The organism is Agromyces sp. GXS1127 (genome assembly GCF_050565425.1).
Classification (GTDB): Bacteria; Actinomycetota; Actinomycetes; order Actinomycetales; family Microbacteriaceae; genus Agromyces.
The window spans coordinates 152,665-195,349 of the sequence record NZ_JBOCIG010000008.1 but is presented as its reverse complement, the minus strand read 5'-3'; the positions used below and the strand labels follow the sequence as shown (position 1 = coordinate 195,349).

Annotated in this window: 45 protein-coding genes and 2 tRNA genes (1 of these 47 cut by a window edge); 23 read left to right on the top strand and 24 right to left on the bottom strand. The window is 72.6% G+C overall.

Features of this window, described 5'->3' with window-relative positions; genetic code table 11:
• Nucleotides 1-467: 467 nt before the first annotated feature.
• Nucleotides 468-1,307, bottom strand: a complete 840-nt coding sequence (locus ACQ393_RS15465) for an aldo/keto reductase (protein ID WP_430647764.1) — start codon at nt 1,305-1,307, stop codon at nt 468-470.
• Between the two features lie 132 nt (nt 1,308-1,439).
• Between ACQ393_RS15465 and hrpA the strand changes: the two genes are divergently transcribed.
• A complete protein-coding gene (gene hrpA, locus ACQ393_RS15460; RefSeq protein WP_430647763.1) occupies nt 1,440-5,504 on the top strand; it encodes an ATP-dependent RNA helicase HrpA in 4,065 nt (1,354 codons plus the stop codon).
• On the opposite strand, the gene ACQ393_RS15455 is transcribed toward hrpA, so the two are convergent.
• Complete coding sequence (locus tag ACQ393_RS15455) at nt 5,485-6,000, bottom strand: SRPBCC domain-containing protein (RefSeq protein WP_430647762.1); 516 nt, start codon at nt 5,998-6,000, stop codon at nt 5,485-5,487. The genes hrpA and ACQ393_RS15455 overlap by 20 nt on opposite strands.
• Nucleotides 5,997-6,332 carry an ArsR/SmtB family transcription factor gene (locus tag ACQ393_RS15450; protein ID WP_430647761.1) on the bottom strand — a complete coding sequence of 112 codons (336 nt, stop codon included), beginning with the start codon at nt 6,330-6,332 and terminating at the stop codon, nt 5,997-5,999. Before ACQ393_RS15450 ends, ACQ393_RS15455 begins: the two co-directional genes overlap by 4 nt.
• 95 nt (nt 6,333-6,427) lie before the next feature.
• On the opposite strand from ACQ393_RS15450, the gene ACQ393_RS15445 reads away from it, so the two are divergent.
• From ACQ393_RS15445 to ACQ393_RS15410, 8 genes are all read left to right on the top strand, one after another.
• Nucleotides 6,428-7,636: an MFS transporter gene (locus tag ACQ393_RS15445; protein WP_430647760.1), complete on the top strand. Its 1,209-nt coding sequence runs from the start codon at nt 6,428-6,430 to the stop codon at nt 7,634-7,636.
• Nucleotides 7,637-7,679: 43 nt separating this feature from the next.
• Nucleotides 7,680-8,510, top strand: coding sequence for an aldo/keto reductase (locus tag ACQ393_RS15440; RefSeq protein ID WP_430647759.1), 831 nt, complete (start codon nt 7,680-7,682; stop codon nt 8,508-8,510).
• Between the two features lie 125 nt (nt 8,511-8,635).
• Nucleotides 8,636-9,634, top strand: a complete 999-nt coding sequence (locus ACQ393_RS15435) for a DUF4349 domain-containing protein (RefSeq protein WP_430647758.1) — start codon at nt 8,636-8,638, stop codon at nt 9,632-9,634.
• A 9-nt stretch (nt 9,635-9,643) separates the two neighbouring features.
• Nucleotides 9,644-10,810, top strand: coding sequence for an acyl-CoA dehydrogenase family protein (locus ACQ393_RS15430; RefSeq protein ID WP_430647757.1), 1,167 nt, complete (start codon nt 9,644-9,646; stop codon nt 10,808-10,810).
• Nucleotides 10,811-10,883: 73 nt separating this feature from the next.
• Nucleotides 10,884-11,063, top strand: coding sequence for a hypothetical protein (locus tag ACQ393_RS15425; protein ID WP_430647756.1), 180 nt, complete (start codon nt 10,884-10,886; stop codon nt 11,061-11,063).
• A complete protein-coding gene (locus ACQ393_RS15420; protein ID WP_430647755.1) occupies nt 11,063-11,935 on the top strand; it encodes a metal-dependent hydrolase in 873 nt (290 codons plus the stop codon). The genes ACQ393_RS15425 and ACQ393_RS15420 overlap by 1 nt, the downstream gene beginning before the upstream one ends.
• A gap of 107 nt (nt 11,936-12,042) precedes the next feature.
• Nucleotides 12,043-12,537 carry a cation:proton antiporter regulatory subunit gene (locus ACQ393_RS15415; RefSeq protein WP_430647754.1) on the top strand — a complete coding sequence of 165 codons (495 nt, stop codon included), beginning with the start codon at nt 12,043-12,045 and terminating at the stop codon, nt 12,535-12,537.
• 12 nt (nt 12,538-12,549) lie between these two features.
• Nucleotides 12,550-13,752, top strand: a complete 1,203-nt coding sequence (locus tag ACQ393_RS15410) for a cation:proton antiporter (RefSeq protein WP_430647753.1) — start codon at nt 12,550-12,552, stop codon at nt 13,750-13,752.
• 9 nt (nt 13,753-13,761) lie between these two features.
• On the opposite strand, the gene ACQ393_RS15405 is transcribed toward ACQ393_RS15410, so the two are convergent.
• Complete coding sequence (locus ACQ393_RS15405; RefSeq protein ID WP_430647752.1) at nt 13,762-14,838, bottom strand: LLM class flavin-dependent oxidoreductase; 1,077 nt, start codon at nt 14,836-14,838, stop codon at nt 13,762-13,764.
• A 189-nt stretch (nt 14,839-15,027) separates the two neighbouring features.
• Between ACQ393_RS15405 and ACQ393_RS15400 the strand changes: the two genes are divergently transcribed.
• Complete coding sequence (locus tag ACQ393_RS15400; protein ID WP_430647751.1) at nt 15,028-15,681, top strand: NADPH-dependent F420 reductase; 654 nt, start codon at nt 15,028-15,030, stop codon at nt 15,679-15,681.
• Nucleotides 15,682-15,697: 16 nt separating this feature from the next.
• Here the strand turns inward: ACQ393_RS15400 and ACQ393_RS15395 are convergent, their stop codons facing one another.
• The 6 genes from ACQ393_RS15395 to galU all read right to left on the bottom strand — a co-directional run bounded on the left by ACQ393_RS15395 (nt 15,698) and on the right by galU (nt 20,980).
• Nucleotides 15,698-17,263, bottom strand: a complete 1,566-nt coding sequence (locus ACQ393_RS15395) for an MFS transporter (protein ID WP_430647750.1) — start codon at nt 17,261-17,263, stop codon at nt 15,698-15,700.
• An 84-nt stretch (nt 17,264-17,347) separates the two neighbouring features.
• The gene (gene pdxH / locus ACQ393_RS15390; RefSeq protein ID WP_430647749.1) at nt 17,348-18,040 is read right to left on the bottom strand and encodes a pyridoxamine 5'-phosphate oxidase; all 693 of its coding nucleotides are present in this window, start codon (nt 18,038-18,040) and stop codon (nt 17,348-17,350) included.
• 67 nt (nt 18,041-18,107) lie between these two features.
• Nucleotides 18,108-18,183 (bottom strand) — tRNA-Ala (locus tag ACQ393_RS15385).
• A gap of 50 nt (nt 18,184-18,233) precedes the next feature.
• Nucleotides 18,234-19,364: a hypothetical protein gene (locus ACQ393_RS15380; RefSeq protein WP_430647748.1), complete on the bottom strand. Its 1,131-nt coding sequence runs from the start codon at nt 19,362-19,364 to the stop codon at nt 18,234-18,236.
• A gap of 52 nt (nt 19,365-19,416) precedes the next feature.
• A complete protein-coding gene (locus ACQ393_RS15375) occupies nt 19,417-20,073 on the bottom strand; it encodes a GNAT family N-acetyltransferase (protein WP_430647769.1) in 657 nt (218 codons plus the stop codon).
• A gap of 7 nt (nt 20,074-20,080) precedes the next feature.
• Complete coding sequence (gene galU / locus ACQ393_RS15370; RefSeq protein ID WP_430647747.1) at nt 20,081-20,980, bottom strand: UTP--glucose-1-phosphate uridylyltransferase GalU; 900 nt, start codon at nt 20,978-20,980, stop codon at nt 20,081-20,083.
• Nucleotides 20,981-21,042: 62 nt separating this feature from the next.
• Between galU and ACQ393_RS15365 the strand changes: the two genes are divergently transcribed.
• From ACQ393_RS15365 to mscL, 3 genes are read left to right on the top strand one after another with little or no spacing between them, the layout of a single operon-like run.
• Nucleotides 21,043-21,621, top strand: a complete 579-nt coding sequence (locus tag ACQ393_RS15365) for a 5-formyltetrahydrofolate cyclo-ligase (RefSeq protein ID WP_430647746.1) — start codon at nt 21,043-21,045, stop codon at nt 21,619-21,621.
• A 50-nt stretch (nt 21,622-21,671) separates the two neighbouring features.
• Nucleotides 21,672-21,986 (top strand): FmdB family zinc ribbon protein, encoded by a 315-nt coding sequence (locus ACQ393_RS15360; protein WP_430647745.1) that lies wholly within the window; start codon nt 21,672-21,674, stop codon nt 21,984-21,986.
• A gap of 51 nt (nt 21,987-22,037) precedes the next feature.
• Entirely contained in the window at nt 22,038-22,478 is a 441-nt protein-coding gene (gene mscL / locus ACQ393_RS15355) for a large conductance mechanosensitive channel protein MscL (RefSeq protein WP_430647744.1), read from the top strand.
• Nucleotides 22,479-22,533: 55 nt separating this feature from the next.
• On the opposite strand, the gene ACQ393_RS15350 is transcribed toward mscL, so the two are convergent.
• Together ACQ393_RS15350 and ACQ393_RS15345 are read right to left on the bottom strand one after the other, a co-directional pair.
• Entirely contained in the window at nt 22,534-22,791 is a 258-nt protein-coding gene (locus ACQ393_RS15350) for a hypothetical protein (protein ID WP_430647743.1), read from the bottom strand.
• Nucleotides 22,788-26,552, bottom strand: a complete 3,765-nt coding sequence (locus ACQ393_RS15345) for an AAA family ATPase (protein ID WP_430647742.1) — start codon at nt 26,550-26,552, stop codon at nt 22,788-22,790. The genes ACQ393_RS15350 and ACQ393_RS15345 overlap by 4 nt, the downstream gene beginning before the upstream one ends.
• A 139-nt stretch (nt 26,553-26,691) precedes the next feature.
• On the opposite strand from ACQ393_RS15345, the gene ACQ393_RS15340 reads away from it, so the two are divergent.
• Together ACQ393_RS15340 and ACQ393_RS15335 are read left to right on the top strand one after the other, a co-directional pair.
• Complete coding sequence (locus ACQ393_RS15340) at nt 26,692-27,000, top strand: rhodanese-like domain-containing protein (RefSeq protein ID WP_430647741.1); 309 nt, start codon at nt 26,692-26,694, stop codon at nt 26,998-27,000.
• The gene (locus tag ACQ393_RS15335) at nt 26,997-27,290 is read left to right on the top strand and encodes a metal-sensitive transcriptional regulator (RefSeq protein WP_430647740.1); all 294 of its coding nucleotides are present in this window, start codon (nt 26,997-26,999) and stop codon (nt 27,288-27,290) included. The genes ACQ393_RS15340 and ACQ393_RS15335 overlap by 4 nt, the downstream gene beginning before the upstream one ends.
• Nucleotides 27,291-27,389: 99 nt before the next feature.
• Here the strand turns inward: ACQ393_RS15335 and ald are convergent, their stop codons facing one another.
• Nucleotides 27,390-28,490, bottom strand: coding sequence for an alanine dehydrogenase (ald, locus tag ACQ393_RS15330; protein WP_430647739.1), 1,101 nt, complete (start codon nt 28,488-28,490; stop codon nt 27,390-27,392).
• 131 nt (nt 28,491-28,621) lie between these two features.
• On the opposite strand from ald, the gene ACQ393_RS15325 reads away from it, so the two are divergent.
• Complete coding sequence (locus ACQ393_RS15325) at nt 28,622-29,125, top strand: Lrp/AsnC family transcriptional regulator (protein WP_430647738.1); 504 nt, start codon at nt 28,622-28,624, stop codon at nt 29,123-29,125.
• A 69-nt stretch (nt 29,126-29,194) separates the two neighbouring features.
• Here the strand turns inward: ACQ393_RS15325 and ACQ393_RS15320 are convergent, their stop codons facing one another.
• Complete coding sequence (locus tag ACQ393_RS15320) at nt 29,195-30,262, bottom strand: ATP-dependent DNA ligase (RefSeq protein ID WP_430647737.1); 1,068 nt, start codon at nt 30,260-30,262, stop codon at nt 29,195-29,197.
• Between the two features lie 186 nt (nt 30,263-30,448).
• Here ACQ393_RS15320 and ACQ393_RS15315 point away from each other — a divergent pair, with 186 nt between their 5' ends.
• The 3 genes from ACQ393_RS15315 (at nt 30,449) to ACQ393_RS15305 (ending at nt 31,314) form a co-directional block, all read left to right on the top strand.
• Entirely contained in the window at nt 30,449-30,625 is a 177-nt protein-coding gene (locus tag ACQ393_RS15315) for a hypothetical protein (RefSeq protein WP_430647736.1), read from the top strand.
• Nucleotides 30,622-30,879, top strand: a complete 258-nt coding sequence (locus ACQ393_RS15310) for a hypothetical protein (RefSeq protein ID WP_430647735.1) — start codon at nt 30,622-30,624, stop codon at nt 30,877-30,879. The genes ACQ393_RS15315 and ACQ393_RS15310 overlap by 4 nt, the downstream gene beginning before the upstream one ends.
• An 81-nt stretch (nt 30,880-30,960) precedes the next feature.
• Entirely contained in the window at nt 30,961-31,314 is a 354-nt protein-coding gene (locus ACQ393_RS15305; protein ID WP_430647734.1) for a hypothetical protein, read from the top strand.
• Between the two features lie 22 nt (nt 31,315-31,336).
• Here the strand turns inward: ACQ393_RS15305 and ACQ393_RS15300 are convergent, their stop codons facing one another.
• The 8 genes from ACQ393_RS15300 to ACQ393_RS15265 form a co-directional block, all read right to left on the bottom strand.
• Nucleotides 31,337-31,606 carry a hypothetical protein gene (locus ACQ393_RS15300; RefSeq protein WP_430647733.1) on the bottom strand — a complete coding sequence of 90 codons (270 nt, stop codon included), beginning with the start codon at nt 31,604-31,606 and terminating at the stop codon, nt 31,337-31,339.
• Nucleotides 31,603-31,938: an ATP-dependent DNA ligase gene (locus ACQ393_RS15295; RefSeq protein WP_430647732.1), complete on the bottom strand. Its 336-nt coding sequence runs from the start codon at nt 31,936-31,938 to the stop codon at nt 31,603-31,605. The genes ACQ393_RS15300 and ACQ393_RS15295 overlap by 4 nt, the downstream gene beginning before the upstream one ends.
• Nucleotides 31,939-32,077: 139 nt before the next feature.
• A complete protein-coding gene (pgi, locus tag ACQ393_RS15290; protein WP_430647731.1) occupies nt 32,078-33,760 on the bottom strand; it encodes a glucose-6-phosphate isomerase in 1,683 nt (560 codons plus the stop codon).
• A gap of 81 nt (nt 33,761-33,841) precedes the next feature.
• Nucleotides 33,842-33,916 (bottom strand) — tRNA-Arg (locus tag ACQ393_RS15285).
• 333 nt (nt 33,917-34,249) lie between these two features.
• Nucleotides 34,250-35,224: a CHAP domain-containing protein gene (locus ACQ393_RS15280; RefSeq protein ID WP_430647730.1), complete on the bottom strand. Its 975-nt coding sequence runs from the start codon at nt 35,222-35,224 to the stop codon at nt 34,250-34,252.
• 755 nt (nt 35,225-35,979) lie between these two features.
• Nucleotides 35,980-36,477, bottom strand: a complete 498-nt coding sequence (locus ACQ393_RS15275) for an HNH endonuclease (RefSeq protein WP_430647729.1) — start codon at nt 36,475-36,477, stop codon at nt 35,980-35,982.
• Nucleotides 36,478-36,816: 339 nt separating this feature from the next.
• A complete protein-coding gene (locus ACQ393_RS15270; RefSeq protein WP_430647728.1) occupies nt 36,817-37,560 on the bottom strand; it encodes a C40 family peptidase in 744 nt (247 codons plus the stop codon).
• Between the two features lie 413 nt (nt 37,561-37,973).
• Nucleotides 37,974-38,666 carry a metal-dependent transcriptional regulator gene (locus tag ACQ393_RS15265; protein ID WP_430647727.1) on the bottom strand — a complete coding sequence of 231 codons (693 nt, stop codon included), beginning with the start codon at nt 38,664-38,666 and terminating at the stop codon, nt 37,974-37,976.
• Nucleotides 38,667-38,815: 149 nt separating this feature from the next.
• Here ACQ393_RS15265 and serC point away from each other — a divergent pair, with 149 nt between their 5' ends.
• Together serC and ACQ393_RS15255 are read left to right on the top strand one after the other, a co-directional pair.
• Nucleotides 38,816-39,931, top strand: coding sequence for a phosphoserine transaminase (gene serC / locus ACQ393_RS15260; RefSeq protein ID WP_430647726.1), 1,116 nt, complete (start codon nt 38,816-38,818; stop codon nt 39,929-39,931).
• A 10-nt stretch (nt 39,932-39,941) separates the two neighbouring features.
• Nucleotides 39,942-40,205, top strand: coding sequence for a DUF2530 domain-containing protein (locus tag ACQ393_RS15255; protein ID WP_430647725.1), 264 nt, complete (start codon nt 39,942-39,944; stop codon nt 40,203-40,205).
• Nucleotides 40,206-40,224: 19 nt separating this feature from the next.
• Here ACQ393_RS15255 and ACQ393_RS15250 read toward each other — a convergent pair whose 3' ends face one another.
• Nucleotides 40,225-40,914: a DUF3027 domain-containing protein gene (locus tag ACQ393_RS15250; RefSeq protein ID WP_430647724.1), complete on the bottom strand. Its 690-nt coding sequence runs from the start codon at nt 40,912-40,914 to the stop codon at nt 40,225-40,227.
• Nucleotides 40,907-41,287: a cold-shock protein gene (locus ACQ393_RS15245; protein WP_129234506.1), complete on the bottom strand. Its 381-nt coding sequence runs from the start codon at nt 41,285-41,287 to the stop codon at nt 40,907-40,909. The genes ACQ393_RS15250 and ACQ393_RS15245 overlap by 8 nt, the downstream gene beginning before the upstream one ends.
• A gap of 109 nt (nt 41,288-41,396) precedes the next feature.
• Here ACQ393_RS15245 and ACQ393_RS15240 point away from each other — a divergent pair, with 109 nt between their 5' ends.
• Both ACQ393_RS15240 and ACQ393_RS15235 read left to right on the top strand, forming a co-directional pair.
• Entirely contained in the window at nt 41,397-41,672 is a 276-nt protein-coding gene (locus ACQ393_RS15240) for a hypothetical protein (RefSeq protein ID WP_430647723.1), read from the top strand.
• A 5-nt stretch (nt 41,673-41,677) separates the two neighbouring features.
• A protein-coding gene (locus tag ACQ393_RS15235; RefSeq protein WP_430647722.1) for a helicase-associated domain-containing protein crosses the window boundary here: on the top strand, nt 41,678-42,685 show its 5' portion. Its footprint extends 870 nt past the window's final position; only the first 1,008 of its 1,878 coding nucleotides appear in the window; its start codon is at nt 41,678-41,680; its stop codon lies off the right edge, out of view.

Genomic DNA, 42,685 nt, shown 5'->3' with positions numbered 1-42,685 from the left:
CAGGAGAACACGGGGTTCAAAAAATTGGCATTGAACATAGTGCACGCTGTTGAGTTCTCAAGGAACGGACGCACCCGACAGACCAACCCGAAACCGAGCCAGCCCCACCAGGGCAACTTCCCTACTGTACCACGCCGCCCTGCGGATCCGATCCACCCGACGGAGTCGGACTGGAGTCGCGATCTCGAAGCATGGGCCCGGAGGCATCAGCTTCGAGGAGGTGTGGAATCGTCATCTTAGGCTTGAAGCAACCGAGTCGCAATGCAGCGCCTACGAGGCTGTTTGGCTAAGATCTGTCCGCTTCGCCCGGGGCGTTCGCTCCCGGCCGCCGCGGCGACATGGACAACCATACGCAGCGCCCGCGTCCGATCACAAATCGGTCTCGGATCCCGCGCGTGTCGCGCCATCCGCGCCTCGCCATCGGGGGCACGACCATCCGGCCGAACCCCCGATCAGCGGCCGATCGATCAACCGAAGTGCTGCGGGTCGGGCCCGAGTCGGCCCGCTCGCTCGATCGCGGTGATCCGGTCCATCTCGCCCTCCGAGAGCGCGAAGTCGAGCACGTCGAAGTTCTCGGCCATGCGCTCGCGCCGGTTCGACTTCGGGAAGACGATGAAGCCGCGCTGCAGGTGCCAGCGGATGACGACCTGCGCGGCCGTCCTGCCGTGCGCCTCGGCCGCCTCGGTCACCTCGGGCTGTTCGAGGAGCGGGTACTTGCCCTGCCCGAGCGGCCCCCACGACTCGACGGCGATCCCGTGCTCGAGCGCGAACTCGGTCGTCTCGGGCTGCTGGTGGGCCGGGTGCAGCTCGATCTGATCGACGGCCGGCACCACGTCGGTCTCGTCGAGCAGTCGCTGGAGGTGCGGGACCATGAAGTTGGAGACGCCGATCGAGCGCGCACGACCGGACTCGCGGATCTGCTCGAGCGCCCGCCACGACTCGACGTAGCGATCCTGCGCCGGAACCGGCCAGTGGATCAGGTAGAGGTCGACGTACTCGAGCCCGAGCCGGTCGAGGCTGCCCTCGAACGCGTCGAGCGCCGACTGCGTCCCCTGGTCGTCGTTCCAGAGCTTCGTCGTGACGTAGAGCTCCTCGCGGGGCAGGCCGGAGGCGGCGACCGCACGTCCGACGCCCTCCTCGTTGCCGTAGATCCGGGCGGTGTCGAGATGCCGGTAGCCGACCTCGAGCGCGTCCGTGACGATGCGCTCGGTCTCGGCCGGATCGACCTGGAACACCCCGAAGCCGAGCTGCGGGATCGAGTGGCCGTCATTGAGTTGCACGCGAGGAACGGGGTTCGTCTGGGTCATACAGACATGGAACACGGATCCCGCACGAGTTCCACCCCCTGTTCGCCCGGCGCGAAAGCGGATGCCGCGGCATCCGCCCTGCCCTCGCCCGCCCGCCGACCCGCGTCGCACCCGGAGTTAGGATTGAGGGCTATGCCTGCGCCCGTCCCCGCCACGATCACGTACCCGGCCGACCTGCCGGTCAGCGGTCGCCGCGACGACATCGCGCGCGCCATCCGCGACCACCAGGTCGTCATCGTCGCGGGCGCGACCGGCTCCGGCAAGACCACCCAGCTGCCGAAGATCTGCCTCGAGCTGGGTCGCGAGTCGATCGCGCACACGCAGCCGCGCCGGATCGCGGCGCGGACGATCGCCGAGCGCGTCTCCGAGGAGCTCGGGGTGGAGCTCGGGGACCTCGTCGGCTACCAGGTGCGATTCACCGATCGTGCGAGCGAGGCCACGCGCATCAGGGTGATGACCGACGGCATCCTGCTGAACGAGATCCACCGCGACCGCGACCTGCGGCGGTACGACACGATCATCATCGACGAGGCGCACGAGCGCAGCCTCAACATCGACTTCCTGCTCGGGTACCTGAAGCGCCTCCTCCCCCGTCGACCCGATCTGCGCGTGATCATCACGAGCGCGACGATCGACCCCGAGAGCTTCGCGGCGCACTTCGCGGATGCCTCGGGCACGCCGGCCCCGATCATCGAGGTATCCGGCCGCACCTACCCGGTCGAGGTCCGCTACCGCCCGCTCGTCGCCGAATCGGCCGGTTCGGGGGGCGGCGACGACGCCGACGACGAAGGAGCGGCGGCGGAGGATCGCGACATCCAGCGCGGCATCCTCGACGCCCTCGACGAGCTGGGGCGCGAGGCACCCGGCGACGTCCTGGTGTTCCTCTCCGGCGAGAGCGAGATCCGGGACGCCGAGGCCGCGGTCCGAGCGCACGCCGCGCGGCGCGGCGCGGCCGACGCGACCGAGGTGCTGCCCCTCTACGGACGCCTGTCGTCCGCCGACCAGCATCGCGTGTTCGAGCCGTCGAAGGTCGCCGGGCTCCGGCGGCGGGTCGTGCTCGCGACGAACGTCGCCGAGACGAGCCTCACCGTGCCGGGCATCCGCTACGTCGTCGACGCCGGCACCGCGCGCGTCAGCCGGTACTCCGCGCGGTCGAAGGTGCAGCGCCTCCCGATCGAGCCGATCTCGCAGGCGTCGGCGAACCAGCGCTCGGGTCGCTCCGGCCGGACGAGCGACGGCATCGCCATCCGGCTCTACTCCGAGGACGACTTCGACAAGCGCCCCGAGTTCACGGATCCCGAGATCCTGCGCACGAACCTCGCGGCGGTCATCCTGCAGATGGCCTCGCTCGGGATCGGCGCGGTCGAGGACTTCCCGTTCCTGACGCCGCCCGACGCCCGAGGCATCCGCGACGGCGTCGACCTGCTCCGCGAGCTCGGGGCGATCGACGACGCGAATGCCGCGGACGGCCCGCAGCTGACCCGGATCGGGCGCCAGCTGGCGCGCCTGCCGATCGAGCCGCGGTTCGCGCGCATGGTGCTGGAGTCGAAGGCGCAGGGCGTGAGCCGCGAGGTGCTCGCGATCGTCGCGGGGCTCACGATCCAGGACCCCCGCGAGCGTCCGCTCGAGCATCGCGAGCAGGCCGACGAGCTGCACCGGCGGTTCGTCGATCCGACGAGCGACTTCCTGACCCTGCTGAACCTCTGGAACCACCTCGAGGAGCAGCAGCGCGAGCTCTCGGGCAGCGCGTTCCGCCGCATGTGCCGCACCGAGTTCCTCAACTACCTGCGCGTGCGCGAGTGGCAGGACCTCTATCGGCAGCTCGTGCGGCTCGCCAAGCCGCTGGGGCTGCACGTCGCGAGCGCGGCGGGGGCGCCGAATCCCGACGGCATCCACCGCTCCCTGCTGGCCGGCCTGCTGTCGCAGATCGGCATCCGCGACGACAGCCGCACGTCGAGCGGACGAGGAGGTGCCGGTGCGCAGCGCGAGTCCGAGCGACGCGGACGCCGCCAGCAGGCCGAGTTCGCGGGGGCGCGGGGCGCGCGCTTCGTGGTGTTCCCCGGCTCGGCGCTCGCGAAGAAGCCGCCGGCCGCGATCATGGCGGGCGAGCTCGTCGAGACGAGCCGGCTGTTCGCCCGGACTGCGGCGGCGATCGACCCGGCGTGGGCCGAGCAGCTCGCGGGCCCGCTCGCGAAGCGCTCCTATTCGTCGCCGCGATGGGAGCGACGCCAGGGCTCGGCAGTCGCCGACGAGAAGGTGCTCCTCTTCGGCGTCCCGATCATCCCGAAGCGCCGAATCCAGCTCGCCCGCGTCGACGCCGCGCTCGCGCGCGAGCTGTTCATCCGCCACGCGCTGGTCGAGGAGGACTGGGACTGGAACCGGCTCGACCGGCGCGTCTACGGCTTCATCCGTCGCAACCGCGACCTGCGCCGCGAGCTCGGCGAGCTCGAGGAGCGCACGCGTCGCCGCGACGTGCTCGCGGGCGACGAGGCGGTCGTCGCGTTCTACGAGGAACGGCTGCCGGCGGATGCCACGGACGCCCGCACGTTCGAGCGCTGGTGGCGCGGCGAGCATCGGAGTCATCCGGACCTGCTCACGATGACCCGGGCCGACCTGCTCGGCGACGACGACGTGTCGGCCTACGGCGGACTCCCCGACCGGTGGCGGCAGGGCGACCAGACCCTGACGCTCCGCTACCGGTTCGAGCCCGGCGCCGACGACGACGGCGTGACCGTGCAGGTGCCGCTCGTGCTGCTGCCGCGACTCGAGCCGACGGGGTTCGACTGGCAGGTCCCGGGCTTGCGCGACGAGCTCATCACCGCCATGCTGCGGACGCTTCCGAAGGTGCTGCGCCGCCAGGTGGTGCCGGCGGCGGAGTGGGCGGCGAAGATCGCCGCCGAGCTGCCCGAGGGGCCCGAATCGGGCGAGGCACGCGCGCCGTTCACCGAGACCGTCGCGGGCGTCATCAAGCGCCTGACCTACGCACCGGTGACGGCGGAGGACTTCGACCTCGACCGGCTTCCGCCGCACCTGCGCGTGACCTTCCGCGCGGTCGACGAACGCGGCCGCACGGTCGGCGACGACAAGGACCTCGCCGCGTTGCAGTCGCGCCTCGCCGATCGGGCCGGGCGCGCGGTCGCCTCGACGTTCGCCGGCGCGCCCGCCGCTCGCCGCGGTCAGGGCGCGACGGATGCCTCGGGCTCGGCTCCGGGCGGCCGCCCGACCGGCTCGGGCGCCTCGTCCCACGACGGCCGCGCCGCCTCGCCGCGGGGCGGCCGCGGCGGCAGGCCGGACCCGACCGGCGGATCGCACGCCCCCGGGCCCTCCTTCGCCGAACGCACCGGCCTCACGACTTGGGACTGGGACGACCTGCCCGCCCATGTCGACACCCGGCAGGCGGGCAACGTCGTGCGCGCCTACCCGGCGCTCGTCGACGAGGGGGCCTCCGCGGCGCTGCGCCTGGTGGCCACCGAGGAGGAGCGCGACCGGGCGTCGCGCCGCGGCATCCGTCGCCTGCTGATCCTCGCGACGCCGACGCCCGTCGCGTACGTGCAGGAGCACCTGTCGAACCAGGAGAAGCTCGCGCTGGCCTCGAGCGCGTACGCCGGACCGCGCGCGCTGCTCGACGACTGCCTCGCGGCCGTGGTCGACGCGGAGCTCGCGGCGCGGCATCCCGACGGACTCGTGCGTACGCGCGCCGAGTTCCGGGCCGTGCGCGACGCCGTCTCGGAGAACGTCATGGATCGGATGTTCGAGACGGTGGGACTGGTGTCGCGGATCCTCGTCGCCGCCCGCGACGCCGACCGGGCGATCTCGAAGGCGTCGAGCCTCCAGCTCATGTCGGCGCTCGCCGACGCCCGGTCCCAGCTCGAGGCGCTCGTGCCATCCGGCTTCGTGTCGGCCACCGGGCTCGAGCGGCTGCGCCACCTGCCGCGCTACCTCGAGGCGATCACCGTCCGGGTGCGCCGGATGCAGGAGAACCCGGGCCGCGACCGGCAGGTCGTGACCGAGTTCGACCAGGCGCGCAGCGCCTACGAGAAGGCCGGCGGCGCGTTCCCGATCGACTCCGCGGCCGACCCGCGGCTCGTGCGGGTCAGGTGGATGCTCGAGGAGCTCCGCGTCGGGCTGTTCGCGCAGGAGCTGCGCACGGCCGAGACGGTGTCGGTGAAGCGCGTCGTCAAGGCGCTCGCCGAGTGAGCGCGGCGAGCCGCGCCGCGTAACCCGGCTCGAGCTCCGCGAAGCGGGCGTCCCAGCGGGCTCGGTCCTTCGGCGCGGTCGGATCGGCGAGGTGCCGGGCGAGGCTCTCGAGGTAGGTGTGCCAGCCGGGTCCGTAGTCGGGACGCGTGACGTGCTCGTGTCGCAGGCGCAGGCGCGTTCGACCGTCGGCGACCGGCTCGAGTCGGACCGTCAGGAGGGTCGGCGGCTCGCCGACCACGGTCCACGTCGTCGTGAAGCCATGCGGCCGGTCGCACGAGACGACCTCGCCGTCGCAGTAGACCTCGCCGTCGCGCGTGAGCGCCTGCCAGCGCCCGCCGAGGCGGACGTCGCCGCGGTACGCCGCCATCCACCGGGCGAGGCGCTCGGGCGTGGTGATCGCCTCCCACAGGTCCTCGGGGTCGGTGTCGTAGACGTCGTCGAAGCGCAGCTCGAAGCCGGGCTCGTCGGGCAGGATGTCGCCGGTCACGGCCATCATGCGTCCTTCCGTCGGGCGCGCGCGCCGCGCGCGATCTCGGTGTGCAGCGCGTCGAGCCGCTGCGGCCAGAGCCTGCGGTAGCGCTCGAGGGCGGCGGATGCCTCGTCGAGGCCGGCCGGTTCGAGCGCATAGATGCGGCGAGCGCCCTCCGCCCGAACGGTCGCGAAGCCGTGCTCGCGGAGGATGCGCAGGTGGCGCGACACGGCCGGCTGCGTGATGCCGAACTCCGCCGCGACGACGTCGACGACCGCGCCCGCCGGCCGCTCGCCGTCGGCGAGGAGGTCGAGGATGCGGCGCCGCACCGGGTCGCCCAGGACGTCGAACGCGTGCACGGCGACATCCTATCACCGTGACGTTATATAGAGAAGGACTGATAGGCGCTCGCCTCCCGAGTCGCCGGCACCCGCGTCGATAGGATCGAGCCACCGTGGCCGGCTACACAGATCTCCTCAGGACCAAGGGCGTCGCGCGCATCATCGCCGCCCAGCTGACCGCACGGTTCCCGTCGGGCATGCTCTCGCTCGCATTCCTCCTGCACGTCGAGCAGCAGACCGATTCGTACGGCGCAGCCGGGCTCGTGCTCGCCGCCACCTCGATCGGGCAGGCGATCGCCGGGCCGCTGACCAGCCGGCTCATGGGCAGGTTCGGCATGCGACCGGTGCTCATCACGACGCTCGTCGTGTGCGTGGCATCCGTCGTCGCGATCGGCGTCCTGCCGCTCACGGTGCCCCTCTACATGGCGATCGGGCTCGTGTGCGGGCTCTCGACGCCGCCCGTGCAGCCCGCCGTCCGCACGATCTACCCGAAGATGGTCAACTCCCGGCAGCTCACCCCGCTGTTCTCGCTCGACGCCTCCGCGCAGGAGATCATCTGGGTGGTCGGCCCGGTCGTCACGACGTTCGTCTCGACGCAGATCGGCACCGTCTGGGGCATCCTGCTCGCCGCGGCGCTCATGGTGATCGGCGGCATCTGGTTCATCTCCTCGCCCGAACTCGGTCGCGTGCGCATCCCGCGCTCCAAGCGCGCGTTCGGCAAGGTGCTCGCGCGCCCGCCGGTCATGCTCGCGACGATCGGCGGGTTCCTCCTCATCGGCGCGTGCGCGGCGATCGAGGCGGGCGTCGTGGCGGCGTTCGGGCACGGCGGCGCCGAGGCCGGCATCGTGCTCGCGATCTTCTCGATCGGCAGCCTCGCCGGCGGCCTCGGCCTCGGCCACGTCCCCATCGGCCCGTGGTCGACGGCGCGTCGCATGTTCATCGTGTTCGCCGGCACCGCGCTCGCGGCCTTCTCGATGGACTTCTGGTGGCTCGCCGTCACGCTCTTCATCGCGGGCATCGGCATCGCGCCCGCGCTCGCGGTGCTGTTCGCGATCGTCTCGGCCAGCGTGAAGTTCTCCGACACCGCCGAGGCGTACGGATGGGTCGGCACGGGCCAGCTCATCGGCGCCGCGCTCGGCTCGGCGCTCGCGGGCTTCCTCATCGACGGCTACGACGCGGTCGGCGCGTTCTGGGCGGCCACCGTGCTCGCCTTCCTCGGCTTCGTCGTGCCGGCGCTCGCCCGCCGTTGGCACCCCGACCTGCGCGGTCGCGACGCGAGTCCGATCCCCGACACCGAACCGGTCACGATCACGCCGAGCTGACGAGGCTCGGCACCGACGCGAACCAGAGACGAAAGGCGAACGGATGCCGCATCCGCCCCTCGCACCCACGGTCCCCCTCGCCGACGGGCGCTCGATCCCCCAGGTCGGCTACGGCATGTACAAGGTGCCGGCGGCGGATGCCACGCGGCTCGCGCGCTCCGCCATCGAGCTCGGCTATCGGCACCTCGACACCGCGGCCCTCTACGGCAACGAGGCCGAGGCGGGCGCCGCCGTGCGCGAGTGCGGCCTGCCGCGCGAGGAGCTCTTCGTCACGAGCAAGGTCTGGAACGACGACCACGGCTACGACGAGACGCTCCGCGCGTTCGACGCGGCCATGCAGCGCTTCGGGCTCGACCGGCTCGACCTCTTCCTCATCCACTGGCCGGTGCCGTCCCGGGACCGCTACGTCGACACCTGGCGGGCGCTCGTGCGCCTCCGCGACGAGGGACGCACGACCTCGATCGGAGTCTCCAACTTCCACGCCCACCACCTCGAGCGGATCATCGACGACACCGGCGTCGCGCCCGTCGTGAACCAGGTCGAACTGCACCCGTGGCTGCCGCAGCGCGAGTTGCGGGCGTTCCACGAGCGGGCGGGCATCCGCACCGAGGCCTGGTCGCCGCTCGCGCGCGGACGCCTGCTCGGCGACCCCGTGCTCGAGCCCATCGCCGCGAAGCACGGCCGCTCGGTGGCGCAGGTCGTGCTCGCGTGGCACGTCGCGCAAGGCACGATCGTGATCCCGAAGGCCTCCAGCCCGGAGCGGATCGCCGAGAACCTCGACGTGTTCTCGTTCGAGCTCGACGACGCGGATGTCGCGGCCATCGCGACGCTCGAGACGGGCGAGCGCACGGGCCGCGACCCCGATTCCGACTGAGTCGGCGAGCGGGACGCGGCATCCGAGCGCCCCCCATGCGCTCACAGCCGACCGCAACCGGATCGTGACCCGACTTGCAGCCGGCATCCAGACTTCGGATCACGCCCCGGCGCTACCGTGACCGCATGACCAGCCGAGGGATCCGATTCGCAGGGCTCGTCGCCCTCTCCGCGCTCCTCCTCACGGGCTGCAGCATGGCCTCGGGAGGCTCCGACAGCGAGATGTCGGAACCCGACATCGGGATGGAGGCGCCCGCCGGCGGCGGCGGCGTCGCGCCCCGCGACGAGCAGCCGTTCACCGAGGACGAGCAGGCCGGCTCGATCGAGGAGGACGACCACGTCATCCGGTCCGGGTGGATGGCGATCACCGTCGACGACCCCATCGACGCCGCCGCCGAGGTCGCCGCGCTGGTCGGCGCCGCCGACGGGCGGATCGACAGCCGCAACGAGACGCCCGCGACCGACACCCAGCAGGCTCGTGCGACGCTCGTCGTCCGCATTCCCGCCGACCGCTACGACGACGTGCTCGCCGACCTCCGGGAGCTCGGCGAGGTCGACTCGGTCCAGCTCGAGTCGGACAACGTGAGCCAGCAGCGGCGCGACCTCGACTCCAGGATCGAGTCGCTGCAGACCTCGGTCGACCGGCTTCGCACCCTGCTCGCGCAGGCCGACGACGTCGGCGACCTCATCGCCATCGAGTCCGAGCTCACCACCCGGCAGTCCGAGCTCGATGCGCTCACCGCCCAGCGCGACGCGCTCGTCGACCGAGTCGACTACTCGACGCTCACCGTCGAACTGCTCTCCGAGGGGCTCGCGCCGGAGGCCGGACCGAACGACTTCTGGAGCGGCCTGGCCGCCGGATGGAACGCGCTCGTCGGCTTCGTCTCGGGCCTGCTCGTCGTGATCGGCGTCATGCTGCCGTGGCTCGCGCTGCTCGCGGTGATCGCCGCGATCGTGGTCGGGATCATCGTGCTCGCGACCCGCGGCGGGCGCAGGCCGCGCGGCGGCGGGCCGCGCGACGGCGGGGGCGTGACGGATGCCTCGGAGACCCTCGAGGGCGCGCACGCCGCTGCCGACGCCTCGACCGACCCGACCGCCGGCTCCAGCGCCGGACGCCCGGCGTAGGCTGGCGCCGTGAGCGCCGACCTGACCGTGGAATCCCTGCTCGACGACGACCTGCTGGCGCGGTTCCGCGAACGCGCGGCGCGCTACGACCGCGAGAACGCGTTCTTCGTCGACGACCTCGCCGAACTCGCCGAACGCGGCTACCTCGGGGCGCTCGTTCCAGCAGCGCTCGGCGGCCTCGGCTGGGGGCTCGCCGACGTCGTGCGTGCACAGTCGCGCCTCGCGACCGCGGCGCCCGCGACGGCGCTCGGCGTGAACATGCACCTCGTCTGGACGGGCGTCGCGCGAGTCCTCCACGACCGGGGCGACGACGGGCTCGACTTCGTGCTCGCCGAGGCGGCCGCGGGCGAGGTGTTCGCGTTCGGCATCAGCGAGGCCGGCAACGACCTCATGCTGTTCGGCTCGGGCACGGTCGCCGACCCGCAGCCCGACGGCGGCGTGCGCTACACGGGCCGGAAGATCTTCACCTCGCTCTCCCCCGCCTGGACCCGGCTCGGGGTGCACGGTCTCGACACCGCCTCGGCCGACGGGCCCAAGGTCGTCTACGGGTTCATCGACCGCGAGGACCCGGACGTGCGGACGCTGGACGACTGGGACACGATCGGCATGCGCGCCACGCAGAGCCGGACGACCGTGCTCGACGGCGCGGTCGCCGCACCCGACCGCATCGTCAGGCGACTCGACCCGGGCCCCAACCCCGACCCGTTCGTGTTCGCGATCTTCGCCTGCTTCGAGCTGTTCCTGAGCTCGGTGTACGCCGGCCTCGCCCAGCGGGCGCTCGACCTCGCCGTCGACGCCGCGCGCTCGCGGACGTCGGCGCGCACCGGCCTTCCGCGCTCCGAGGACCCGGCCGTGCGGCGGCGCATCGCCGAGGCCGCGCTCGCACTCGACGGCGTGGCACCGCAACTCCTCGGCCTGGCGAACGACGTCGCCGACGGCACGGACCACGGCGCGTTCTGGTTCGCCAGGCTCTCGGGCGTGAAGGTCCGCACCGTCCAGACCGCTCGCGACGTCGTCGACGCCGCCGTGCGGGTGGCCGGCGGCGGCACCTACTTCGCCGGCAACGAGCTCGGCCGGCTGCAGCGCGACGTGCTCGCGGGCGTGTTCCACCCCTCGAGCGACGACGCCGCGCTCAACACGATCGCCAACGCCTGGCTCGGGCCGGTACAGGACTGACGGTCCGCGGGGCGGCGGCCGCGCTCGCTAGACTGGCGCCGCGGCGGCTCGCCGCGTCCGAAGGAGGTCCCTCGTGAGCGTGTTCCCGTTCCTCATCGCCATGGCGCTGTTCGTGTTCGGAATGTGGCTGTTCGGCATCGCCGACGCCGTACCCGGCTTCGAGGCACTCGTCTTCTTCGGGGGCATCGTCTGCGTCGCGATCGCCCTCGCCATCCCGGTGAACATCCTCGGCCGGCGCGAGTCCGGCGTCTGATGGGGCTGCCCGACACCGACACGATCGTCACCTACCCCGCCGGAGACCTCCGCACCGAGGCGCGCGTCCTCGTCGTGGCCCCGCACGACGGCCGCCTCGCCGTGATCACCGATCGCACGAGCATCCACCCGGTCGACTCCGCCTGGCCCGACCAGCCGGCGGATGCCGGCGTGCTCCGCGCGGGCGGACGCGAGCACGCGATCCTCGACGCGGTCGTCGCCGCGACCGATGGGACCGAACTGCACCTCGGCAGCGTCCCCGTGCGGCCCGGGACCGACGGCTGGTCGTTCCTCGTCGCCCATCTCGTCGATGCCGACGTCGTGGTCGGCGAAGGCGAGGACGTCGAGCTCGAAGCGGATGCCGCGACCCGGCGCTCCCTGTCGATCGGCCACACCGCCTGCCACGCGGCATCCCTCGCGCTGAACCGGGCGCTCGCGTCCCGCTGGTCGAAGGCCGCCCGCGAGGACGCCCTCGGCGCCCCCGACTTCGACGGCATCGCGATCGCGTCCTCGCGCATCGAGCCCTCGGGCGCGGTCGACCGCTATCGGCTCAACAAGTCGCTGCGGCGCGCCGGCTTCGACCCGACCGGCCTCGCCGACGTGCTCGACGAGCTCGCGGCATCCGTCGACTCGACGCTCGCCGACTGGGTCGGCGCCGATGCGAAGGTGCGCATCGAACGCGTGGGCGACGAGCTCACCGATCGACGGACCTGGGTGTGCGAGCTCCCGCACGCGAGCGCGCGGATCCCGTGCGGCGGCACGCACGCCGGCTCCCTCGGCGAGCTCGGCGAGGTGCACGTCTCGTTCGCGATCGACGACGACGGCGGCACCCCGGTGCTGACCATGACGACCCGCGCGGCGGCATCCGACTGACCCGCGGGGCAACGCCGCGCGTGTCGCCCGACGATCGCCGCGCCCCGACCGCTCGTCCTGAGCGTTCCTCAGCCTGAAGGTCGCCGGACGGGGCTAGCATGGCGAACGTGGGAATTCGCATCGAGAAGATCGACCTGCCCGGGATCGGCTTCCGCCACGACCTCGTCACCGAGAGCGGTCGACGCATCAGCGTGGTGTCGCACCGGGACGGCGAACGCGACCTCGGGGTCTTCGACGAGGACGACCCCGACGAGTGCCGCGACACGATCCCGCTGAGCGACGACGAGGCCGCCGCGCTCGCGGACGTGCTCGGCGCCTCCGTCATGCTCGCCCGGCTGACCAGCCTCTCCGACGAGACGACGGGGCTCTTCACCGAGCAGATCGCGCTGCCGACGGACTCGGTCTACCTCAACCGCCCACTCGGCGACACCAAGGCGCGCACGCGCACCCACTCGTCGATCGTGGCGATCATGCGCGACGGACAGGTGATCCCGTCGCCGACTCCGGCCGACGTGCTGCGCGCCGGCGACGTGATCGTCGCCGTGGGCACGCGCGACGGCCTCGACGGACTGGCCCGATTGCTCGCCTCCGGCTCCGACTGATCCGGGGGCCCGATGCACGAGACCACGCTGCTCCTCATCGAAGTCGGCGCGCTGCTCCTCGCCATGTCCCTCCTGGGGCGCCTCGCCATCCGCATCGGCCTCTCCCCGATCCCCTTCTACCTGCTGCTCGGACTCGCGTTCGGCAACGGCGGGCTGCTGCCGTTCGAGGCGAGCGAGGAGTTCTTCGCCACGGGCGCCGAGATCGGCGTGATCCTGCTGCTCGCCCTGCTCGGGCTCGAGTACACGGCCGAGGAGCTCGTGATCGGCCTGAGGTCCTCGCGTCGCGCCGGCATCCTCGACGCGCTGCTCAACGCGCTCCCCGGCGCCGCGTTCGCACTGCTGCTCGGCTGGGGGCCCATCGCCGCGGTCGCCCTCGCCGGGGTCACCTGGGTGTCGTCGTCGGGCGTGATCGCCAAGCTGCTGCGCGACCTCGGGCGGCTCTCCAACCGCGAGACGCCGCCGGTGCTCGCCGTGCTCGTGCTCGAGGACCTCGCGATGGCGTTCTACCTGCCCGTGCTCTCGGCGCTCGTCGTCGGGATGAGCCTGCTCCAGGGTGCGATCGGCGTCGCCATCGCGGTCTCGATCGTCCTCGTCATCCTGTTCGTGGCGCTGCGCCACGGGCACATCATCTCCCGGTTCTTCCCGGCCGAGCACGCCGAGCCCCTGCTGCTCGGCGTGCTCGGGCTCGTCATGCTCGTCGCCGGTCTCGCACAGGAGGTGAGCGTCTCGGCCGCGGTCGGGGCGTTCCTCGTCGGCATCGCACTGTCCGGTCGCGTCGCCGCGAACGCCAGCGCGGTGCTCACGCCGCTGCGCGACCTCTTCGCCGCGATCTTCTTCGTGTTCTTCGGGCTCACGACCGACTCGTCGGCGATCGTCTCCATGCTCCTGCCCGCCGCGGGCCTCGCCGCGCTCACGGTCCTCACGAAGCTCGTCTCCGGCGCGTATGCGGCCCGGCGGGCCGGCGTCGGCACGCTCGGACAGTGGCGTGCCGGGCTGGTCCTCGCACCCCGCGGCGAGTTCTCGATCGTCATCGCCGGTCTCGCGGTGGGGTCCGGCATCGAGCCCGCTCTCGCGCCCCTCGCCACCGGCTACGTGCTGATCACGATCCTCGCCGGCACCTTCCTCGCGAGGATGCCCGACGCCGCGTGGTTCCGGAGCGCGGTGCGCCGCAGGACGGCATCGAAGGCGGCGCGGCTGTCGGCCGCGAAGCCGTAGGCGCGGGCGTCAGGCGCCGCCGGCGGCGGCACCCGGCGCGTCGGGCTCGTCGTCGGCGAGCAGCTCGCGCACGCGCGGCACGACCTCGGTGGCGTAGAGCTCGATGGTGCGGAGCATCGCCTCGTGCGGCAGCGTGCCGTTGGAGTACTTGAGGTCGAAGCGATCCGCGCCCAGGGTGCGCAGCGTCGCAGCGATCTTCTGCGCGACGGTCTCCGGGGAGCCCGCGTACAGCGCGCCGTTCGGGCTCGCCTCCCCCTCGAAGTGCTCGCGGGTCACCGCGCCCCAGCCGCGCTCGCGCCCGATCCGGTTCATGATGACCTCGTAGTGCGGCCAGAGCGTCTCGAGCGCCTGCTCGTCCGTCTCGGCGACGATCCCCGGCGAGTGCACGGCGATCGGCTGCGGTTCGTGCCCGAACTGCGCGAGCGCCTTCCGGTAGAGCTCCGCGAGCGGGGCGAAGCGCGCCGGACTGCCGCCGATGATCGCGAGGACGAGCGGCAGTCCGTAGTGGGCGGCGCGCACGACGGACTCGGGGCTGCCGCCGACGCCGACCCACGTGCGCAGCCGACCGTGCTCGACCTTGGGGAACACCTCCTGGTCGGCGAGCGACGCGCGCAGCTTGCCCTCCCAGGTGACGGGCTCCTGCGGCAGCAGCGCCGAGAAGAGGTTGAGCTTCTCCTCGAACAGGTCCTGGTACTGGCTCAGGTCGTAGCCGAAGAGCGGGAACGACTCGATGAACGACCCGCGGCCGAGGATCACCTCGGCCCGTCCGCGGGAGACCGCGTCGAGCGTCGCGAAGCGCTGGTAGACGCGTACCGGGTCGTCGGAGCTCAGGACCGTGACCGCCGAGCCGAGGTGGATCCGCTCGGTCCGTCCGGCGATGGCCGCGAGCACGACCTCGGGCGCCGAGATCGCGAACTCGTGCCGGTGGTGCTCGCCGACGCCGAAGAAGTCGAGGCCGAGGCGGTCGGCGAGTTCGGCCTCCTCGACGACGTTGCGGAGCACCTGCGCCTGCGGCAGCGGCTCGCCGTCCGGGCCGAGGGTCACGTCGCCGAAGGTGTCGAGTCCGAATTCGTGGTGGCGCGCCATCCGCTGCTCCCGTCGTGTGATCGATGCATCTTCATGCACCTCATCGGAACCTCGTCTGCTGAGAGAGTATTCCGTGGGGTTCGGGAATGCCCGCCCGACCGGGTGCGTTTCCCGATGGAGACGGTGCCGGACGCCCGGCGCCCGGTCGGCGTGCGCCTCGGATCGCCCGCCGTGGATGGAGGAACGCACGTGGCGGATCGACCGACGATCGGCATCTTCGGCGCCGGCAAGGTGGGCACGGCGCTCGCCCGGCTGCTCGTCGACGCCGGCTACGACGTCGCCCTCACGGGGTCCCCGCGGCAGACGGCGCTGGAGCTGCTCGTCTCGGTGGTCGCGCCCGGGGCGCGCGTCTCGGATGCCGAGCAGCTCGTGGCCGACTCCGACGTGATCGTCGTCGCCGTGCCGTTCGGCAAGGTCGGCACCGTGCCTTGGCCCGCCCTCGACGGCAAGGTCGTCGTCGACGCGACCAACTACTGGCCGCCCGTCGACGGGCACATCCCCGAGGTCGACGCCGACGAGCGCACGACGAGCGAGATCCACGCGGCACTGAACCCCGCGGCCCACGTCGTCAAGTCGCTCAACCATCTCGGCTATCACGACATGGAGGACGATCCGATGCCGCCCGGTTCGCCGTTGCGGCGCGCGATCGCCGTGGTCGGCGACGAGGCCGCCGCCCGCGAGGTCGTGGCGCGGATCATCGACGACCTCGGCTTCGACGCCGTCGACGGCGGGGCGCTCGCGAACGGCCGCGCGCTCGAGCCCGGTCACCCGGCGTTCGGCCGGGAACTGTCGTCCTCCGAGCTGGCGAGGTTGCTCGAGGCCGAGCGCACGATCGCCGCCTGAACCGGACGCGGGCCGGTCAGGCCGATACCGGCCCGTCCGCCTCCGGGTCCGCGACGGGTCGCGACGGCCCCTGCTCGCCCGAGGCCTCGGCGCGCCCCCTGCCGTCGCGGGACTCGGCGCCGCCTCCCGTACTCGTGCCGCTGAGACGCTGCCGCAGGTCCAGGAGGCCCACGAGCAGCGCGACGACGAGCAGCGCCCCGACGGCGGCGATGCCGACCGCGTAGGCCTGGTGGAACACGTCGATCCGGGGCTCGCCGCCCTGCTCGCGGAAGATCGTCGAGTAGAAGAGCGAGAGGGCGACGGCCGTGCCGATCGCCGTGCCGATGCGCTGCCCGAGTTGGCCGACCGACCCCGCGAGCCCGCCGCGCATGATCGGGACCTCCGCGAGGGCGAGGACCTGGTTCGGGGCGATGACGAACCCGCCGCCGGCGCCGCCGATGAGCATGACCGCCGCCATGAGCCAGGGCGTGAGGTCGGGCGGCGTCGCCACGGCGACGAGGACGAGCAGCCCGAAGCCGATGAGGAGCATCACCAGCCCGGCGACGACGAGCGGACGCCCGACGCGGTTGACGAGGCGTCCGCCGAGCCAGGAGGTGTAGGCGCTCGTGAGCGCGAAGCCGATGGTGACCATGCCGGCGAACACCGGCGCGAGACCGAGGCCCTCCTGCAGGTAGAGGGTGGTGAGCAGGAACGAGGCCGGCATCGCGGCGAAGTACACCGTGGCGAGCAGCGTCCCGTTCCGGTACGAGCGGAGCGAGAACAGGTCGAGCGGCACGAGGGGCGCTCGACCGGATGCCGCGTACCGCCGTTCCCACCAGAGGAACGAGACGAGGGCGATCGCGAAGACCACGAGGGTCCACCACCGTGCCGGATCGTCGTCAGGCGAGCCGGTGGTGAGCAGGAACGGCCACATGAGCGACGCGATCGCGATGCCGAAGAGCACGACGCCGACGGGGTCGAGCGAGATGCGCCGCGACTCGCCGGCCGGCCGCCCCGGCAGCAGTCGCGCCGCGAACCCGATCGCGATGAGCGCGAGCGGCACGTTCATCCAGAAGATCCCGCGCCAGCCGTCCTCCGGGCCGCCGATCGCGATCGCGAGACCGCCCAACGTCGGTCCGAACGCCGTCGCGATGCCGATCGTCGCGCCGAACAGGCCGAACGCGGCGCCGCGCTCCGCCCCCTGGAACAGCTGCTGGACGAGGCCGAGCACCTGGGGCATCTGGATGCCCGCCGCGACGCCCTGCAGGAGGCGGCCGACGAGCAGCACCGTGGCGTTCGGTGCGATCGCGCAGACCAGGCTCGTGAGCAGGAAGAGGCTGAGCCCGACGATGAACATCGTCTTGCGCGAGCCCTGGTCGCCGATGCGACCGGCCGGCACGAGCGTGAGCCCGAACGCGAGCACGAACCCCGAGACGAGCAGGCCGAGCTCCGTCGGACCCGCGCCGAGCGCGTCCTCGATGGACGGCAGCGCGACGTTGACCTTCGTCAGGTCCATGATCGTGAGCGCCGCGACGCCCACGCACACCCAGTACGCGCGCCAACGGCGGTCGTTCGCCTCGCGGGCGGGATGGGGTTGCGTCATCCGCTCCAGCCTACGCCGGGCGGGAGCAGGCGCCCGCAGGGCCGCCGCTTCAGCCAGGCGAGTCGGAGCGCTCCCCCGGGCGCCCTACGGCTGCAGTCGCTCGAGGTGCCAACCGGCGGCCGCGTCCGCGCGGTCCCGCGTGAACACGAGCCGGTCGTGCAGGCGCGAGGTGCGCCCCTGCCAGAACTCGACGCGCCACGGGATCAGGCGGTAGCCGCCCCAGCGTTCTGGGCGTCGCACGTCGTCGACGCCGGCGTACTCCTCCTCGAGGTCGCGCACGCGCGCCTCGAGGTCGGCCCGCGACCCGATCGGCTGCGACTGCCGGCTCGCCGTCGCTGCGATGCGCGAGCCGTACGGCCGCGTCGCCCAATACGCATCCGACTCCTCGTCGTCGACCGGCACGACGTCGCCGCCGACGATCACCTGCCGGTGGATGAGGTACCACGGGAAGACCAGGCTCGCGGTGGGATGCGCCGCGAGAGCGCGACCCTTGCGCGACGAGCGGTCCGTGTAGAACACGAATCCGCGATCGTCGACGCCGCGGAGCAGCACCGTCCGGCTCGACGGGGTGCCCTCCGCGTCGATCGTGCCGAGCACCATGGCGTTGGGCTCGTACACGCCGCGCTCGTCGGCCTCGGCGAGCCACCGGTCGAACTGCACGAACGGATCCGCGGCGAGCTGCGACTCGTCGAGCCGCTCCGCGCCGTAGTCCTTCCTGCGGGCCAGGGCGTGCTCGACCGCCCGGTCGATCCGGTCGGGGTCGATCGCGTCGCTCATGCGACCAGCGTACGAGGCGACGACGAAGCCCCCGGGATCCGAGCGGATTCCGGGGGCTTCCTCAGGTTGGTGGACCCAGGGGGATTCGAACCCCCGACCTTCTCATTGCGAACGAGACGCGCTACCAACTGCGCCATGGGCCCGAGCCGTGAACGACTCTACCATCCTCCGTGGGGTGGTCCGGACCACCCGATCAGACGGCCGTCCGGCGGCGGCGCAGCACCTGGTCGAGGTCGCCCATGCCCGGCTCCGCGCCCTCGACGATGCCCATGCGGGCGTACGGGTTCGCAGGCTCGGACGCCGAGGCGGCCTGGCGTCGCGTCGCCGCGTCGCCGGCCGCCGGCATCGGGTCCTGCTCGGCGGATGCCGCGGGCGGACGCAGCACGGGAACCTGCGGCTCCATGCGCTCGGCGCGCTCCGCGAGTTCGGCCTCGTGGGTCGCGCGCTTCAGCTGCTCGGCCTCGGCGATCGACGCCATGACGCTCGCCGCGATCGTGCCACGTGAGAGGTGCAGCGGCTTCGGCAGCGGCTGCGGCGTCCAGCCGGGGGCGTCCTCGGCGGGCGACTCCTCCACGTCGATCGGCTCGAACGGCTCGGCCACCGGCAGCGGCGCGAGCGTCGCGACGGTGGGAGCCGGACGGCGACGTGCGAGCACCACGAGGCCGGTCATCGCCGTGAGGATCCCGCCTGCGCCGCCGATGGCGAGGAGCGCGGTGCCGCCGAAGGCGAGCACGATGAGCCCCGCGACGACCGCGATGAGCGAGGCGAGCAGCAGCAGCGAGCACATGGCGCGCCGGCGGCGCAGCGAGCGGCGATCGGCGACGGCGCGGCCAGCGGTCAACGGGGTCGCCGACGTGCCCGGCACCGCCGCGGCATCCGTCTCGACGGCGCGCGAGGCGGTGCGCAGCGCTGCGGCACGTTCGGCCGCCGCGCGCTCCGCCGCCGCGCGCTCCGCCGCCGCGCGCTCGGCGGCGGCACGCTCGGCACGCGCCGCGAGTTCGCGCTCGGCGGCCGCGGCGGCCTCCTCCGCGGCGATGCGCTCGGCGATCGCCAGGTTCTCCGCGGCCTGCGCCTCCAGTCGCGCGGCGAGCTCGTGCTCGTGCAGGATGCGCTCCTGCGCGGCGACGTCGCGGGCGGTCACGCCGACGCGGACCTCCTCGGGGGCCTCGGCGGTCTCCGCGAGGATCCGGAGGGTCTGCTGCAGGCGCACCGCGTTGCGCTCGGTCGCGAGGTACTGGCGCCGGCGCAGCCAGCTCGGGAGCAGGTAGGCGATCCACAGCGTCGCGGCAACCGCCACGAGTACGCCGCCGCCGATCGGATCCATGGCACCACGCTAGGTCACGGCGGGCTGCCGGTCCCACTCGCGGCGGGGCGTGTCAGCGATCCCCCACCCGAAGGGGGGTCCGGGCTGCCGCACGATCCGGCTCCGGGATCGCCGCCGCGTCCGTCGGCGCCCGTCCCTCGCGCCAGCGACGGAGGACGCCGCCGGGCACCTCCTCCGCGACGAGGGCGAAGGCGAAGTGGTCGCGCCAGTCGCCGTCGATGTGGATGAACCGGCGGCGCAGCCCCTCGTAGCGGAAGCCGAGCTTCTCGACCACCCGCAGCGACGGCGCATTCTCGGGGCGGATGCAGATCTCCATGCGGTGCAGGCGCAGCGTGCGGAAGCAGTGGTCGGTCGCGAGCGCGACGGCCGTGGGCGTGATGCCGCGCCCCGCGACCTCCTTCGCGACCCAGTAGCCGATCGAGGCGGACGCGAGCGACCCGTGCGTGATCGACGAGACGTTCAGCTGCCCGACGAGCTCGCCCTCCCACTCGAGCACGAACGGCAGGGCCGTGCCTGCGCGGGCGTGCGCGTTGAGGTTGCGGATGCTCGCACGCGCATCGATCACGGTTCCGCCGCCGGGGTACGTCGCCTCCCACCTGCGCAGCCAGGCGCGGTTGTCGAGCAGCACCCGTTCGAGCTGGCGCGCGTCGCGAACCCGGATCGGCCGGAGCGTCAGCGACCCGTCGACGAGGGTCGGAACGGATGCCACGGGCACGTCAGTCCCGTTCGAGCCCGGCGGCGAACTCGATCAGCCACGCCCGCAGGTCGGCTCCGAGGTCGTCGCGGTCGGAGGCCAGCTGGACCACGGCCTTGATGTAGTCGAGCTTGTCGCCGGTGTCGTAGCGACGACCCCGGAACACGACGCCGTAGACACCGCCCGTGCCCTCGACGTCGCCCGCCATCTCCATGAGGGCGTCCGTGAGCTGGATCTCGCCGCCCTTGCCCGGCTCCGTGCGGTGCAGCACCTCGAACACCTCGGGCTTGATGACGTAGCGCCCGATGACGGCGTAGTTCGACGGCGCGACCTCCTTGGCGGGCTTCTCGACGAGGCCGGTGATCCGGACGACGTCGGGGTCGTCGGTCGCCTCCACCTCGGCGGCACCGTAGAGGTGGATGCTGTCGGGGTCGACCTCGAGCAGGGCGACGATCGTCGCATCGCGCGCGACCTGCTCCTCGAGCATGCGCGTGAGCAGCACGTCGCGCGCGTCGATGATGTCGTCGCCGAGGAGCACGGCGAACGGCTCGTCGCCGACGTGCATCTCGGCGCGCAGCACCGCGTGGCCGAGTCCCTTCGGGTCGCCCTGACGGACGTAGTGCATCTGCGCGAGCTCGGTCGACTCGTTGACCTTCTGGAGCTTTGCGGTGTCGCCCTTCTGCTCGAGCGTGTACTCGAGTTCGGCGACGCGGTCGAAGTGGTTCTCGAGCGCGTTCTTGTTCCGGCCGGTGATCATGAGCACGTCGGTGAGGCCCGCGGAGACCGCCTCCTCGACGACGTACTGGATGGCGGGCTTGTCGACGACCGGCAGCATCTCCTTCGGCATCGCCTTCGTCGCGGGCAGGAAGCGTGTTCCCAGGCCGGCCGCGGGGATGACGGCCTTCGTGATCCGTTCAGTCATGGGCTTCAGCGTAGCCGTACGCGGTCGGCCCCGGCCCGACCCATCGTCCTAGGATGGCTGCCATGCCCGACGATCCGACCGTGGTCAAGCGGATCCTCCGCGCCGAGCTCCGCGAGCGCCGGCGGAACATGCCCGCGCACGAGCGCGAGCAGTCGACGGAGGGCTTCACCTCGCGGCTGCAGGAGCTCGTCGGCTCGACCGGGGCGACCTCGCTGTCGTGCTACCTCTCGATGCCCACCGAGCCCGACACGCGTCCCTTCGTGAACTGGGCCGAGGCGAACGGCATCCGGGTGCTGTTCCCCATCACGCGGGAGGACGGGCTCCTCGACTGGACGGTCGGCGAGGACGAGGCCGAGGTGACCGGGCTGCACGGCATGCCCGAGCCGGTCGGCGAGCTGCTCGGACCGATGGCGATCAACGACGTCGACCTCATCCTCGTCCCGGCCGCGGCGGTGGATGCCACGGGCATGCGCCTCGGCTGGGGACGCGGCTATTTCGACAAGACCCTCGGTTCGATGGGAAAATGTCCTCCGGTGTACGCGATCGTCTTCGACGGCGAGTTCGTCGAGGAGGTCCCGCGGGAGGTCCACGACCAGCCCGTGAACGGCGTCGTGACGCCCACGCGGATCGTCGCCTTCTGACCCGCACGACGTACCCCCGCACCCTCCACCGACGGACCACCGGAGCCACCATGCCCACCTATTCGTACCGCTGCACCGAGTGCGGCGAGGCCTTCGACATCCAGCAGGCCTTCACCGACCCGTCGCTGACCGAGTGCCCCGCGTGCAGCGGGCGCCTCCGCAAGCTCTACGGCTCGGTCGGCGTGACCTTCAACGGATCGGGCTTCTACCGCACCGACTCTCGCGCGGCGGCGAAGGGCGGCGCATCGGCCGAGTCCGGCTCGGGCTCGGGCGGGTCCTCCGGCGACTCGAGCTCGTCGTCGTCCGGTTCGTCCTCCTCGTCCTCGTCCGGTGCGTCGACGAGCTCGTCCACGACCGCCGCCTAGGGCCGCATCCGGTCCGGTCGGATCGCACCGTCAACGAAGGGGGCGCACCGCGTGCTCAAGGGATTCAAGGAGTTCATCCTCAGGGGGAACGTCATCGACCTCGCGGTCGCGGTCGTCATCGGCGCCGCGTTCACGGCGGTCGTGAACTCGATCGTGAACAACCTGTTCAACCCGCTGATCGGTGCGCTCTTCCGTGCCGACAGCCTCGACTCGGCGTTCGTCTGGGAGATCTCGACCACCGACGGCGAGATCGCCGAGGTGAAGTTCGGCGCGGTCCTCGGCGCCATCCTCACCTTCCTCATCGTCGCCGCAGTGGTCTACTTCGTCTTCGTGCTGCCGATGAACATCCTGAAGGAGCGCGCCGAGGCGCGCCGCCAGGCCGGCGAGCCGAAGGCCGAGGACCCGGAGACCGAGCTCACGGTCCTCGCCGAGATCCGCGACCTGCTCGCAGCCGATCGGCGGGGCGCCCCGGGCACCGGCCGCCCCGAGTGACCGGGCGGATCGACCACCCGCACGTCTGACTGCGGTCGCCGGGCGCCACGCGATCTCACCAGTGCGGCGGCCGCTCGCGCGTGATCCGCTCGTCCTCCGGGCGCGCGGGTCGCGCCGCGCCGTCCTCGGTCGCGTGGTGTGCGCCCGGCACGGCCGTCTCGGGTGACGGATCCGTCCCGGGGGCCGGCGTCAGGCGCGCGCGACGCGCGCCGCTCGCGCGCTCGACGCGTTGACGGGGGATCGCGTCATCTGCTCGTTCCGCGCGGTCGTCGCGCTCGGGCTCCCCGTCGTCGTGCGAGGCCGTGCCGGTCACGCGCTCGCGGCCTCCTCCTCGGCGGGCGGGGCGCCGCGCCCGAGCAGTGCGGCGACGCGTTCGGCGACCGACTCGGGATCGCCGAACAGCTCGAAGCTGTGCACGCGCAGGTAGTGCCATCCGAGCCGTCGGAGGACGTCGGGCCGAAGTCGCAGCGACTCACGGAGGCTCTGCCCGACGAGTGCCTGATCGGTCTCGACGACGACGGCCTTGCCGGCGTGCGCGGCGGCCAGCGAGAGGGTGTCGCGGTGCCCGACGCTGACGCGGATGCCGCGGCGCTCGAGGCGCGTCGCGAGGTCGACGAGCATCGGGTCGCCGCGCCCGCGATCGCGCAGCGCGTCCTTCTGCTCCTCGGTGTGCGAGAGCACGCTCGCGAGCGCCACGACGCCGTGGCGCTGGCGGTCGGCGTCGATGTCCTCGGGGCGGAAGGCGGTGACGATGTCCATCGAACGGCGCGCGCGCGTCATCGCGACGGCCAGCAGCCGCTCGCCGCCCGGTTCGCCGAGCGCCCCGAAGTTCGACAGGAGCCGGCCGTGCGGCGTGCGGCCGTACCCGATCGAGAACACCACGCGATCACGGCTCTGGGCGACGGCCTGCTCGAGCGTGAGCACCGTGAACGGCTCGGCGCGGTCGCGCAGGATGAAGTCGGACAGGTCGCTGCGCTTGGCGAACGCCGCGAGCACCGCCTGGTGCACGCGCGCCGCGTGACGCGCGCTCGCCGTGATGACCATCAGCGACTCGCGGGGACGCTTCACCGCGTGCTCCATGACGAGTTCGACGACTTTCGCGACCTCGGCATCGAGGCTCTCGACCGTCCCCGTCACCGGGTCGGGCAGTCCGTTGCCGCGCACGTAGTGCAGCCCGAGGCTGCCGTGGCCCAGGAAGCTCCCCGCCCACGGCATCGACACGATCCGCCCGCCGTAGAAGCGCCGGTTCACGAGTTCGGCCAGGTCCTCGCCGCCCGCACGGTAGCTGCGCGTGAGCGTCAGCGTCGGCAGGAGATCGGCCAGTCGCGCGAGCGCGGAGTCCGCGTGGAGCGCATCCACCCCGTGCTCGGGCGCCGGCCGCCCGCCGGCGTCGGGATCGGCCGGGATGGCGACCTCGAACCGCGTGGGCGTCTGCGTCACCGGGTCGCCGAAGGCGACCACCTGGTTCGCACGGCGGATGGCGCCGAGGTTCTCGGCGATGGTCGTGGCGCCGGCGTCGACGAGGAGGACCGCATCGAACCGGATCGCGTCGTCGATCTCCGGCACCTCGTACGGGGACGCGAGCCAGACGGGCGCGAGCAGGCGGAAGAGGTGGGGCGCCTCGCGATGCACTCGGTCGGGACGCACCCGATCGCCGCGCAGCATCCGCCGGAGCCGCTCCGCCTCCTCGGGCTCGTCGACGAGGGCGACGCGCCAGGCCTCGGCGAGGCGCCAGGCGAGGAGCGGGCCGGCCGCCGAGGCGTGCGCGTCGTCGACGAGCCGGAAGTCCGACTCGAGCCGGTCCAGCACGCTCGTGTTGGCGCCGAGCAGGGCCGGGTCGCCCGCGAGCATCGTCTCGAAGACCGACTGCCACCAGGCGAGCTCCAGCTCGGCCGCGACCTGCTGTTCCGGGACGTGACGCTTCGCGAGGTCGACGAGGAGCGGGTCGAGCCCCAGTCCCCGCAGCTTCTGCAGGAGGGCGGTGCGCTCCTGGAGGTTCAGGAGCACCTCGGACTCGGCCGCCAGTCCGACGAGCGTCGCCTCGAGGTCGCGCAGCGGCCGGGCGGCGAGGCGCTTCGGTGTGCCCGTGTACCCGAGCGGCGCGTCGAGCTCCTGCAGGTCCGCGGCGACCGTGTGGTACGCGACGTGCACGTCGTCGAGTCCGACGGGAACGGCGGGGACGGCGCCGGCCTCGGAGTACCGGTGCCAGAGGGTCCGCTGCTGCTGGATGCCGCGGAGCGCGGCGTTCAGGTCGCCGACGTGCACCCCGGGGCGGACGTACTCGAGCGCGAGGCGCTTCAGGCGGCGGCGGTTGGCGCCCGACATCCCGGTCTCGCGTCGCGGCGCGGTGGCGGCGATGAGTTCGCCCAGGGGACGGTCGTAGACCGAGGGGAGGAACTTGTCGAGGGTGTCGCGCACGTCGTGCAGCAGTCGGAGGAAGACGCCGAGCTCGGCGACCGACTCGAACTGGCGCAGCCGTGTCTGCCCGATGAGCGCGCGTGCGCGCTCGAGCAGGCGGGGCACGTCGGCCCCGCTCAGCCGCTTCGCGAGTTCGTGCGCGGCGGACGCCTCGTCCGAGGTCGCGAAGTCGGCGCCGTACCAGGGCGAGTCGCCCGGTCCGTACCGGAACTCGCCGAGCGTCGCGGCCCGGACGAGATCGACGGCCACCGCGTCGCGCCCCTCGGCGAGCGCGACGAGGGAGGCCCGATCCAGGCGCGCGGTGGTGTCGGGCGGCTCCGGCATCGATGCGAGCCCGGCGAGCGCGGTGAGCGCGTCGAGTACCGAGACGCCGAGCTCGCCGTCCTGCCGCGTGAGCGCGTGGCGATAGTCCAGCAGCACGCGGCGGAGGCGCACGAGTGCGTCGTCGATGTCGGCGATGCGCGGCTGCTCGGCCTTCTCGTTGCGCGTGATCGACTGGACGAGGTCGCGGCGCAGGCGGTCGGTGCGCACGGCCAGGCCGCCGAGGCCGACCTGTCCGAGCCGGTGCGCGATCCCGTCGAGACTCGCGCGGCGCGCACCGACGACGAGGACGCGCTTCTCGTTCGCCACCAGCGCGCCGATCGCGTTCACGATGGTCTGCGTCCCGCCGGTGCCCGGAAGCGTCTTCACCACGATCGAGTCGCCGCGCTCGATGCGGGCGATCACCTGCTCCTGCTCCGGGTCGGCATCGAGCAGGAGGCGGTCGGTCGACGGCGGCCGTTCGTCCTGCGGCACGATGCGCGGCGGTTCCTCGCGGCGCGACACCGCGGCGCGGGCGTTCGGGTTGCCGGCGATCGCGTCGATGACGGGGTGCTCGAGCCGCGAGGCATCCGCCCCCATCGACGGCCCGACCTCGGCGAAGGACGAGACCACGAGTCGCGGCGCGACGTGGAAGGACGGCAGGTGCGACGTCAGGCCGCGGAGCCGGTCGATCACGGGTTGGGGCTTGAAGACGCCGTTCGTGATGGCGAGCGCGACGAACGCGTCGGCGTCGAGGGTGATCTGGAACCGCTCGTGCAGCTCGCGCGCGAGCGCGGGATTGAGGAACGGCTGACCCTTGAGCTTCAACTCGAAGTCGCGACCGTACCGGCGGATCGCGAGCGGCCGGAGCAGCACCGGGGCGAGGAAGTCCTCGCCCGCCGACTGCCACGAGGCCAGGCCGATCGCGAGGTGGACCGACTCGATGCCCCGGACGGATCGGAGTTCGACGCCCTTCTGCGTGATCTCCGCCGCGGCGAGCCGGGCATTGCGCAGCGCGAGTTCGTCGCGGATCAGGCTCGAGAGCAGCGTCGACTTGCCGGTGATGAACTGCGGCAGCCCGCCGGGATGCGTGGTGGACAGTTCGATGCGGGTGCGCGGGGCATCGTCGAAGTGGATGAGCGGCGAGCGCCCGCCGAGATCGCGGAGCTCGGCGTGCCAGCGGCGCCAGCTCGGCTCCGCGATGTTGCCCGCGACGACGGAGGGGTCGCCGAGCGTGACCGCGTGAGGGGTCGCGGGGTCGCGTCCCGGGTCCGTCGACCCGGCACGCACGGCGGCATGGGTCTCGGTCCCGTCGTCGAGGAAGTCGTCCCCGTCGTTCCGATCGAGCCGTTGCACATCGACACCATACGGCGGACCGGCCGGATCCCCCGGAGCATCGCCGTGCCGTGCCGGATTTCATACCCGGCGGGTATTGATACCATGGGGGTATGCTGTTCATCCTCACCCCCCGCACGATCATCAGCCGGAGCAGCACATGAAGTCGATCACTCCCGCCGAGGCGCACGCCGTCGCCGACGCCTGGATCCTCGACGTCCGCGAGGACGCCGAGCTCACCCAGGCCCGCATCGAGGACGCCCGGCACATCCCGCTCGGCTCGCTCGTCGATCGCCTCGACGAGGTCCCGCGGGACCGCACCGTCTACGTGATGTGCCACGCCGGTGGCCGCAGCGCGCAGGCGACCCAGTACCTGTCGGCGCAGGGCGTCGACGCCGTGAACATCTCCGGCGGCATCACCGAGTGGTACCGGGCCGGACTCCCCATCACCCTCGGAGGTGCCGAATGACCACCGTCGTCAACGAGTCGACCACCGACGCGCAGCGCCGGATCGCCAACCGCCTGAAGCGAGCGCGCGGCCAGCTCAATGCCGTCATCGACGCCGTCGAATCGGGCGCCGACTGCCGCACGGTCGTCAACCAGCTCGCGGCGGTCTCGAGCGCGCTCGACCGCGCCGGCTTCGCCGTGATCTCGACGGCGATGCGCGACTGCGCGGCCGACCCCGACGGCAAGGTCGACGGCTCGGGCGGGCGACTCGACTTCGACGAGCTCGAGAAGCTGTTCCTCTCGCTCTCCTGACGACGCCGCCGCGCCCGGACGCCACGACGGCCGCCGCCCGATGCGATCGGGACGGCGGCCGTCGTGTGCTCACGGAGCGCCTGGTCGGGCACCCCGGCGTCAGACGAGGGAGGACAGCTCCAGTCCGTGCGCCTTCGCGACGCCCTCGTTGGTCAGCTTGCCGGCGGTGGCGTTGAGGCCCTTGGCCAGGGCGGGGTCGGCGGCGAGCGCGGCCTCCCAGCCGAGGTCGGCGATCTTCAGCGCGTACGGCAGCGTGGCGTTGGTGAGCGCCGGCGTCGAGGTCGCGGGCACTGCGCCGGGCATGTTCGCGACGCAGTAGTAGATCGCGTCGTGCACCCGGTAGGTCGGGTCGGCGTGCGTGGTCGCGCGTGAGCCCTCGAAGCAGCCGCCCTGGTCGATCGCGATGTCGACGAGCACGGCGCCGCGCTTCATCGTCGCGACCATCTCGTCGGTGACGACCTTGGGCGCGGCCGCGCCGGGAACGAGGACCGCGCCGATGACGAGGTCGGCGTCGCGCACCTGGCGGGCGGTCTCGTACGGCGAGGAGGCGAGGGTCGTGATGCGGTGCTCGTAGCGCGCGTCGAGCTCGCGGAGCTTGGGCAGCGAGATGTCCATGACGGTCACGTCGGCTCCCATGCCCATGGCGGTCGCCGCGGCCTGCTCGCCGGCGACGCCGCCGCCGATGACCAGGACCTTCGCGGGGGCCGTGCCGGGCACGCCGCCGAGGAGCACGCCGCGGCCGCCCTTCGACGCGTGCAGCGACGCCGCACCGACCTGCGGGGCGAGCCGGCCCGCGACCTCGCTCATCGGGGTGAGCAGCGGCAGCGATCGGTCGGGCAGCTGCACGGTCTCGTAGGCGATCGCCGTGACACCGGAGTCGAGGATGGCGCGCGTGAGCGGCAGGTCGGCCGCGAGGTGCAGGTAGGTGAACAGCGTGAGGTCCGCGCGAAGGAAGCGGTACTCCTGCTCGATGGGTTCCTTGACCTTCAGCACGAGCCCCGCGGCCCACGCCTCCTCGGCGGTCGCGACGATGTTCGCGCCCGCGGCGCGGTACTCGTCGTCGTGGTAGCCCGCTCCCTCGCCGGCACCGGCCTGGATGTCGACGCGGTGGCCGCGCAGCGAGAGCGCGTTCGCCCCCGCGGGCGTCATCGCGACGCGGAACTCGTTGTTCTTGATCTCTGCAGGCACGCCGACGTGCATGGGTACGCTCCGAATGCTGTGTGGATGAGTCCTTCCATGGTCGCCGCATATTCGCTCGTTGTGAAGACGTTCCGCATGATGTTCGGTACAATCGCGGCATCCGTCTCGAATGTTCGCACAGGAGCGCCGCCATGACCGATCTGCCGAAGTTCAGCGAACCCCCGCGCGCCGGGCTCGACGAGATCGACCGGCAGATCATCGCCCTGCTGCACGAGAACGCCCGGATCCCGAACGTCGACCTCGCGCGCGAGGTCGGCGTCTCCCCCTCCACGTGCCTCGCCCGCGTCCGCTCGCTCCGCGAGCGCGGCGTCATCACGCGCTACACCGCCGAGATCAACCCGGCGGCCCTCGGCTTCACCCTGCAGGCGCTCGTGTCCGTGCGCATCCGCCCCGGCGCCCGGCACCTCATGGAGCAGATCTCCGACGAACTGCGTCGGGAGCCCGAGGTGGCCCAGCTCTTCTTCCTCGGCGGGAGCGAGGACTTCCTCATCCACGTCCGCGTCCGCGACAGCGAGCACGTGCGCCAGTTCGTGCTGAAGAACCTCTCGGCGAACCCGGCCGTCGCGCTCACGGAGACCAACCTCGTGTTCGAGCACCACACGGCCGACTCGGCGGGCCTGCGCGCTGTGCTGTGAACGGCGACGACGGATGCCGCGGGGCCCGGGCTCCGCGGGCGCGGGCAGCCCGCCGCGGCGGGCGCGGTCTCAGCGCGACACCGGGAGGATCTCCCCCAGGTCGAGCCCCGCCGGCGCCTCGAGCTGCTCGTACGTGCAGCTCTCGGGCATGCGGTCGGTGCGCCAGCGGCGGAACTGGGCGGTGTGGCGGAAGCGATCGCCCTCCATGTGGTCGTACGCGACCTCGACGACCAGCTCAGGGCGCAGCGGGACGAACGAAAGGTCCTTCCCGGCGCTCCACCGGCTGACCGCGCCGGGCATGCGGCCGGTGCGATGCGCCTCCTGGTCGGCCCACTCCCCCCACGGATGCCGCGACAGGTCCTCCTCGACGTACGGCGCGAGCGTCTCGACGAGCTCGCGTCGCTTCGCCATCGGGAACGAGGCGGCGACGCCGACGTGTCGGAGACGCCCGTCGTCGTCGTAGAGCCCCAGCAGCAGCGACCCGACGATGCCGCCCGCCTTGTGCCAGCGGTAGCCCGCGACCACGCAGTCGGCCGTGCGCTCGTGCTTGATCTTGAACATCGCCCGCTTGTCCGGCAGGTAGGGGCCGTCGAGCGGCTTCGCCACGACGCCGTCGAGTCCGGCCCCCTCGAACCGCGCGAACCAGTCCGCCGCCTCGGCGAGGTCGGCGGTCGCCGGCGTCACGAACACCGGGTCGGATGCCTCGGCGAGCGCCGCTTCGAGCATCGACCGCCGCTCGGAGAACGGCCGGCCGGTGAGGTCGTCGTCACCGAGGGCGAGCAGGTCGAACGCGACGAACGACGCCGGCGTCTGCTCCGCGAGCAGCTTCACCCGACTCACCGCCGGATGGATGCGCTGCTGCAGCGCGTCGAAGTCGAGCCGGCCGTCACGGACCAGGACGATCTCGCCATCGACCACGCACCGCTCCGGCAGGTTGCGCCGGACTGCCTCGACCACCTCGGGGAAGTACCGGGTCATGGGGCGCTCGTTGCGGCTGCCCAGCTCGACCTCGTCGCCGTCGCGGAACACGATCGTGCGGAAGCCGTCCCACTTCGGTTCGACGTGCCCGACATCGGGGATCGCCTTCACCGACTTCGCGAGCATCGGCTTGACGGGCGGCATCACCGGCAGGTCCATCCGCCCATCATGCTCCTCGCCCCCGACACGCGCACCTCTCGAACGAGGGGCGCACGCGCCATCCGCTCGGGTAGCACCGCGCTTCCGAGGGGTCAAGGGCCTGCACGCCGACCGCACCGCCACGTAGCCTCGGAAATCGGAGTCGCGCTCGGGGGCGCGCGAAACCACGAAGGGGTGAGGTGGACCATGTCCGAACAGGAGGGCCACAGGCCCGACACCGCAGGGGTGGAGGACGACCGCGTCGCGGACGCGGCGGTCGATGAGGTCGAACGTCGGGCACGCGCGCAGGAGGACGCCGACGCCGAAGAGCGCGTCGCGGTGCGCGACGACGACGGCGGGATCACCGAGGAGCGGGCGCAATGAGCTCCGTCATCGACCGACCCGGGCACGAGACCGCGCTGCTGCCGTCCATCGGCGTGTGGTGGCCGATGCTCGAGGCACCGCTGCAGCGCGAGATCCTCGAGCAGCCGACCGCGCCGCTGCGGGCGTCGGTCGTGCGACGCATCCTCGAACTGTGCGAACTGGACGATCGACCGGTGCCGCGCTCCGGGGTCCGGCTCGATGCGAACGAGCGCGCCTACCTGGCGGGCTGGACGCACGCCACCGACTGGAGCTGACCCGGAACGCCGATGAGACCACGTCCCGTGCGACGGCGCAAGCCGTTGAACCGGCCCGATCGCGCCCGGTAGACCTGAGCCATGGAGCGGATCCACTACGCGGGCGGCGAGCTGCTGACCGGAAGCGAGATCGCTGCGGCGGTCATCGACTACGCCGCGGCGCTCGCGTCGCAGCACTCCGCCGCCTCGATCGACATCCCGGTGCGGGCCCATGACGGCACGATCGCGCGGGCGCAGCTCCTCATCGGACCGGCGAGCCAGTTGCTGAGCGAGGACGTCGAGACCGTCGAGGACGACGAGCTGGAGGACGAGGAACTCGTCTCCAGGCTGCGGGCTGCCACGACCGCGCTGTCCTCCGTGCGGCCGGTGATCGGCGAGACCGGCGCCATCGTCGAGGACGACGCCGACGACCTGGAGTGGCCGCCGATCCGGTGACGATCGGCCTCGCGGCTGCGGATCAGGCGCCGTCGAGCGCGTCGTCGTCCGCCCGCCCCTCGCCGTGGCCCTCGGGGTACGGGTCGTCGGCCGGGATCGGCACGATGCTCACGGGGATGCCCGGTCCGACGAGCAGTTCCGCCGGCTGCGGACGGCCCTCGCCGAAGTTCACGACGATCCACTCGGCGACGCCGCGCTCGTGAGCTCGATCGATGGAGGCCTTGATCGCCTCGACGTCGGCCTCGCCGACCGAGTACTGGGCGCCGTCGTACATGATGTTGACCCGCTTCACGCGTCATGCCCCCCGTTCGCGTCGGCCACGACCCTCGTCTCCGGCTCGGGCACGAGGACGAGCCCGCCGGGCGAGTTCGCCGTCGCCATGAGCGCGTCGACCCACGCCCGGTTGATCGAGGGCTGCCGACCGCCGGCGTACTTGAACAGCAGCGGGATGCGCGGATGCATCCAGAGGGTGCTTCGGCCGTCGCCGATGGCCGGGTCGTCGCGCCAGCTGAAGTAGAACGACTCCCCTCGGCGGAGCTTCGCCCCGATCACGAGCTGCAGGTGCGCCAGCACGCGATCGTCGAAGTCGACGCCGAGCGTCGAGTCGTACGTCAGCTTCCCCACGTCCACCTCCGTCGCCACTGCTCTCCGGATTCCTCGGAGCCGTATTCCTCGGAGCCGCGCATGGCTGGGCACCAGCGTAGTCTCGAGAGACTTCCCGGAACAGGGGTTGCCACGAAGCGGTCCGGTCGCCTCCGGAGCCTCACCTGCGGCGGTGCGAACGGTAGTACTCGAGCAGCGAGCGGGTGGAGGCATCCTGCGCCGCCAGCGCCGTCTCGTCGCCCTCGATGGCGGGCGCGATCTGCATCGCGAGCTGCTTGCCGAGCTCGACCCCCCATTGGTCGAAGGAATTGATGCCCCACACGACGCCCTGCGTGAACGTGATGTGCTCGTACAGCGCGATGAGCTGGCCGAGCACCGACGGCGTGAGCGCCGGCGCGAAGATGGAGGTCGTCGGGCGATCGCCCTCGAAGGTGCGGGCGGCGACGAGCGCACCCGTCGTACCCTCGGCCTCGACCTCCTCGGCGGTCTTGCCGAACGCGAGCGCCTTCGTCTGCGCGAGGAAGTTCGCGAGGAAGAGCCCGTGCACGTCGCGGCCGTCGTCGTCGAGCGGGTACGCGGGGTTGACGAATGCGATGAAGTCGGCGGGGATCAGCCGCGTGCCCTGGTGGATCAGCTGGTAGAACGCGTGCTGGCCGTTCGTGCCCGGTTCGCCCCAGAACACCTCGCCCGTCGTGGTCGTCACGGGCGAGCCGTCCCAGCGGACCGACTTGCCGTTCGATTCCATCGTGAGCTGCTGCAGGTAGGCGGGGAATCGGTGCAGCTGCTGGGCGTAGGGCAGGACGGCGTGCGACTGCGATCCGAGGAAGTTCGTGTACCAGACGTTGAGGAGGCCCATCAGGATCGGCACGTTGCGCTCGAGCGGAGTCGTGCGGACGTGCTCGTCGACCGCGTGGAAGCCGGCGAGGAGCTCGCGGAACACGTCGGGGCCGAGCTCGATCGCGAGCGACAGCCCGATCGCCGAGTCGACCGAGTAGCGCCCGCCGACCCAGTCCCAGAACCCGAACGCGTTCTGCGGGTCGATGCCGAACTCGGCGACCCGGTCGAGCGCGGTCGAGACGGCGACGAAGTGGTGGGCGACCGCATCGGCGGCGGATGCCTCGTCGTCGCCGATCGCGCCCGAGGCCCGCAGCCCGGCCCAGAGCCAGTCGCGCGCGAGCCGCGCGTTGGTGAGCGTCTCGAGGGTCGTGAAGGTCTTCGACGCGACGATGAAGAGCGTCGTCTCGGGGTCGAGGTCGGCCGTCTTCTGCGCGAGGTCGGTCGGATCGATGTTCGAGACGAAGCGGGCGGTGATGCCGGCGTCGGCATAGGGCTTCAGGGCCTCGGAGACCATGACCGGACCCAGGTCGGAGCCGCCGATGCCGATGTTCACGACGTGTTCGACACGCTTGCCGGTCACGCCGAGCCAGCCGCCCGAGCGCACGCGGTCGGCGAACGCCGTCATCCGATCGAGCACCTCGTGGACGTCGCGGTCGACCTCCTGGCCGTCGACCACGAGGGCCGGCTCGGCGCCCTTCGGGCGGCGCAGGGCGGTGTGCAGCACTGCGCGGTCCTCGGTGGTGTTGATGTGCTCGCCCGAGAGCATCGCGGCGTAGCGCTCCGCCACGCCCGTCTGCTCGGCGAGCCGCACGAGCGAGGCTGCGATCTCGTCGGTGACGAGGTTCTTCGACAGGTCGACGTGCAGGTCGGCGAGCTGCAGGCTCAGGCGTCCGACACGGCCGGGGTCGGCCTCGAACCAGGCGCGGAGGTCGGGGGCGAAGGACGCCCGCAGCGCCTCGAGTTCGGACCAGGCGGCGGTGGCAGTGGGATCGATCGGCGTGCTCACCCGCCCACGCTACCGCCCTCGTGCGAGCGCCGTGAAGCCGTGCGACGCCGAGCTACGGCTCGGATGGATGCGCCACCCGCGTGGTGCCCCTGGAGGGACTCGAACCCCCAACCCTCTCCTTAGGACGGAGCTGCTCTTCCATTGAGCTACAGAGGCTGACCGGTCGAGTCTAGCGGTCGCACGGGAGGGCGTTCCGCCGCGTCGCCCACTCGGGCGGAGCGGCGGAGGAGACCGGGCGCGGCTCAGTTGTAGCCGAGCACCACGATCGCCGAGGTCGACGGGGCGAGCTCGTCGACGAACCCGTTCTCGTCGAACCGGTTGTCGTCTGCTGGCTGCGTCATCGCGGTCACCTTGCTTCTCTGGCGGGGAGGGAAGCCTCAGGCTATCGGCCGGACGCCGGAGCGGTCATTGTCCGGAACGTCCAAGTTCAGGGCCCGGTTTCGCCATGTTGTCGCCTGCGTCGCACGTCCGGGCGAACGCCGCCTCGCGTCAGGCGGGCGGGTAGAGGTAGAGGGCCTCGCCGATGGGGATGGTCCGCACGTGGTACGAGTGGTCGGAGTTCCAGTTGTACTCCTCGATCGTGACCGTTCCGTCGCCGTTCACCGACTGCACGTAGGCGACGTGGTTGTAGGGGAACCACGCGACCGCGCCGACGACCGGCTCGCTGCTCGTCGGCCACCCCTTGGCGGCCCACTCGTCGGCCCACTTCCAGGCACTGCCGGAGGCGAGGTTGCTCCAGTCCCACTTCCACGGCGCTCCGGTCACGCCGGCGTCGCGGTTCAGGCGCCACGCCACGAAGTCGACGCACTCGCGGTAGTAGTAGCGCAGCGGGGAAAGGCCGCCGCCGTAGTCGTCCGGCGTCTCGTACCACCATGGGTAGTCGTCGCCCTCGGCCTGCTGCGTGACGATCGCGTACTCGCCGGTGCCGCGCGAGGCGAGCTCGGCCTCCCACGCCGCGCGCTCCGCCGCCGCGGCCTCGGCCGCCGCCGCGTCGATCTCCGCCTTGGTCGTGACGGAGAAGGTGTCGCTCGACATCGCAGCGCCTGCGGCCCGGTCGGAGACCTCGAGCGCCTGCGCCTCGGCGACCGAGAGGCTGAACTTCGTCGGCGCGCCCCCGGGCAGGTGCCCCCCGGGGAGGAAGGCGTAGGCCGGGAGGGCGACGGTGCCCACCAACGCGGGGACGAGGAGGACCGTCGCCGCGACCCGCATGGGGCCGTTCCGCCGTGCCACCGGGCCGGTCGACCGCCGGCCCGTGGGCGACGCGGTGCGCGACCCGGCGGCGGACGCCGATCCCGACGTGCTTCGCCGCCGCCCGCGCGACCCGGCGGCGGTGAGGGACCGGGTCGACGCGTTCCGGTCGGTCGCCGGCGCGAGCACCCGTGCCTCCGACACCGGAGCGGTGGTCGCGACGGCGGCGGCGGCGGTCGGGATCGCCGCGGGGTCGGCCTGGACGGCAGCCGGCACGGGGATGGCCTCGGGGAACGGCGCACGCCGCGCCACCTGGCCGGCGGAGGCTCCGCGTGCCGGCGCGGTCCCGGACGGCACCGGTGCCGACGGCACGCGGCCGGTCGTCGCGGACGGCACGCGACCGATCGGTGCGGCGTCGGAGGACACGCGGCCGGACGACACGGGCGCGGCCGGCACGCGGCCGGACGGTCCCGGGCCGACCGGGACCCGGGGCGCCGTGGACGGCTCTGCGTCGGGACGACGGGCGGGGGCGGGCGCCGCCGGCGGCGTGAACCGACCCGGTTCGCGTCGCGCCTGCTCGGGCTGCGGGCGACCCGCGTTCGCCGGCTTCGTGTACAGCTCCGGCCGCGGAGTCGAGGGCGACGCGGTCTCGCGGAGCGAGGACCGGTCGCGGAGGCGCTCGCCGGTTCGCGGGGCCGTCCCGTCGGCCGGGCGTTCGCGGTCGGCACGCCGGCCCGTCGCCGGCGGAGCGGCATCCGTCCACGGCGTCACGTGGTGCTGCGGCCCGGGCGCCGGGCTCGGCGACCCGTCGGCGGGCGCCGGTCGGCGTCGCGGCCGCAGGCTCGGGGGCTGGCCGTGCGAGTCGTCACCGTACAAGGGTCGTGAACCTCCGGGTCCCGCGCCGCCGTCAGGGGGGAGCGACGCGGGGGTGTTTCGGGTCTCCGGAGCCGGGGGTGCTCCGGACTCGTCCACCCTACGGCACCGCCGGAGCGGTTGTCACGATGCCCGATCCCGGCGCGTCGACGTCTCCGCTACGCGGCGCGTTCGAGGAAGTCGCTCCACTGCGGCAGCGGCCGTTCGAACCCGCGCACCACCCAGCCCCGGCCGTGCGGCATGCGCGGCGTGATCCGGAGCGTCCAGCCCATCTCGGCGGGCGTGTGGTCGCCCTTGGAGTTGTTGCATCGGAGGCAGCAGGCCACGAGGTTCTCCCACGTGTCCCGCCCGCCCCGCGAGCGCGGCAGGACGTGGTCGATCGTGCCGGCGGACTTGCCGCAGTAGGCGCACCGGTGCTCATCGCGCCGCAGGACCCCGCGCCGGCTGACCGGCACCTGGTGCACTCGGGGTGTCCGCACGTACCGGGTCAGCAGGATGACGCTGGGCCGGACCCAGTCGCTGCTCGTGCCGTGGACCGGATTCTCCTCGTCGTGCAGGATGACGGTGGCCTTCTCGTTCATGACGAGCAGGAGGGCGCGCTTGAAGGAGACGACCGCGAGGGGTTCATATCCGGCGTTGAGCACGAGGGTGCGCATGGGGTGCCTTTCGATCGGTGCTGGATGGCTTCCAGCCGCGTGAAGGGAAGGACGACCCGGATGCCGCGGGGCGCGCGGAACCGCCCCGGAGACGCGAAACGGGCACCGTCATGAAGACAGTGCCCGTCGGCATCCCGGCGCGGTCGCGACTCGGCTGACTACTGCGCCGCTGGTCGTAGAGCACGCGCGCACCCGCGGAATGGGTGCTGCTGCGCGGACCGACCATCGGACTTCCCCTACCCGGTATCGAGATCGTCAGGATCCAAGGCTACGACAGGAATGGCGTGCCGGGTCCTCCCGGCACGCCATTCGAGACACGCTTCACACGCTGTTCACACGTCAGATCCGCACGATCCAGTAGTCGCTGGTCCAGATCGGCTGGGTTCGCACGACCGTGCCCTCGTACGGAGCGTGGAGGATCATGCCGTTGCCGGCGTAGAACCCGATGTGCCCGCTCATGACCACGAGGTCGCCGGGGACGGCCTCGGAGACGGGGATCTGCGTGCCGGCCGCGCCCTGCGCGGAGGACGAGTGCGGAAGGCTGATGCCGAACTGCGCGTAGACGTACTGGACGAGGCCGGAGCAGTCGAATCCGGCCGGCGTCGCGCCGCCGTAGACGTACGGGACGCCGAGGTACTGCTGCGCGACCGAGAAGACACTGGCGGGATCGGCGGAGCCGTAGACGGCGGCCGGGGTGTACTCGCTCGCCGCGGCGGCGTACGAGGTCATCTCCTCGGCGGCGGCCTGGCGGGCGGCCTCGGCGGCGGCGGCCGCCTCCTCGGCGGCGCGCTTGGCCTCCTCCGCGGCGCGGATCTCCTCGCCGGTGACGGCGTCGTAGCCGTCCTCGGAGATCGGCGCGGCGATGACGTCCTCGGCGACCTGGACGTCCTGCGGTGCCGCCTTGGTGAGCTGCGTCGCCGCGGTGGCACCGAACTCGATGCCGTCGGTGCCCGGCGCGAACGCGTACGCGGGGATGGCGAGCGTGCCCACGAGACCGGCGGCCACGGACATGACCATCACGTTCTTCGCGCTGCCGCGGCGGAGGCGGCGACCGAGCGAGTCCCGCTGGACCTTGGCCTGCACGGCGGCATCCGTCGCCGGCGCAGGAGCTGCCGGCGTGCCCGGCGTCGCGCGCCGGACGAGGGCGGTTCCGGTCCTGGGCTTGGGGGAGGTGATCGCGCCGGAACGGCGCCGGGGGAATCGAGCCAAAACGTGTCCTCCGCCCCACGGGGCCTGAGCTCCGTCTCACCTGTGCGCCGGGGGGCGCCTCACGGGTATCGGGGCCGAGCGGTGAGCGCGGGAGGCGTCTCGACCCTGTTCCTCCGGCTGGCTTGTCGCCGGCGGACTCGAACGACAATACGCGAGAGGTCGTCGATTGTCACATTTCGATCACGGTGCGCCGGAATCCGCGGTCGCCGACCACCTCGACGGACGGAACCGATGCCCTTCCGCACCCGGCGCCGCGCCCGCGCCCGCGCGCGGCGGCGTCCGGCGCCTCAGTCCCCGATGAAGAGGTGCCCGGCCAGCTCGGCGGGCAGCTCGAGCCGGTCGTCGCGCCCCTCGACGGAGACGACCACGACGGCGCCCTCCCGGCGAAGGGAGACCCGCGTGCCGGGCAGCACCCCCGCGGCCTTCAGCCGGGCGAGCAGTTCGGGTTCGAACTGCGCCGGCTCGGCGAGACGACGGATCACGCCCTCGGCCGAGCCGCTGCCCTCGTCGAGCGCGGTGAGCACGTTGCGGACGCCCTGCATGAACGGCGCCGCCGGCTCCACCCCGAGCTCCTCGAGGCCGGGGATGGGGTTGCCGTAGGGCGAGTGGGTCGGCTGCCCGAGGATCTCGACGAGGCGTCGCTCCACGTGCTCGCTCATGACGTGCTCCCAGCGGCACGCCTCCTCGTGGACGTACTCCCAATCGAGCCCGATCACGTCGGCGAGCAGTCGCTCGGCGAGGCGGTGCTTGCGCATGACGTGGACGGCCTTCTGGCGGCCGTCGGCCGTGAGCTCGAGGTGGCGGTCGCCGGAGACGACGACGAGCCCGTCGCGTTCCATCCGCGCGACGGTCTGCGACACGGTGGGCCCGGAGTGCCCGAGGCGCTCCGAGATGCGGGCGCGCAGCGGCACGATGCCCTCCTCCTCGAGGTCGAGGATGGTGCGCAGGTACATCTCGGTCGTGTCGATGAGGTCGGTCAACTCGCTCCTCCTCGGCCGTCGGGCGCCTCGTGCATCAGCACAGCCTACTGGCCGCGCCCGACATGCCGCCGAGCACCGGTGGACGTCGCGAACCCCCGAGGCGACGTCATCCGCCGCCATGGCGAACGGGCCGCGCCTAAGATCGGACCATGCCTGAGCTCGTGATCCCCTCGTCGCTCCTGCCCGCCGACGGCCGCTTCGGCTGCGGACCGTCCAAGGTGCGCCCCGAGCAGCTCGCGCACCTCGCCGAGGTCGGCCCCCGCCTGCTCGGCACCTCGCACCGCCAGGCCCCGGTGAAGCAGCTCGTGGGGCGGGTGCGGCAGGGCATCGCCGACCTCTACTCGCTGCCCGAGGGGTACGAGGTCGTGCTCGGCAACGGCGGCTCGACGGCGTTCTGGGATGCCGCGGCGTTCGGCCTCATCGAACGCCGCGCGCAGCTCTGCTCCTTCGGCGAGTTCGGTGCGAAGTTCGCCAAGGCGGCGGCCGCACCGTGGCTCGAGGCTCCGGACGTCCGGAAGGCCGAGCCCGGCACCCGCGTCGGCGCCGAGCCGCTCGAGGGCGTCGACGTCTACGGCTGGCCCCAGAACGAGACCTCGACGGGGGTCCAGGCGCCGGTCCGCCGCGTGCGCGGCGACGAGGGCGCGCTCACGGTCGTCGACGCCACGAGCGCCGCGGGCGGAGCGTTCGCCGATCCGGCGGAGTTCGACGTCCTCTACTTCGCGCCGCAGAAGAACTTCGCCTCCGACGGCGGACTCTGGTTCGCGATCGTGTCGCCCGCCGCCGTCGATCGCATCGAGCGGATCGCGGCATCCGACCGCTACATCCCCGAATTCCTGTCGCTGAAGAACGCGGTCGACAACTCGCGCCTCGACCAGACACTGAACACCCCCGCGCTCGCGACGCTGCTGCTCCTCGAGAGCCAGCTCGAGTGGATGAACGCCTCGGGCGGCCTCGCCTGGGCCGACGCGCGCACGCGCGAGTCCTCCGGCATCCTCTACGACTGGGCCGCCCGCACGTCGGTCGCGACCCCGTTCGTCGCCGACCCGGACCACCGTTCGCAGGTGGTCGTCACGATCGACTTCGACGAGACGACGGATGCCGCGGCGCTCGCGAAGACGCTCCGGGCCAACGGCGTCGTGGACACCGAGCCCTACCGCAAGCTCGGCCGCAACCAGCTCCGCGTGGCGACGTTCACCGCGATCGAGCCCGACGACGTCCGCGCGCTCACCGCGTCGCTCGACTGGGTGCTCGAACGCAACGGATAGGGTGACGGCCATGCGGCTGTGGCTGTCCGAGTCCGAACGGCGTCCCGATCCGGCGCCCGCCCGCGCCGATGCGCGGAAGGCGCTGCTCGCCGGCACCATCGGCTGGCTGCTCGCGCTCGTGCTCGCCGCGGCGTTCGCCGAGCCCCTCGCGGAGGCGGGGTTCTCGTGGTTCGTCACCGCGGCCGCGGTCGGCGTCGGGCTCGGCCTCGTGGGGCTGCTCGTGGTGCAGCTCCGACGCCGTCGGGACCGGCCGGGACCGTCGGACCGTCGCTGAGGGCGCGGGCTCCGGCGACCTAGTCGATGCGGCGCTCCGACTCGTCGGGGCCGTCCGCGTCGCCGGACCCGTCCGCATCCTCGGACCCGTCCGCATCCTCGGACCCGTCCGCATCCTCGGAACCATCCGCGCCGTCGGCCTCGTCCGCCTCGTCGAGCGCGTCGATGTCGATGCCGTCGAACGCGTCGTCGCCGGTGTCGTCGTCGTCGCCGTAACCGTCGTCGGCCTCGTCGAGGTCGTCATCCGGCTCGTCGTCGTCGGCGTCGTCGGCGAACTCGTCGCCGGCGTCGCCCGCGTCCGGCCCCTCCGCGTCGAGCTCCTCGTCGTCGGCCTCCGCCTCAGCGGCGGCGGCCTGTGCGGCGCGGTACTCCGCGAGCCGCTCCGACCACGGCACCCACTCCGGCGCGAGCAGGGCGCGCTCGCCCGGGAGCAGCTCGGTCTCGAGCACGGTCGGCTCGGCGCCCTCGACGCGGGCCAGCGTCACCGACCAGTGCCACCCCGGGTATCCGGACAGGTCGGCGGCGAAGTGCAGCGAGAGCACGTGCTCGTCCTCGGCGACGTGGCCGATCACCGATCCGACGGTCTGCGGCGGGGTCACCTCGAGCAGCGCGCCGCGCGCCAGGGCGACGGCCGAGAGCAGCACCTCGTCCGCGATGACGGGGACCGGCGCAGCGGAGCCCGCCCCCTCGCCCTGCTCCGCGTCAGGCATCCAGCTCGTCCGCGACCTTGCGCAGCAGGGCTGCGATCTTGCGGCTGTGCGCGTTGTCGGGATACCGCCCGCGCTTCAGGTTCGCCCCGATGCCGTCGAGCACCTTGACGAGGTCCTCGACGATGACCGCCATGTCGTCGGCCGGCTTGCGGTGCATGCGGGCCAGGCTCGGCGGCGCGTCGAGCACGCGGACGGAGAGCGCCTGGGCGCCGCGCTTGCCCTGCGCGATCCCGAACTCGAGCCGGGTGCCCGATCGCACGGTCGCGCCCGCGGGAAGTGCCGAGGCGTGGAGGAAGACCTCCTGGCCGTCATCGCCGCTGATGAAGCCGAACCCCTTCTCCTCGTCGTAGAACTTGACCTTGCCGGTGGGCATCGATGGATCTCCCGCTGTCTCGATGGGCGCGCCGGAACCACGGCGGCCTCGACTCCCAGTCTACGGTCCGGCATCCCCCCGGATCGGCCGTGGGGCCTATTCTGGGAGCGTGAGCAATCAGGGCCCGATCACCGACCATCGCCTCGAGCGCATCCTCGCCTACATGGTCGCCGCGACGGTCGGGCTCTCGATCATCGCGTTCTTCGCGGTCATGATCGGCACGCTCGCGGGGGTCGGCGCCGACGACGGCTTCAGCCAGGGCGTCTGGCCCTTCGTGCTCATGCTCCCGCTCATCGGCCTGCCGCTCGGCTTCGTGCTCCTCATCGCGCTGCTCATCGTCAACGGCGTGCGCCGATCGCGGGAGTCCCGGCAGGGCGCGGACTGACGGCCATGCTGGTGCTCGCCGCGAGCCTCCGCGCGATCCCGCGCGAGCGACTCGCGGCTGCGCTGGCGATCCGCGAACTCGATCACCAGGGCGTCCGCGACCTCTTCGACCTCGCCGAGGCGCTGACCACGCCCGACTCGATCGACCACGCGGTCGACCGGCTCGAGCGGCCGTCGCTCGCCGTCCTCGCCGCGGCCGCCGCGACGAGCGACGACGTCGGCTGGACCGGGCTCGAGCGCCTCGTCGACGAGCTCCGCCGCCTCGGCGCCGACGACCTGGCCGATCGCGTGGCCGCGGATCCGGCGGAGGTGCTCGGCGGCCTCGAGGCGCGGCTGCTCCTCCTCCGCGAGGGCGAGGATCGCATCCACGTGCCGCCGGAGGTCGGCGCGCGGCTGCGCGCGCGACTCGACGACGACCTGCCGGGCCTCGAGTCGCTCGCGGCGCATGCGCCGCCGGTCGCGCTGCCCGGCGAACGGCCCGACACGGGCTTCCTCGAGCGGCGCGCCGCCGAGACGGCGTACGGCACCGTCGCCGCGACCGCCGAACTGCTCTCGGGCCTGGCGGTGCAGCCGGCCCGCGAGCTCGCGAAGGGCGGGTTCGCGCTGCCCGACGCGAAGCGGCTGGCCGAGGCGGCCGGCGTCGAACTCGACGAGTTCCCGCGACTGGTCCGCCGCGCGGTCGAATCGGGGCTCATCGTGCGCGACGGCCCGGTCTGGCTCGAATCCGACGCGGGTGCGGAGTGGATCCTGCTCGGCGCAGGTGCCAGGTGGACTCGGCTCGCGGAGGCCTGGCGCGACCGCATCCCGGGGCCGCTGCGCGACCTGGTCGTCCGCCGCAGCGAGGCGCTGAGCTCCGCCTCGATCCGCGACGACGTCGCGTGGTACTACCCGGGCGGCGGCGCCTGGCTGCGCGACGGCATGGACCGTCTCCTCGAGGACGCCGAGGCGCTCGGCCTCGCGGTCGCGGGCGAACCGCTCGAGACCGCTTCGCTCGTGCTCGCGGGCGACCTCGCC

Excerpts from the sequence above, each read along its gene's own strand:
- ACQ393_RS15255 (WP_430647725.1), top strand. The coding sequence starts at position 39,942 with ATGCGGCTGTGGCTGTCCGAGTCCGAACGGCGTCCCGATCCGGCGCCC.
- ACQ393_RS15420 (WP_430647755.1), top strand. The coding sequence starts at position 11,063 with ATGGGGCTGCCCGACACCGACACGATCGTCACCTACCCCGCCGGAGAC.
- ACQ393_RS15305 (WP_430647734.1), top strand. The coding sequence starts at position 30,961 with ATGGAGCGGATCCACTACGCGGGCGGCGAGCTGCTGACCGGAAGCGAG.
- ACQ393_RS15435 (WP_430647758.1), top strand. The coding sequence starts at position 8,636 with ATGACCAGCCGAGGGATCCGATTCGCAGGGCTCGTCGCCCTCTCCGCG.
- ACQ393_RS15440 (WP_430647759.1), top strand. The coding sequence starts at position 7,680 with ATGCCGCATCCGCCCCTCGCACCCACGGTCCCCCTCGCCGACGGGCGC.
- serC (WP_430647726.1), top strand. The coding sequence starts at position 38,816 with ATGCCTGAGCTCGTGATCCCCTCGTCGCTCCTGCCCGCCGACGGCCGC.
- ACQ393_RS15325 (WP_430647738.1), top strand. The coding sequence starts at position 28,622 with ATGACCGATCTGCCGAAGTTCAGCGAACCCCCGCGCGCCGGGCTCGAC.
- ald (WP_430647739.1), bottom strand. The coding sequence starts at position 28,490 with ATGCACGTCGGCGTGCCTGCAGAGATCAAGAACAACGAGTTCCGCGTC.
- hrpA (WP_430647763.1), top strand. The coding sequence starts at position 1,440 with ATGCCTGCGCCCGTCCCCGCCACGATCACGTACCCGGCCGACCTGCCG.
- ACQ393_RS15340 (WP_430647741.1), top strand. The coding sequence starts at position 26,692 with ATGAAGTCGATCACTCCCGCCGAGGCGCACGCCGTCGCCGACGCCTGG.
- ACQ393_RS15455 (WP_430647762.1), bottom strand. The coding sequence starts at position 6,000 with ATGATGGCCGTGACCGGCGACATCCTGCCCGACGAGCCCGGCTTCGAG.
- ACQ393_RS15320 (WP_430647737.1), bottom strand. The coding sequence starts at position 30,262 with ATGGACCTGCCGGTGATGCCGCCCGTCAAGCCGATGCTCGCGAAGTCG.
- ACQ393_RS15315 (WP_430647736.1), top strand. The coding sequence starts at position 30,449 with ATGTCCGAACAGGAGGGCCACAGGCCCGACACCGCAGGGGTGGAGGAC.
- pdxH (WP_430647749.1), bottom strand. The coding sequence starts at position 18,040 with ATGAGCGACGCGATCGACCCCGACCGGATCGACCGGGCGGTCGAGCAC.
- ACQ393_RS15395 (WP_430647750.1), bottom strand. The coding sequence starts at position 17,263 with ATGACGCAACCCCATCCCGCCCGCGAGGCGAACGACCGCCGTTGGCGC.
- ACQ393_RS15405 (WP_430647752.1), bottom strand. The coding sequence starts at position 14,838 with ATGGCGCGCCACCACGAATTCGGACTCGACACCTTCGGCGACGTGACC.
- ACQ393_RS15335 (WP_430647740.1), top strand. The coding sequence starts at position 26,997 with ATGACCACCGTCGTCAACGAGTCGACCACCGACGCGCAGCGCCGGATC.
- ACQ393_RS15365 (WP_430647746.1), top strand. The coding sequence starts at position 21,043 with ATGCCCGACGATCCGACCGTGGTCAAGCGGATCCTCCGCGCCGAGCTC.
- ACQ393_RS15275 (WP_430647729.1), bottom strand. The coding sequence starts at position 36,477 with ATGCGCACCCTCGTGCTCAACGCCGGATATGAACCCCTCGCGGTCGTC.
- ACQ393_RS15245 (WP_129234506.1), bottom strand. The coding sequence starts at position 41,287 with ATGCCCACCGGCAAGGTCAAGTTCTACGACGAGGAGAAGGGGTTCGGC.
- ACQ393_RS15310 (WP_430647735.1), top strand. The coding sequence starts at position 30,622 with ATGAGCTCCGTCATCGACCGACCCGGGCACGAGACCGCGCTGCTGCCG.
- ACQ393_RS15410 (WP_430647753.1), top strand. The coding sequence starts at position 12,550 with ATGCACGAGACCACGCTGCTCCTCATCGAAGTCGGCGCGCTGCTCCTC.
- ACQ393_RS15360 (WP_430647745.1), top strand. The coding sequence starts at position 21,672 with ATGCCCACCTATTCGTACCGCTGCACCGAGTGCGGCGAGGCCTTCGAC.
- ACQ393_RS15250 (WP_430647724.1), bottom strand. The coding sequence starts at position 40,914 with ATGCCTGACGCGGAGCAGGGCGAGGGGGCGGGCTCCGCTGCGCCGGTC.
- ACQ393_RS15380 (WP_430647748.1), bottom strand. The coding sequence starts at position 19,364 with ATGGATCCGATCGGCGGCGGCGTACTCGTGGCGGTTGCCGCGACGCTG.
- ACQ393_RS15465 (WP_430647764.1), bottom strand. The coding sequence starts at position 1,307 with ATGACCCAGACGAACCCCGTTCCTCGCGTGCAACTCAATGACGGCCAC.
- galU (WP_430647747.1), bottom strand. The coding sequence starts at position 20,980 with ATGACTGAACGGATCACGAAGGCCGTCATCCCCGCGGCCGGCCTGGGA.